Raw genomic sequence first — 55368 nt, forward strand, 5'->3', positions numbered from 1 at the left:
AGCACGCACTTCCTCTTTCGGAACGTACCTACACCTGCACCGCGTGCGGAGTCGTATCCCCCAGGGACAAGAACTCCGCGCGCGTGATGCTGGTACGGGCTGGTCTCAACCCGGCTGGCGTCGAGGGCGTAAGACCTCCGGGGGCGCTGCTCCCGGAGGCAGCCTGAGCCAGGAATCCCCTCCCTTCAGGGAGGGGAGGTGTCAAACGAGCCCGCTGCCGGTCCAGTGGTCCCCGGCGATCCACAGGACCGCGATGAGGGTGTCGAGCGCGCCCAGGACGACGGCGACCAGCGGTAGCACCGGCTTGGCGCCCCGGCGTGTGCGGTTCATGGCGCGCCGGCCGCACACGACCGCGACCGGCCCGAGGACGATGCCGAGAACGAAGAACCCGGCCACCGCGCAGACCAGGCCGAGGGAGACCAGGGTGCCGGGGCGCGCGCCGGTACGCGTATCGCTGCTGTCTGACATGTCTTCTTCTTCCTTGCCTTCACGGCTCGGGTCCGCGTCCCGGGCCGTGAAGCGGGCGGTTCCGACGTGATCAGGGGCCCCGTCTCCCGCGCTGGGCGCCCGCCGTACGCGGGACCACCGCGGGCCGCCCGGTCCGTGCGGACGGGGCGGCCCGTGGCGGAGATCGCGGCCCGGTCAGCCGGTGAACAACTGCTTGAGTTTAAGGCCGAGTTCATACACGCCGTAGGCGAAGGGCGCGCCGACCCACAGCCAGGCGACGACCTTCAAGGGCATCCGGTCGCTCCCGGCAGAGGCGGCGGGGGGCGTGGGGTTCGGGGCGGTCATCGGACGGCTCCTTCCGACGTGGGTTCGGTCGCGGCCTTGGTCTCGGCGGACGGCCCGTCATGATGCCGCGGGTCGACGGGGCGTACCAACTCGTTGGCGACGAAACCGATCACCAGGAGCACCATCATGATGATGAACGACGTGGAGTAGAGGTCGGGGCCGGTCCGGCCCGCCGACTTCTCGTGGTCGGCGATCGCGTTCACGATCAGCGGCCCGAGCACGCCTGCCGTGGACCAGGCGGTGAGCAGCCGCCCGTGGATGGCGCCCACCTGGTACGTTCCGAAGAGGTCCTTGAGGTAGGCGGGCACGGTGGAGAACCCGCCGCCGTAGAAGGACAGGATGACGGCGGCGGCGACGATGAACAGCGGCTTGGACTCGTCCCCGAGCAGGGCGATCAGCAGGTACAGCAGGGCTCCGGCGCCGAGGTAGAGGCGGTACATGTTCTTCCGCCCGACCAGGTCGGAGGTGGCGGACCAGCCGAGCCGGCCGAGCATGTTGCCGAGCGACAGCAGTCCGACGAAGCCAGCGGCGGCCGTGGCCGTCACCGGGGTGGAGGTGTCGGCGAAGAAGTCGGTGATCATCGGCGCGGCCTTCTCCAGGATGCCGATGCCCGCCGTGACGTTCATGCAGAGCACCACCCACACGCACCAGAACTGCGGTGTCCGCAGCGCGTTGCGCGCGGACACCTGGCCGGTGGTGACGAGCGGGCGCCTGGCCTCGGCCGACGGGTTCCAGCCGGCGGGCCGCCAGTCGTCCGCGGGCACCCGGATGAGCAGCACTCCGAAGGTCATGAAGACCGCGTAGACGAGGCCCATCACCAGGAAGGTCTGTGCGATGCCGGAGGAGCCTGCGCCGAAGGAGGAGAGCAGTTCCGTCGACCAGGGCGAGGCGATGAGCGCCCCGCCGCCGAAGCCCATGATGGCGATGCCCGTGGCGAGGCCCGGCCGGTCGGGGAACCACTTGATGAGTGTGGAGACCGGTGAGATGTAGCCGATGCCGAGCCCGATGCCGCCGACGAGGCCGTAGCCGAGGACGATCAGCCAGTACTGGCGCGTGGCGGCGCCGAGGGCCGAGATGAGGAAGCCGGAGGAGAAGCAGAGGGCCGACACGCACATGGCCCACCGAGGCCCGTTGCGCTCGACGAGCGTGCCGCCGAACGCGGCAGACAGCCCGAGCATGACGATCGCGAGCTGGAAAGGCAGCGCGGACTGGGTGCCGCTCAAACCGAGCGAGGACTCCAGCGGGGGCTTGAACACGCTCCAGGCGTACGCCTGCCCGATGGCGAGGTGGATGGAGAGCGCGGCCGGCGGTACCAGCCAGCGGCTCCAACCCGGCGGTGCGACCGTTCTGGCACGGGTGAGGACGTCTGGTACGCCTATTGACGCCATGGGGAGTACCTCTCTGAGGGGATGTGACCCACGGGACCGTACAACTTTCACCCACCCCTGGATAGGGCGATCGAGTGGCAATGTGCAGTGGTGGTGGGCGCGTTCGAGACCATAGGCGCTCGATGCGGGAGATAACGACGGCTGCGAGTCCGCGGCGAGGGCGGACCGGACCGAGCCGGTTCGGCACCGCGACGGGCGGCCCCCGAGCCAGGGGGACCGCCCGCGGTGTGACATGTGGGGCGTCACTGGCCGATGGTGTACCGGTCCCCATAGACGTGCCAGGTGAGCGGCGGGTCGAGGTCGAGGTTGCCGTCGTCGAGGAAGACGCGCTGCTCGGTGTCGACCCGGCTGGTGTCGCTGTGCGCCTCCTCGGTCTTCATCGCCGCCTTGCGCGCGTCGAGGAAGGCGTTGAGGTACGCCGTCTCGTCGCCGCCCTGCGCGGGGCTCGCCGCCCTGGACAGGGCCGTCCTGCGGATGCCGCCGAAGCTGACCGCGTCCTCGCCGGGGCCGTGCATCACGATGGCGTCGTAGTACGCGAACTGGCCCAGTGCGCGCAGCCCGTCGGCCTTGGCCCGTGCGACGGCGGGGTCGAAGTACACGCGGTCGCGCTCGTCGTTCTGCGCCTGCTGGAACGCCGGGTCGGCGGTCGCCGCGCGCCAGGCGTTCTCGAAACCCGAGCCGAGGCCGCTGTGCGAGTCGGTTCCGTTGACGCGGCGCAGCGCGGGCAGGTAGCCGGCGAGCGCGTTGCCCGGCACGCGGTCGGTGTACAGCTCGACCAGCTCGAGCATGTCACCGGTGCCGGAGCAGAAGCCGATGATGCCCGCCGTGTAGCCTCGGCCGTCGCCGATGTCCTCGATGTACCGGTACTGGGCCTTCCAATCGAGCGTGGAGTTCTCGGCGCTGGACACCAACTGCATGGCGATGTCCTTCTTGTGCGGGTCGTCGAGCCCGGAACCGGCCGCCGCGGCGGCCGGTCGACGGCGCGCTGCCGGGTCCGGTGTCGCGGCGCCGGCGGTCGGCAGGCCGACCGCCAGGGCGCTCGCGGTCAGTGCGGCGGTCGCGTACCCGAGGACGCGCCGGCGCGGGAGGGTGCGTGCATGACGCTGTGGGGGGATCTGCACGGCTGACTCCGTCGGTCAGAGGTTAGGAAACCTTCCTAACGGCGCCACATTGAAGCACCGGGCCGATCGAACGCCAAGGGGTCGAACGCGAACTCGGCAGCGCTACCGCCCGCGCGCGGCGAGTCGGGATCGTCTCGGAGGCAGGCACCGGGCGCCTTCGCCCGGACGGCTGACGCGCCGCGGGCGACACACGCGGGCGCCGTGCCGTCCGGACGGCACGGCGCCCGCGTGGCGTTCCTGCGGGTCAGCCCTGGCGGGCCTTGAAGCGGGGGTCCCTCTTGTTGATCACGTAGACCCGGCCGCGACGGCGGACGATCTGCGAGCCGGGGGTGTTCTTGAGGGAGCGCAGCGAGGCACGTACCTTCACCGGGCGCCTCCTTTCGGGCATTTTCTGAACCCACCATGCCAACGCACGGAGGCCGCGGTTTCTTCCCGCCCGCCCCTGTGCCAGGCCCTCGTGGGACGCGCTCCCCGTGTGCGCCGGCAGGGCGGCCCCGTCCGCACGCGCGCCCGGGGGCGCCCTCCGTCTTCACGGAAAGCGCCCCCGGAGTCGCGGAGCGATGCCGCGTCAGCGGCGGTGGTGGCTGAGGACGTGGTGGTGACGGTGGTGGCGCTGGCCGTGCCAGCGGTTGTGGTGACGCTTGCCGTGGTGGCTGTGGTGCCCGCGGCCGTGGTCGCCGTGCGTGGCGTGCGTGCCGTGGCTGCGGACGGACTCCGGCGTGACGGCGCCGGCGCCCGCCGCACCGCCCAGGACGACGGCGACGGCCACACCGGCCGCGGTCACGAAACGGGGAACGCGCATGGAACGACTCCTCTCTCCGCGGGTGCCGACCGGCACCCGCATCGGGTGGGACACGAGAAGCGTGGGTCCTCGGCCTGCCCTTCGTGGTGCGGCGCGCCCGTATCGACACTCGATCTACTGGAATACGGCGTTCTGCGGAACCGGCGTCTGTAGGCGATACGAGGAGGGCTCCGCGGCGGTGCGGCGAGGGTACGGCCGTGTTTGCGCCGCCGAGGCCGGGGCAGGCGCTTCGAGTCCCGGCCCCGCGAGGAGACAACCCACGACGGGCGATGGTGACGGTGGACGACACCGGCTTCGGCACCCTGCTGAGCGGACTCCTGCAGCGCGCGCACGAGGTCGCCCCCGAGGAATGGGGCGCCGAGCTCACGGGCGCCGCGCAGAGGATCGGCGTGGACGAGGTCCGAGTGCTCCTGGCCGAGGTCCAGCAGGCCAGGCTCGTCCCGCTGCCCGGCGACGCGGCCGACTCCCCGGGTCGCGACGCCGTGGCCGTCGACGGCACGCCCGCGGGCGCCGCCTACCGCTCGGTCTCCTTGCGCCTGAGTGAGCGGGACGACCGGATCACGATCTGGCTCCCCCTCCTCGACGGTGGGGAGCGGATCGGCGTCATGGAGGTCGCCACCCACCGGATCGACCCGGACCTGCTGGCCCGCTGCAGGGCGCTCGCCGACGTCACTGCCCTGACGCTCGCCTCCAAGGCGAGGTCCTGCGACGACCTTTCGCGGCTCGTCCGCGGCCGCCCGATGAGCACCGCCGCGGAGCTCGTGTGGGCCTTCCTGCCACCGCGGACGGTCGGTACGGCCGAGGTGACCTCCAGCGCCGTGCTGGAACCCGCCTACGAGGTCGGCGGTGACGCCTTCGACCACACGCTCATGGGTCACCACCTGCACCTGGTGCTGGTCGACGCGATGGGCCACGATCTGGCCTCGGGCCTCGCGGCGGCCGTCGCGCTGGCCGGCTGCCGGGCGGCCCGGCGGGCCGGCGCCGACCTGGCTGAGATCGTCAAGACCGTGGACGAGGCCCTGTACGAATGGGTCCCGGACCGGCACGCCACCGCCGTCTTCGCCGACCTCGACGTCCGCAGCGGGCAGTTCTCCTGGGCGAACTGCGGGCACCCTCCGCCCCGGCTGATCCGCGCCCGGCGCGTCGTCACCGGCGCCCTGGAGCGCGAGGCGGAACTGCCCCTCGGTCTCGGCCCCGCATACGGCGGTAGGCCGCGCTCCGTCCACTCCACACGGCTGGAGCCGGGCGACCGGGTGCTCATCCACACCGACGGTGCGATCGACTCCCGCGCCGAGAACGCCGAGAACGGTGACACGTTCGGCGAGGAACGTCTCACCGAGTACGTCGTGCACGCCACCGCGGCCGGCGATCCCGCCCCGGAAGTGCTGCGGCGCCTCGTCTGCGCTGTCCTGGCGCACCGCCACGGCCGCCTCGACGACGACGCCACGTTCCTGCTTGCCGAGTGGCACCCCGGCCGCTGAGCCCGTCCGCCGAGGCGTTCCCCCGGGGGTTCGGCGGACGCGTTGGGCGTCCGGAGGGGCGCACGGGGCCTGTGAAGCGGGGCTTTGCGCGGCTTTACGCCGCGTACGTCCATATGTGGAATGGTGTGTCGTGTGAATTATGTTCGAATGGGTATGCGAGGTCGTGAAGACTTGAGGAGGCGTCCGGCAGTGGACACGCGCAACGGCCACCCAACCAGCACCCGTATCCCTCGAGACCAGCAGATACGCACCTGCAGGCCTGCTGTGGTGAAGGAGGGGCGGGGCAATCCGCCGAGGGAGCCCGACAGCGGCAAGGACTGGAACATCGTCAGGGGAGAGGACTAGGCTCCCGGAGCCCTCCGTGACCGAGCGGGACCACTGCCCGGCGCCGGTGGGAAGGTGAGCGGTCGTGTCGAACCGTGAACGCGCCCACCGGCGGGGTGGTGGCCCGCTCATACCGGCGCCCGGCCCTCGAGCCGTCGTCCGCGTGCCCGGGACTCGCCAGGGTCGAGCGAGGAAGGCGGAAAAGGCCGCCCATGCGGGAGGCCACGTCCGATGTGTCACCGCTCCTGTACGGCGGCGGCCGGCGCGGCCGCCCTGGCGAGGGCGCGCCGAAGGGCCCTTGCGGTCACTTCTCCTGCCAGGCGCCGTCTGTCGTCGGCCGTCCCTCGGCTGTCGGGGGCGGGGGAGCAACTCGCCGACGCCACCCGCCCGGCTTCCTCGATGAGCGCCGGAGACGGCGGACGGTCCTCCAACAGCTCCTGCACGGCCTCCGCATGCGGCCCGGTGGCGCCGACCACCGCCAGGCCGACGCCCACATGTGTCATGCGTCCCTCCTCCAGGCAGAGCGCCACACCGGCCGCCGCCACCGCGCCCTCACCGGCCGCGCCGTGTGACTTCTCGTAGGCACTGCCGGAATTCGGCCGGATAGGGAAGCGCACCTCGGTGAGCATCTCCCCGGCGCCCACCGCCGTCCGGTACGGGCCGCGGTGGAAGTCGGCCATGGCCACGGCCCGTTCGTCCGCGCCGCCGCGGATCACCGCCACCGCCCGCAGTGCCGCGCACACGGCCGGCAGGTCCTCGGACGGGTCGGCCCGGCACAGCGAGCCGCCGATGGTCCCCCGGTTGCGCACCGGCGGGTCGGCGATCGTCCGCTCGGCGTCGTGGATGATCGGGAAGTGCCGACCGACCAGCGGCGAACCCAGCAGGGTGCGGTGCCGGGTGAGGGCGCCGACCCGCAGTTCGCCGCCGGCCTCCTCGATGTGGTCGAGTTCGGTGCAGTCGTTGATGTCGACGAGCAGCTCCGGCCCCGCCAGCCGCGATCTCATCATGGGGAGCAGGCTGTGCCCTCCGGCGAGGACGCTGGCCGCCCCGCCGAAACGCGCCAGCAGTTCCAGGGCCTCCTGGACGCTCTGCGCCCGCTGGTACTCGAACGAAGCGGGAACCTGCACGGCACCCTCCTTCCCTGCCAGGACGGTGCACGGTGTCGGTCGTTGCGCCGGGGCGTATGCGGTGAACACTCGCGCCGTCGGACGGGCGGTCAACGGCAACTGTACGAGAACGGCCTTACCGCCTGCGACAGTTGGCGCCCGAACAGATCTGGTGGTCTCAGGACGGCTCCGGTCTCGGGGCGGCTCCCATCGCGAGCGATCCGGTTCCGGGCGGAGCCGGGCGCCCTCGCCGGAAGGTGCCATGGGCGCCCGCCCGGGGCGGCTCAGCCGGCGTCGGCAGGCGTGAAGGAGACGTCCGCGGTGTCCACGGTGCCGCCGCGCCGCCCGGGAGCGCTCTGGTACTTCCAGTACAGGTTGGTGTGCGCGATCACCAGCTCCGGCCCGGGCGCCCCGTAGGCACTGAGGTCCTCCGTGGTGTGCGCGTCGCCGACGAGGGTGACGTCGTAGCCGCGGACGAGCCCTCCGTGCAGGGTCGAGCGGATGCAGGCGTCCGTCTGGGCTCCCGCGACGACGAGCCGGCCCACGCCGCGGTCGGCGAGCACCGATTCCAGCTCGGTGTCCTCGAAGGAGTCTCCGTAGAGCTTGTGGATCAGCGGCTCGCTCTCCTCGCGCACCAGCTCCGGCACGTACTGCCAGCTGTCACTGCCCTTCGGGAGGTCCTCGTCCGAGTGCTGCACCCAGACCACCGGCACGTCCTCGGCCCGCGCCCGGCCGATCAGCGTGGTGATGTTGGCGATGACGGCGTCACGGTTGTGCGAGCCGTTCACCACCCCGTTCTGGACGTCGATGACGAGTAGCGCGGTCTTCGGACGGTCGGAAAGCGTTGTCATGGAACTTCCGTTTCTCGTCGCGTGCGTATGCCGTCCGCATCCTAGGCACGACCACTGACAATCCCTCCGGGGCAGCGGTGGCCCGGGCGCGCGCTCGGTTGGAGCACGCCACGCGGCGCGCCTGACGCCCGCGGCGAGGAGCCCGCCGACGGCGCGCCCGGCCGGCGTTCGGCCGAAGCCCTCGCCTTGCGCCCCTCAGCCCGCGTGCCGCAGCCAGACGTACGCGACCGGCTGCGGCAGGTTCCACTCGGCGGCCAGTTCCGCGGGGACCGGGACGTAGCCGGCCCCGAGGTAGCAGCGCAGCGCACCATCGTTGTCGGGGTGCACCCGCAGGAAGACCTCGGCCAGGCCGGTCAGCCGCGCCCGGGCGGTCAGCTCGGTGATCAGACGCCGCCCGAGGCCGCGCCCGCGGGCGGAGGGCGCGACGATGACGCGGGCGATCTCGACCTCGTCCTCCTCGGCGTCGACCCAGAGTTCGCCGTATCCGACGAGTTCCCGCCCCTCGTACAGCAGGTGGGCCTCGACGTCCTCCGCGTCCCGCCATTCCGCGACCGCCGCGCCCGGCAGAGGGTGCTCCTGACGCCCGCACCACAAGGAGACCTCGCGCGCCGTGGCGGGCCACCCCGCCACCGTGTCGGCGTACGCCGTGCCGGCCCTGTCGTGCCCTTCGGCCCGGAGCAGTTCCATCGATCCTCCGCGTCTCGTGTCCGGCCGGACCCTCGGCTCGAGCAGCAGTCGTACCACTCGACGAGTTCGCCCAGCCGATCCTGCCACGAGGGCGAGGCGGCGCTTGCCGTGTCGTACGGCGGCGGGGGGTGCGGGGATAGCGGAGGCGGGCCACGGCGCGGCTCCCGTGGGACCGTCCCTGATGCCGGGCGTACGAAGGGCCCAGAGCGGATGGTCCCGCGCCCGTCCGGAGAAGGCGCGGCGCCGAGATCCCACGGCCCGCAGGTGCGGAACGGCGTGCCCGCTCGACGACCGCAGCCGCCGCTACGGCAACGTCCCCTTCGCCCCGGATGACGTCCGCGGCCCGGACGCCGGCCCGGTGCTCACGTCCGCCATGACGTGGCTCGAGCGGTTGTCGGGGCTGCGCGGGACACCGGCGCGGTCGTACCCGACGGGGAGGTCGCACGGCCGGCGGTCTTGGTCGAGGGCTGGGGGCGGGGTCCCGGGGTGGGGAGCGGCCCCGGCTCGGGTCCCGGGGCCGGCGGCGCGGGATCGGGGGGCACAGGGTCCGGACCCGGCGGCGGAGGAGGGGTGGGCGGCAGCGGGTCGGGGCTGACCGGAGGCGGCGTCGGGCCGGGCGAGGGTGTGGGGCTCGGGGGCACCGGATCGTGGGGCTGAGTGGCGTTCGTGGTCATCGAGCCTCCCGTTCGGCCTTTTCCGCTGAGGGGCGTGTACCCGGGAGCCTGCCGCTCACACGGCACCGCCGCCCGGCATGAGCAGCACCAGGGGAGGGGCCCGCCACCTCGGTGCGGATCCCTCCTTCGCGGCCCCGGCACATGTGGCCGGTTCGCGACCGCAGAGCGGCCGTCCCTTCCCCCATTCGGGGTAAAGGACCGGTAGGGACGGCTGGGCCGCTGGCGGAGGTGGTGGCGATGGAGGGTTCAGGGCTCACGGAGCACGAACGGCGTGCGCTGGCGGAGATCGAGGCCCGGATGCGCGACGACGACGTGCTCGAACGCCAATTGCGTACGCTACGCCTGGAACCGGAGCCGCGTCCCGGCCCCGCCGACCTGTTGCGGCGGCCGCGCGCCCTGCTGCTCATACTGCTGGCGGTCGTCTCCCTCGGGCTGCTGATCGCCTCGACGGTGACGACCCTGCTGGCGGTCGTCTGCGCCTTCGTGGCGACGTGGCTGCTCACCCTGGTCGTGGCCGTCCGGCTCCCGGGCTCGGGACGCCGCCGCGGCGGCCACCGCTGAACCGGTCGCCGCCTCCGTACGGCTGCGGCCTGCCAAAGGCCGTTCCTCGGGGTGAGCAGGGCCGCCGGTGGCACGCCGCACACGACCCTGCGGCGTGGCAGGCGATGTGTCACCGCCGCTCTCGCCGCCGTCGGCGGTGCCCGCGGACCCGCCCGCGTCGGTACCGTCCCGGTGCGGTGCGTGCCACGTCTCGCGCGTAGGGCCCGGAGCCCACTCGACCCCCGCTGCCTGGGAGAATCGCCGCGACGACTGCCCCGCTCCCGACCGCTGGAGGACGACGCATGGGTGGACACCCCGAGGGCACCACCGGCCCCGCGCTCACGCAGGCACCGCCGATCACCTGCGAGGAGCCCGGGTCCTTCGCCCGCAGCGTCTTCGCGGAGCGGCATCCCGTCCTGGTCCGCCGGATCCTGGACGCCGTCCCGTACGGTCCGGAGCGCCGCCGGGGCTTCGAGGCGCTGCTGGAGGAGACGCTCTCCGGCACGGTCGCCGAGCTGCCGGGAGACGCGCCGGACCGGGCCGCGTGGGAGGAGTGGGGGCGCGGCCGCTTCGGGCGGCCCTGGCTGGAACTCCCCTTCCTGTGGTCGGAGTCGTACTTCTACCGCCGGCTGCTCGGTCCCGCCGGGTACCTCGCCGCCGGGGCGTGGCACGGCGTGGACCTGTTCGCGCCCTTCAAGGACGCCGAGCTGGACGGCCCCGGCTTCGCCGCCGACCTCACCGCCCTGGACGCGCTGCCCGGCCTCGCCCCCGCCGAACGCGAACACGCGCTGCTGACGGCCGCGGTGTGGGGGAACCAGGCGGACCTCGGCTTCACCATGGTCGCCGAGGCCGGCTCCGCGGCCCCCGGCACTCTCGTCGTGGACGAGTCGGAGCGGCTGTGGCCGCTGCTGGACGGCGGCACGGTCGTCGTCGTCACCGACAACAGCGCGCGCGAGGTCCTGGCCGACCTCGCTCTCGTCGACGACCTCCTGGCGAGCGGCCGCGCCGGTGAGGTGCACCTGCTCGTCAAACCGCGCCCGTACTACGTCTCCGACGCCACCACCCAGGACGTCCTGTCCTGCCTGCGCCGGATGGCCGCCGCCCCCGGAGAGGCCGCGCGCATCGCCGGACGGCTGCTGGGGGCACTGCGCGGGGGCCGGCTCGCCCTGACCGCGCCCCCCTTCGCCTGCGCGCCGCTCGGCTATCGCGACATGCCGGACGACCTGCGAGAACGCTTCGCGGCGGCGCAGTTGACGGTGATGAAGGGCGACCTCAACTACCGGCGTCTGGTGGACGACCGGCACTGGCCCGCGACGGTGCCGTTCGCGGACGTCACCGCGTACTTCCCGGGGCCGGTCGCCACCTTGCGCACCCTCAAGTCCGACACCGTCGCGGGGCTCGCCCCGCAGACCGCGGCCCGGCTGGACGCCGACGGCGCCTCGTGGCGCACCAGCGGCGCGCACGCCTTGGTCCAGGTCGCGGTCCCGGGGTGACGGCCCACGCGTCCGGTGCGCCGCGGTCAGCCCGCCGGTGCGGTCAGCCCGCCGGTGCGGTCAGCCCGCCGGTGCGGTCTGCCCGGAGGAGGCCAGCCCCGGCGGGGCGGCCGCCAGCGCGGAGCGGATCGCGTCGACCAGGGCCAGCGCCGCCTCCTCGGTGAGCTCGACGGCGACCCGGGCCGAGGGGCCCAGCGCCGGGTTGAGGAAGTCGATGTTGACGGTGTGCTCGTACGGCGCGTGCTGCGGGTGGTCGACGTAGACCATGGCCTCGGTCAGCCCGAAATAGCCCTGGGCGCCCTTGCCGCTGCCGTCGATGCGGATCTTCTCGGTGAGGTACGTGCACATCAGAGGTGCTCCCTGAAGAAGGCCAGGACCTTGGACCACCCGTCGACCGCTGCCTGGGGGCGGTAACTCGGGCGGTTCACGGCGAAGAAGGCGTGGCCGGCGTTCTCGTAGGTGTGGAACTCGTACGGCTTGCCGTGCGCCTCGAGCTCCGCTTCCAGCTCGGCGACGTGCTCGGGGGAGGGGAAGCTGTCCTCCGCTCCGAACAGACCCAGCAGGGGGCCGTGCAGATCCTTCGTCAGGTGGACGATCGGCTCGATCTGGAGGGGGAAGTCCTCCGGCGGCCGGCCCGTGACGAAGGCGCCGTAGCAGTCGACGCCCGCCTGCAGATCCAGTGAGGCCAGCGCGAGGAAGGCCTGGCGCCCACCGGAGCAGTAACCGATCACACCGACCCGGCCGTTGGACGACGGCAGGCCCCTCAGGTACGCGGCGGCCCCCGCGGCGTCCCCGAGGAACCGCTCGTCCGGCACGCCGCCCTGCGCGCGCGCCGCCGCGGCCGCGTCGTCCGGCGACGCGCCGGGCGCCTCGCGGCTGTAGAGGTTCGGGCAGACGGCCGCGAAGCCCTCCGCCGCGAACCTGCGGGTGATCTCCTTGGTGGGGTCGTCATAGCCGGGCATGTGGTGGATCACCACGACGCCGCCGTACGGACCGGGCGTCATGGGGCGGGCGGAGTACGCCTCGATACGGTCGCCGCCGTGACCGGTGACGGTCACGGTCTCGGCGAGGAGTGCGTCATACATGGGAGGTCATCCTTCCGGAGGGACGGATGATCATTACTCTATGCCGCACGGTGTCCCGCCCGCCCCCCGGCCGTGCCCTGCGGCCCCTCCGCGGCCCCGCGGCTTCGCTGCACGCCCGGCGCGACGCACGCCGTCCGGGACCGCCCGCGACGGGTCGGCGCGCCGCGCCGTGAACGCCTGGGTGGGTGCTTGTCGCCGTGGGTGCGGCGCCGAGGCCTCGCTCTCGGCTGCCCGCGGCGGACGGGGACGAGTCGGCCGCCGCCGGATCATCGCGTGACCGGGTCGCGCGGCCGGTGCTTCCGCGCTGCCGCCCGGGCCCGGCGGCGCGTCCGGCGCCGCTCGTGGCCCCGGCGGGGGCGCGCGCCGGGCCGCGCGAAGGTGGACGAGTGGCGCTGCAGTCCGGCGATTTGCCGCACTTCAGGCGATGTGCGATACGTGGAGGAGGGGCTCGCACCGCTCGCCGAGGAAGTGCCATGACAGGAGCGCACGAGGACGTCGGGCGCGTGGTCACCGGACGCTACCGGCTTCTGCGCCGGCTCGGCGTCGGCGGCATGGGACGGGTGTGGCTCGCCTACGACCAGGAGCTGGCCTGCGAGGTCGCCGTCAAGGAGATCGTCCTGCCGCCCGACCTCCCGGAGCACGAGGTGAGCTCCCGCATCGCCAGGGCGCGCGGCGAGGCCCGGCACGCGGCGCGGCTGCGGAACCACCCCCACGTCGTCACCGTCCACGACATTCTGGAGGAGGACGGCCTTCCCTGGATCGTCATGGAGTTCGTCCCCGGAGCCATGGATCTGGAGGCGGTGGTGCGCGAGCGCGGGCCCCTGCCGCCCGCGGAGATCGCCAGGATCGGGCTGGCCGTGCTCGACGCCCTCCTCGAGGGGCACCGCCTCGGCATCCTGCACCGGGACGTGAAACCGGCGAACATCCTGCTGACCCGCCCCGGCGGGCGGCCCTCCCGCCCCACCGAGGGCGGCGGGCGCGTCATGCTCACCGACTACGGCATCGCCCTGGAACCCAGTTCGGACGAGGCCCGGCTCACCGCGACCCTGGAGATCCTCGGAACCCCGCGCTTCATGGCCCCGGAGCGCGCCGGCAACCAACCGCCCACCGCGGCGGGCGACCTGTTCTCGCTCGGCGCCACCCTGTACTACGCGCTGGAGGGCTACGGCCCCTTCGACCGCGACACCGCCCTCGCGACGCTGAGCGCCCTGCTCTTCGAGCCGCCCACCCCGCCCGGGCGGGAGACCCGGCTGACGCCGGTCCTCGTCGGCCTGCTCGCCAAGGACCCCGCGGACCGGATGAGCGGTGAGGAGGCCGCCCGGCGCCTGTCGGCCGTGGCCGCCCGGCCGCTGCCCGTGTCTCCCGACGCACCGGAGGAGCCGCCTGCGAGCGCACCGTCCGGCATCGGTCCGTCCGGCATCGATCCGCGGGTGAGTGCGCCATCGGCGAGCGCGCCGCCCACTAGTCCGCCGCCCGGACCGTTTCCCGCCCCCGGTCCCCCGTCCGTCTCCAGGCCGTCCGTCGCACCGACGACCGAACTCCCGCTCCCGGAGGGCTCGTCGCGCTTCTCCGGGCCGCCCCCCGGCCCGCTGCCGCCGCAGACCGACGAGGGCGTGCCGCGGCCCGCCCCGCGCCGACGCCGGCACCGTCGGGCCGGTGTCGTCGCGGGCGCGGTGCTGGCGGCGCTCGCCCTGGTGGTCGCCGGCGTCTACCTGACACGATCCCCTTCGCCGGGTCCCGGCCATGTCGCGCCGACATCGGTGGAGTCGATCAAGGTCGGCGACTCCCCGCACGGGGTGGCGGTGTCACCGGACGGCGCCCGGGGATACGTGGCCAACTACAGCTCGGGGACGGTGTCGATGATCGACACGGAGCTGAACCGGACCGTGGGCGATCCCATCCCCGTCGGCCGCTTCCCGAAGGGCGTGGCGGTGTCGCCCGACGGCCGCAAGGTCTATGTGACCAACAACTACGCGGGCTCGGTCTCGGTGATCGACACCGCCGAGCAGCGCACCGTGGGCAAGGCCGTCTCCGTGGGCTCCAGCCCGGAGGGGCTGGCGGTCTCGCCCGACGGGAGCCGGGTCTACGTGGCCAACGGGACCTCCGGTTCGGTGTCGGTGATCGACACGAGGAACAACCGCACGGTGGGGGAGCCCATCCCCGTCAGCCGCTTCCCGCGAGGTGTTGCCGTCTCTCCCGACGGGAGCACCGTGTATGTGACCAGCTTCGGCCGCAACAGGGCCTCGGCCTCGGTCACGGTCATCGACGCGGTGGCACGCCGCGCGGTGGGCGATCCCATCCTGGTGGGCCGCCGGCCGGAGGGGCTGGCGGTGTCGCCGGACGGTCGGAACCTCTACGTGGCCAACGAGGGGTCGGGATCGGTGTCGGTGATCGACACCAGGAAGCAGCACACGGAGGGCGATCCGATCCCCGTCGGCTCCGGCCCCGCCGGTCTGGCGATGTCACTCGACGGGCGGCATGTCTATGTGGCCGACGGGCCCTCCGGTTCGGTGTCGGTGATCGACACCGCGGAGAACCGCACGGTGGGCGAGCCCATCTCCGTGGGCTCCCGCCCGGAGGGCCTGGCCGTCTCGCCGGACGAGCACCGCGTCTACGTCGCCGACGCCGCCTCCGGCGCGGTGTCGGTGATCACGTTCCCGTGAGCGTCCGTCGGCCCTGCGGGTCCGTTCGGCCCGGCCCGCCGGCCTCAGGGGGGAGTGCAGCCCGGCGGCTCCCACACCGGGTTGCCGTCGCTGTCGTTGTGGTAGCTCGTGCAGTCCTCGCTGGGCGCCATACGTGAGCTCTGCGTCGCGCCCTCCGCCGCCTGGGACGCCGCCTGGGCACCCGCCACGCCCACCGCTCCGGCGAGCACGGCGGCGGCGCACGACGCGCCGACGAGGTGCCGGATGCGGGCACGCTTCTCGATAGCTATCGGCATTTTTGACCTCGTTGGGATGTAATGTCCGCTTGGTATGTCTTCAGGGTGGGAGTCGGTCGACGACGGTGTCAACGCCGCCGACGCCGATCCGCGCAGCGGTTACAGAATCGGGAAGTTCGCCGACCCCGGGCCGCCGCACGAGGGTGCCGACGCGCAGCCGGCCGCCCGCCCGCCCCGCCGGACGCCGCCGGCTCCGTCAGCCGCCGTCGGCCGCGGGTTCCGCGGGCAGCGGCTGCTCGGCCCAGTTGGTCTTGCCGCGGGCGTGGTAGCGCGTGCCCCAGAGCGACGCGAGCTGCGAGACCAGGTAGAGCCCCCGGCCGCCCTCGTCGGTCTCCAGGGCCCGCCGCACGTGCGGGGAGGTACTGCTGCCGTCGCCGACCTCGCAGATCAGCCGGCGGTCGCGGATCAGCCGCAGCCGCACCGGCGGTGAGCCGTAGCGGATCGCGTTGGTGACGAGCTCGCTGACCAGCAGCTCGGTGGTGAACCCGAGCTCCTCCAGGTGCCACTCGGCCAGCTTCGCCAGCACCAGTCCGCGCGCCCGGCCGACCGACTCCGGAGCGTCCCGCAGCTCCCACAGGGCGTGGCGGTCCGGCGGCAGCCGGTGCAGCCGGGCCACCAGGAGCGACATGTCCTCCGTGGGAGGCCCGTCGGGCACGAGCAGGCGCAGGGCCGCGTCGGCGATCTCGCCGGGCGTGTTCCCGGAAGAGGCCGTGGCCTCGGTCAGCGCCCTGCTCAGCCGGAGGGCGGCCTCCTCCTCGGGCCCGGCGGCGAGCAGCCCCTGGGTGTGGAGGACGAGCAGTTCGCCGTCCCTGTGGACCACCTCCAGGCACTCGAACGGCTCGCCGCCGCTTCCCAACGGAGATGTCGCCGGGGACCGGCTCACCGACACCACGCCGTTGGGGCTCACATGGGCCGGCAGCGGGTGCCCGGCGCTCGCCACGGCGGAGTGCATGCTGATGGGGTCGAAGACCATGCAGAGGCAGGTGGGGGCGGTGGTTCCGGGGGTGGGCCCGCCCTGCTCGTCCTGGAAGCGCTTGACCTGGTCGCTCAGATGCGTGAGCAGTTCCACCGGCGCCATGTCCAGGTCGGCCAGTGTCCGGACCGCCGTTCGCAGCCGGCCCATCTCCACCGCCGAGTACAGCCCGTGCCCGCCCGCCTCGCCGATGACCAGGGCGGTCCGCGCCCCGGAGAGCGGGATGACGTCGAACCAGGTGCCGCCGGGCTCGGCGTCGCCTCCGCGGGACAGGCGCCGCGCCGCGGTCTCCACCGTCGCCAGCGCCGGCAGCCGCTCGGGCATGAGGCTGCGCCGCAGAGCCAGTGCCGTGGCCCGTTCCCGGGTGTACCGGCTGGCGTTGTCGATGCACACGGCGGCACGCGCGACGAACTCCTGGGCGAGCCGGACGTCGTCGGCCTCGAAGGCGTGGGCCCGGGAGAACCGTACGAAGAGCGCCACGCCCAGCGCCGCCCCCCGTGCGAACATCGGCACCAGCAGCCACGACCGCACGCCGAAGGCGCGGATCTCCTCCGCCCGGGCGGCATCGGCGGCCTCGAGCTCGACCTGCATCTCCTCGCCCGTCAGCAGGACCGGCTTCCCGTTGGCCAGGGCTCTGGCGGCCGGGGAACCGGGTGCGGACGCGAAACGGTCGACATCCCCCTGATCGAGGGTGTTCCGCGCCGGCCCGCCGGGGATCATCGTCGCCACCGCGCGGCGCAGGAGCACCGGCTCGGAGACCGGCCAGGGCGGCGGTTCCGCCCCTCGGAGCACCGAGTCCAGGAGGCTGACGGAGCTGAAGTCGGCGAACCGCGGCACGGCCACGTCCGTGAGCTCCTGGGCCGTGCGCAGCACGTCCAGGGTGCTGCCGATGCGCGCGCTGGCCTCGTTGACGAGGTCGAGCCGCTCCCGGGCCCGCGCCTCGGTGGTGAGGTCGAAGACCATGTGGGCCAGGGCCACCACGTCGCCGTCGGAGCCGCGCAGGGGCAGGATCGTCTCCGACCAGACCGTGTCCCGGTCCGGGTCGCGGGGGTCGCGGCCGTGCACCTCGCTGCCGATCATGGCCCGGCCCGAAGTGAGCACCAGCCGCTGGCGCGCCTCGAAGGCATCGTGGTCCAGCAGGCCGGGCGGCGCCACCTCGCGCATGGTGCGCCCCACGAAGTCGTCGGGGAAGCTCGTCGTGCGGATGCGGGAGTCGTTGCGGGCCAGGAAGCGCAGATCCGTGTCGAAGACGTCGATGATGAACGGCGATTCGGTGAACAGGCCGCGCAGCAGCGCACCGAGCAGGTCGTCCTGCCGCATCACATCGGCGCCCTCCGCCTGGAGCAGCCACTGGTCCGGCGCCAGGGGGTGCCCCCACAGCACCGCCCCGACAGGCACGCCCTTACGGTGCCGCAGCAGCAAGGGGCCGAGGAAGACCGAGCGGTCAAGGGGCATCATGCCCGCGACGCGGTTGCCGTCGGCGCGGGACCACAGCAGCCGGGACACCGGCCCGCGGGCTTCGGCGGCCGTCCAGCCGAGCAGCCGTTCCGCGCCGGGGGTCCAGCTCCGCACGCTGCCCCGGGCGTCCACGACAGCGAAGGCGTCGCCTCTGGAGCGGGGGAAACCGTCAGGGGCGTCGGCGAAGGGCGTGCCGCGCATGTCCACCCGTCACGCCCGCCCGGTCCTGGCCCGCCCATGGATTCCCACAGACCAATACTGCCCGCCGTCAAGATCTGGGGCACGCGGTGCGTGGTCCCCCTACCGCGTGCCCTGCCAGGACGCGACTGATCGGGCGCCGCGGCTTCCCGGCTGCCGGCCCGCCGGCGCACCGCCGGTGCGGGGCCGCGGCCGACCCCCAGGCGTTGCCGCACCCTGTCCCGACGCATGGCGTCCCCGATCGGGCCGGGCGTGTCGCGGCGGGGGCGGTGCCCGCGCATGGGGTCCCCGCCGCACGGCGGACCCCTTCGGGCCCGTCCGCCTCGGCGCCCGTCCTGCCGCCTTCTTCCCTGGAGGCCGGGACCTGCCGCTCACCGGTTTCCGGGCCTCGCCCGGCGACAGCTCGAGGACCTGCGGACGGCCCGGACCGGGTACCCGCGCCGGACCGGTCGCCCCGGCTCACCGGCGGGGGGCCGTGACGTGACCCGCCGCGCTCAGTGGCCGGCGGCCCCAGGCGGAGACCATTGGGCGCCGTGGCCAGGTCGAGCGTGCCGGTGGCGACGTTCGTCAGGTGGCGGTCGACCTCCCCGGGTCCCCGCCCCGACCCGCGTGTCCAGCAGATAGCCGTGGTCCTGTGCCGGGCCGCCCTCGTGGCCCGCGCCGTGTGCCGCCACGGTGCGATTCTCCGTTACCGAGGCGCGGCTCGGGGCGCCGGGGACCGCCCGGCGATCAGGGCCCTCGTCCGGGTGACCCCAGAAAGCCGGGACAGCGGTGCCGAGCGGGTGCATGCGTGATGCAGGTAGGTGCTGAGGCACTTCAGGCTGACAGATGAGGCTTACAGCTAACAGTTACGGATATGTCCGCATTCTGTAACGCGAAGCGATTGTTCCGGTTGTGTGCGCCGCCGCTGGGCCAGAGTGAGGCCATCGGCAACCGCCGAAGCATCCGCACCGCGGGAACGGCCCGAAGGGGCCGGGAACGCAACCTTGTTGAGGGGGCATCATGTCTGCTCGTATCACCCGTCGTGTCATCACCACCGTCCTCGCCTCCGGAGCGGTCGTGGCCGCCGCCGCCCTGCCGGCCACCGCGGTGGACCACCGGGACCACGGCCGGTCCCCGGTGGTCATCGGCGACGTCAACACCCGCGACGGCCACGGCCGCTTCGGCCGCGGCGGCGGCGAGTGGATCGAAGTGGTGAACACCAGCCGCGGCTCGGTGAACCTGCGCGGCTGGACCCTGTCGGACCGCGACGGCAACCGCTACCGCTTCGGCAACGTGCGCCTCGTCGGTCACTCGAAGCTCCGCGTGCACACCGGCTTCGGCCGTGACAGCCGGCGCGACGTCTTCCAGGACCGCCGCAACTCCGTGTGGGACCGCCGCGACACCGCGACCCTGCGCAACGACCACCGCCGGATCGTGGACGTGAAGTCCTGGAGCGGCCGCCGCTGACCGAACGCCCGATCCCGGCCGTGCCGCGCATCCCGTGGCCGGTGCGGCCCCCCCACCCTCGTCCACGGCGTGGGGGGGGGGGGGGGGAGGGGGGGGGAGGGGGGGGGGGGGTGGGGGGGGGGGGGGGGGGGGGGGGGGGGGGGGGGGGGGGGGAGGGGGGGGGTGGGTGGGGGGGGGGGGTGGGGGGGGGGTGGGGTGTCTATGGGCCCAGGAGGCACCCCCCCCCCCCCCCCCCCCCCCCCCCCCCCCCCCCCCCGTCAAACGGGTACGGTCAGCTGCTCAGCGCAGTGATCGTGAGGGTGGCGCGGTAGCCGCCCTTGGTGACGCTGTCCGGGATCTTCAGGTCCAGGTCGGCGCCGAGCTTGGCGGAGCCGCGCGGGTGGCCCTGCTCGGCGGAGCCGAGGCCACGCGAGTCGGACAGGCCCTTGCCCTGGTCGTCGTAACCGGAGGCCACCGGGTCACCGGCCACGGCACCGGCGCCGCCGTCGAGGACGTACGGGGTCCAGCCGAGGTAGGAGCCGGAGAACGTCTTGTCGGCGTCCTTGAAGTCGCCGACGTTGGCCGAGATCGACCACGGGGCGAGCGAACGGCGGCTGTCGGAGACGAGGATCGGGTTGATCTTGCCGCCCGCGACGAAGTGGTCGCCGTTCTGCTCCTTGGCGGTACCGAGGTCCACCAGGCCGTTGTAGCCGTCGATCGTCCAGCCGAACTCGCCCGGAGCCGGGTTCGGGACGTTGACCTGCAGGTCCTGCTTGTCACCGTGGTACGGGTGCACCGTCACCTTGTCGACGAGCGAGCCGACGGGCTGGCCCTCGGGGGTGTTGTTGCACCACTCGCCGTTCTCCACCTCGGAGTTCGGGGCCGCGCAGGTGCCGCTGCGGACGTTCTCGACCACGAGCTTGTCGTTGCGCACCTGGACCTTGACGTAGGTGCGGACGTGCTCCTGGTTCTGGACCGAGTTGTACCAGTAGTTGCCCGGGTTCAGCGGGTCGGCGCCGTTGCCCGCGCCGCTGGTGCCGCTGCTGTCCGGCTTGGTGATGTCGTAGTACTTCGAGCCGGAGGCGGAGTTGGCCGTCACGTAGAGGACGCCGCCGGGGCCGGGGTACACGTCGGCGGCACCGGGCTGCTCGGCCGGGTTCGCCTTCTCACCGTTCTTGATCAGGTAGCTGCGGGAGTAGCTGTGGTCGTGGCCCTGCAGGACGAGGTCCACGCCGAGCTTGGAGAACGTGGTCGGGAAGTCCGTACGACGCAGCTTGTTGTCGCCGTCCTTGGCGTGCGAGGCCGGCGAGTAGATCGCGTGGTGGTAGACGAGGACCTTCCACTTGGCCTCGTTGCCGTGCTTGTTGATGACGTCGGTCACGTAGTTGATGTGCGCCGCGTCACCGCCGCCGTTGGCGGAGTTGTAGCTGTTGCTGTTCAGGTCGATGAACAGCACGTCCTTGTAGATGTACCAGTAGTCACCGCCGGACTTGGTGCCGTCGGGGTTCCCGTTGTCGTAGTACGGGGCCGAGCGGTCGGTGTTCGGGGTGGTGAAGTGCTGCTCGTAGGCCTTGCCGCCGACGTCGTGGTTGCCGATGGTGGCCGCCCACGGGTACTGGCGCAGACCGTCGGGAGCCAGGAACGACTTCCAGTGGTCCTCGTTGTTGGCGCTCTCGACCTGGTCGCCGCCGGACACCAGGAGCTCGGCGTTCGGGTTGGCCTTCAGCGAGACGTCGACCGTGTCCTGCCAGCCGGCCTGGTCCTTCGCCAGGTTGCCGGAGGAGCCGATCTGCGGGTCGCCGTAGAACAGGAAGTCGTACTCGCCCTCGAAGTCCTGGGTCTTGAAGGAGTACGCGGTGGACCAGTTGCCCTCGCTGCCGACCCGGTAGGAGTACTGGGTGTTCTCCTTCAGACCGGTGATCGTCGCGTGGCGGTTGTAGCCGCCGCTGGTGGCGATGTTCGCCGTGCCGGTGGCGTCGAAGACGGCGGCGTCGGCCGGGAACTCGTTGTTCACCAGCTGCGCGGTCGGGGCGACCTGGATCTTCTGCGCCGTGTCGGCCGAGGAGTACCACGTCACGGTGCGCTGCGTCTCGTTCGCGCCGACGCCGAGGACGATGCCGCTCAGGGTGGCGGAGTCGGCGGCGGAGGCCGTGCTGACCAGGCCGTTGCCGAGGGCGACCGTCAGGCCGAGGAACGCCGCGGTGGCCCCGGTGGCCACACGGCGCCGCGCGGACCCGGAGGTCCGCGGGGAGTTGCTCGATCTCATCTCTGTCTTTTCCTTCTGTGCACACATGGTGTGCAGCGAGTGGAGATGCCCACGCTCACCGCGGCAGGTAAAGCGAACATAAATACGAGCTGCGTGGCAGTTGAACATCGCACGAGCGCTGAACGGAATCTCAGACTCCGGCCACGCGCTGCACGAACCACACCAGCCCCATCACGGCCACCCCCGCGGACAGCGCGCCCGTCGCCCACAGGCCCGCCCGCGGCGAACGGCGGCGCAGCACGACCAGCAGCGGGAAGACGACGGCGATGATGGCCAACTGGACGACCTCGATGCCCACGTTGAACACCAGCAGGGACCACAGCAGCGTCCACGACCACGCCTCGTCGATGCCCAGCGCGCCCGCGAAGCCGAGGCCGTGCACAAGGCCGAAGCAGAACACGACACCAAGGCGGGTCCATCCGGCCCTGTCCAGGCTGAAGTGCCCCTGGCCGGGGGCCTCGAGCTCGGTGGCGTGGTCACCGCGCCGCCAGACGCGCCACAGGTACCAGCCGGCGACCACGGCGATCGACAGCGCGATGACCGGCTCCACGATCCGCGACGGCACGTCGACCACGCCGAGCGCGGCCAGCATGAAGGTGACCGAGTGCGCCAGCGTGAAGCTGGTCGCCGCCAGCACGATCTCGCGCGGCCGCCGCGAACCGGCGATCAGGGCGAGGAGGAACAGGATGTGGTCGATCCCGCTCAGCAGGTGCTCCGCGCCCAGGCGGAAGAACTCCCAGAACCGCTCGTACCACGCCTGCCCGAGGGAGAAGGAGGGGTGCTCGGCGTCGAGGGCGGCACTGCCCGACCTGCCGTCGACGGCGTACGTGACGATGGTCTTGGTCCCCTTGACGTACCCCTCGGCGTCCGGGAACAGGCCGCTGCGCACCGCGCGGTCGTCGCCCTGCGGGCAGCGCCAGTCCAGCCGGAGGGTGGTGTACGGCACGCCCTCCCGCATGCCCATCGTGAAACCGCCGGCCCGGGCCGCCGTGCAGGCGGCGCCGTCCGAGGTCACCGTGAAGCGCCGACTCGCGTACGCGACGGCGGACTTCGCGTGCGCCTCCAGCGCCGCGGCCTGGGCGTGGGAGTCACCGGCGTCGAAAGCTGCGGTCCCTGCGCGGAAGAGGGCGTCGTCGTGCCCGGCGTCGGCGGCCGACACGACGAAGAGGTCGTACTCGAGTTGCAGCGTCGTACGGAGGCGACCCCCGTCGGTGGAGGCGACGTCCGCGTACACGGTCGAGGTGAAACCGTGCGCGAGTGCGGGCTGCTGCCCGAGGCCGAGGATCGCGATCACCGCCGCGATGATCCAGAGAAAGCTGCGGCGGACGCGTTGTGACATGGTGGCTCCTTGAGGTTGCCCCTGCACGGTGCACGCCATGGGTGAACCGGAACCGGCCGTTCGGCGAATCCTGCGCGAACAACCGCGATGACGGCCCCTCGTGGATGGAGCGGGCCGGAAGCGGAATGCAGGATGGGACAGCACCACCTGTCACCACCCGGAGGTCGATCGCCTTGCGCCCCCCGCTCCGCGCCGCCGCCACCCTGGCAGCGGCCGCCGCGCTGCTCACCGGATGCGGCTCCGGCGACGACTGGTCGAAACCGCACCCGCGACCCAGTGCCATCGGCACCCCCGGACCGGGATTCGTCGACCGCGCCGACCCACCCGCCCCCGAGGCCACCGCCACCCCGAGCCCGGGCTCATGGTCCCGGGTCCACCCCTCCGAGGGCTACCGCGTCGCCCTGGTGACCTCGGGCGACGACCGCCCGACCAAGGAGCTGGTGACCGCGGTCGAGGAATGGGCCCGGGCCGAACACGTCGACCTCAGGAAGGTCGCCATCGACCACCCCGCCGACCTCCTGCCCGGCATCACCCGGGCCCTCGACATGCACCCGGACCTCATCGTCAGCGCCGGCAACGACCTGATCGACCCCATGGCCACGGTCACCCCGAACCACCTGTCCCAGCAGTTCCTCGTGGTGGGCGCGGAGTTGGCGGAGCCCACCGGCAACGTCACCGCCGTGGACTGGTCCGGCGCGTCCTTCCGCGGCGAGGGCCTGGGCATGTCCTCGACGTACGATCCCGCGTCCTTCACCCCCGCCCGCTGCGCCGCGGCGATCCGCGCGGGCGTCGCGTCCGTCCTGGGCGGCGTGACCGGGATCGTCCTCTGGCTCGACGAGCACGGGGGATAGCGTCCACGGCACCATCGGCAGGCACGGCGGCATCGACTGGCATCAACTGGCACCGCATGGCACCACCTGACGCCACCCAGTGCCACACCCCACCGCGGATGACGCATCTGGCACCCATGGCACCATCGCCACCCGATCAGCCAGCGTTACATTTCCCCAGGTCAGGCCACCCGCGACCACTCAACCGCCCCGCGGGGCACCACCAGGGGCTTGCGCTTGCGCCATTGTGGTGCCACCATGGCGTCATGGACCTCACCCCGTATGTCGACACCCTCCGCCGCGAGCTCGCGGTGGCCGCCGCAGCCGGCGGGGAGGACGCGCGTGCGCTGGCCGAGCGGCTCACCGCTCCCCTGGAGTCGGCGACCCGCCTGACCATGCTCAACGTGCTCTCCGCCGCGATGGACGAGATCACCCGCGAACTCGCCCCCGGCTCGGTCGACGTACGGCTGCGCGGCCTGGACCCCGACTTCGTGGTGACGCTGCCGCCCACCGGCGGCGACCCGGCGGACGGGGGCCTCGTGCCCGTCGAACCGCCCCGGGCCGCTGTCCCGGCCGAAGGCGACGAGGGGGCCACCGCCCGCGTCAACCTCCGCCTTCCGGCCCACCTCAAGGCCCGCGCCGAGGAGGCCGCGAACCGCGAGGGCCTGTCGGTCAACGCGTGGCTGGTGCGCGCCGTGTCGACCGCGGTCGGCGGCGCCCCGCAGGCCCGTGCGACGGAGAGGACCCGCACCACCGGACAGAGCTTCCGGGGCTGGGTGCGCTAGCCGCGCCCGCGCCCCGACCCACTTCGCCCACACCACGTCCCACCAGCGGGGACGACCCCAGGACTCAGGAGGACGGGACAGCCATGCCTTCTTTCGACACTCCCGAACCGATCACCGTCACCGCCCATGTGGGCGCCGGCTCCATCCGGTTCACCGCGGGCGACCGCTCCGACACCGTGGTCGAGGTGCGGCCCCGCGAGCCGAAGCGGGACAAGGACGTACGGGCCGCCGAGCAGACCGAGGTCGCGTTCGCGGGCGGCGCCCTGACCGTCAGGACGAAGGAGCGCTTCCTCATCGGTCCCAGCGGCGTCGTCGACGTGACGGTCGAACTGCCCGCGGGCTCGCACGTCGACGTGACCGGCTCCTGGACCCAGGTGCTCGGCGAGGGCCGGCTGGGCGAGGTCCGGGTCAAGACCTCGTCCAACGACGTCCGCTTCGACACGACCGGCCCGCTGCAGCTGACCGCCTCGCACGGCGCGGTCGCCGTCGACCGGATCGAGGGCTCGGCCGAGATCACCACCAGCTCCGGCAGCCTGCGCGTCGGCACGGTCCACGGCCCCGCCGACATGAAGAACTCGCACGGCACCACGACCGTCGGCGCCGCGCTCGGCGAACTGCGGGTGCGCGGAGCACACGGCAACGTCGACATCGCGCGCGCGGAGAGCTCGGTCACGGCCACCGTCGCCCACGGCAACCTGCGGGTCGCCGACGTCGCGCGCGGCACCGTCCGGCTGGAGACCTCCTACGGCGCCATCGAGGTCGGCGTCCGCGAGGGCACGGCCGCCTGGCTCGACGTCAGCTCCGAGCGCGGGCAGGTGCGCAACACGCTCGCCGGCTCCGAGCCCCCGCAGAAGACCGAGGACTCCGTCGAGGTCCACGCCCGGACCCGCTGGGGCAACATCGAGATCCACCGCGCCCGGCCCTGACCAGCACGACCTTCGGGCGCCCGCGCCCCCGACCCCACTCACTTGAGCCTTCGATCGGAGGGTCCCATGGCTGCATCTGTCATGCCCACGTCCAACCAGTCGGACGGCCACGCGCCACCGGCCGCCGTCTCCGCCATCGGTCTTCGCAAGTCCTTCGGCGACAAGACCGTGCTCGACGGCATCGACCTGCGCATCCCCGCCGGTTCCGTCTTCGCGCTGCTGGGTCCGAACGGCGCCGGCAAGACCACCGCCGTGAAGATCCTGTCCACCCTCATCACGGCCGACGGCGGGCAGGCCCAGGTCGCGGGCCACGACCTCGCGAGCGAGCCGCAGGCGGTGCGCGCGGCGATCGGCGTCACCGGGCAGTTCTCCGCCGTCGACGGACTGATCACCGGCGAGGAGAACATGCTCCTCATGGCCGACCTGCACCACCTGTCCAAGCGCGAGGGGCGCCGGGTCGCCGCCGAACTGCTGGAGCGGTTCGACCTGGTGGATGCCGCGAAGAAGCCGGCCTCCACCTACTCGGGCGGCATGAAGCGCCGCCTGGACATCGCCATGACCCTGGTCGGCGACCCCCGTGTCATCTTCCTCGACGAGCCCACCACCGGCCTCGACCCCCGCTCCCGGCACACCATGTGGCAGATCATCCGCGACCTCGTCCGCGCCGGCGTCACCGTCTTCCTCACCACCCAGTACCTGGAGGAGGCCGACGAACTCGCCGACCGCATAGCGGTGCTGAACAACGGCACCATCGTCGCCGAGGGCACCGCCGAGGAACTCAAGCGGCTCATCCCCGGCGGACACGTCCGCCTCCGCTTCACCGACCCCGCGGCCTACCGCGAGGCCGCCACCGCCCTGGCGGCCGCCGTCGGCGACGACGACACCCTGACGCTGCGGATCCCCAGCGACGGCAGTCAGCGCGCGCTGCGCAATCTGCTGGACCGACTCGAGGCCGCCGCCGTCCACGCCGACGAACTGACCGTCCACACGCCCGACCTCGACGACGTCTTCTTCGCCCTCACCGGCGACACCACCCTCCCCCACCAGCCCACGGAGGCCCTGCGATGAGTACCCCGGCCCTCGCCCTGCGCGACTGCACCACCATGCTCCGCCGCAACCTCCTGCACGCCCGCCGCTACCCCTCCCTCACCCTCAACCTCCTGCTCACCCCGATCATGCTGCTCCTGCTGTTCGTCTACGTCTTCGGCGACACCATGAGCGCCGGGATCGGCGGCGGCGCCCCCGACCGCTCCGCCTACATCGCCTACCTCGTCCCGGGCCTGCTCCTGATGACCATCGGCAGCACGACCGTCGGCACCGCCGTCTCCGTCTCCAACGACATGACCGAGGGCATCATCGCCCGGTTCCGCACCATGGCCATCCACCGCGGCTCCGTGATCGTCGGACACGTCATCGGCAGCGTCCTGCAGTCCGTCATCAGCGTCGTCCTCGTCGGCGCCGTCGCCGTCGCCGTCGCCATCGGCTTCCGCTCCACCGGCGCCACTCCCCTGGAATGGCTCGCCGCCCTCGCCCTCCTCGTCGGCTTCGCCACCGCACTGACCTGGATCGCCGTCGGCATGGGCCTGGTCAGCCCCAACGCCGAGGCCGCCAGCAACAACGCGACGCCCCTGATCCTGCTGCCGCTGCTGTCCAGCGCCTTCGTCCCCCTCCACTCCATGCCCGGCTGGTTCCAGCCCATCGCCCAGTTCCAGCCGTTCACCCCCGCCATCGAGACCCTCCGCGGCCTCCTCCTCGGCACCGGGATCGGCGACGACGGCTGGATCGCCGCCGCCTGGTGCGTCGGGCTCACCGTCCTGGGCTACCTCTGGTCGACCGCCAGGTTCAACAGCACCACCCGCTTCTGATCCGGTACCCGCACCACGGCGGAGGGCCCGCGCCAACGCGGGCCCTCCGCCCGCGTCGTGCTTCCCGGGTGGGCGGAGGAGATACGCAAAATAGCCGCCACTTCATGGCAGAGCGTGACGATCGAATACGGTGAGTGTGCATACGCTCCGTGATCCAGCCCTGGCCTCCGCCACGCCGCTGGTCGCTGCTTATGGTGGCCGCTGTCAGTCGGTCGGGTGTGGGGCGGTTGGTGTGGCGTCGCTGGAGCGGACGGCGTATCCGAGGTTCAAGAGGCTGATCTCGGAACGGGAGTTGCGGGAGTTTCTCACGACGTCGGCGGAGGATGTGGTTTGGGCGCGTGAGCGTACGCATGACCGCCCAAGCCGGCTCTTGGCGCTGCTGGTGATGCTGAAGTCCGCGGCGCGGCTGGGCCGTGTCCCCAACCTCGGGGAGATACCCGAGGTGGTCGTGGCTCACGTGCGCGATCAGGCGAGGCTCACTGCGGGGACGGTGCCAGAGGCGGATTCCGAACGGAGCGAGGAGCGCTACCGGTCGGCCGTACGTGACCGTCTGGAGCTGAAGCACAGGCCGGGCGAGGCCCGCGCGGTCGCGGAGGCGGCGATGCGGGCGGCGGCGCCGGTGAAGGCGCATACCGCGGACCTGGTGAACGTGGCGCTGGAGGAGCTGGTCCGACAGAAGGAGCGGCTGGAGCTGCCTGCGTTTTCCACCCTGGACCGGATGGCCGCCCGTATCCGCTTCGAGGTGGAAGCCTCGCAGTGCGAGGCGATCGTCGCGCGCATGAGTGACGCGGCGCGGGAGCGGGTCGCGGGCATGTTGGAGGTCGTCGAGGGCGAGTACCAGAGCCTGTTCGCGTGGATCAAGCAGCCCGCCCGGCGGGCGACCTGGTCGCGGTTCAGGGCCCATGCGGAGCGGATGGAGAGGGTGGACGGGCTGGGGGATGCCGTCTTCTGGGTGGGGAAGACACCGCCGGCGAAGGTGGCCGCGCTGGCCGAGCAGGCGAGGGTGCTGTCGGTGGGCGAGATGAAGGACATTGCCGAGCCCCGCCGTACCGCGATGACCGTGTGCCTGCTCGCGCAGGTGCAGGCGGCGGTGCGGGACGAGACCGTGGTGATGCTCTCCAAGCGCATGTCCCGGCACCTCAAGCGGGCCCAGGAAGAGCTGCTGGAGATCGAGAAACGGCAGAAGGAGACCACCGAGCAGCTCCTGGCCACCCTCCGGGACGTGCTCCGCCCTGCGCGGCAGTGGCGAGGCAGCTCCCGGCGCGTGGGAGGGGGAGGCGTGGCTGGATGACCTGCTGGCGCTGAAGAACGCCCGGGCCGCGATCGAGACGGCGGGAGGGTTCGACGCCCAGCTGGCGGAGCTGGAGGCTCTGGACGCCTACCGGGGCAGCAACTACACGGCACTGGTAGAGCGCTTCTTCAAGCCGGACCGGCCGACCATGTTCAAGATCGCCCGCCGTCTGTCGTTCACCGCGACCTCGACCGACCGCAGCGTGCTGGACGCGATGGACCACGTCCTCGCTCACCAGCACCTCACCCGGCCCCTCGTGGCGGACACGCATCCCACCCGCAAGGACGAGAACGGGGAGTTGATACGGCTGGACCTGTCGTTCGCGCCGAAGATGTGGCTGAAGACCGTCTACTCCCGCCAGCAGCCGGGGATGCTGGTCCGCCGCCATTTCGAGGCAATGGTGTTCGCCCGCCTCGTGGAAGAGCTGCGCTGCGGCGACGTCGCCGTGATCGGCGCCGAGGACTACGGTGACTGGACCCGCATGCTCCTGCCCTGGGAGCAGTGCGAGCCCAAGCTCACCGGCTTCTGCGAGCAGGCCGGCATCCCGGCCACCGCGAGCGAGTTCACCGTTCAGCTGCGCGAGCGGCTCACCACGATCGCCGAGACCGTGGACGCCGGGTATCCGGACAACAAGGACCTCACCATCGACCCGGTCACCGGCGTCCCCTCCCTTGCTCTACGCATAGCAGGCGAGCGCACCGCCTCCGCGGAGAAGCTGGAGGAAGGCTCTCCGAGCGGCTTCCCGCCCGCAGCGTGCTGGAACATCTGGCGCGAGCGGCGCACTGGACGGACTGGTGGAAACGGCCCGGCCCACGCTCGGGCAGCGAGCCGAAGCTGAAGGAACCCCTGCCGCGCTACGTGACCACCGCGTTCGTCTACGGCTCCGGGCTCGGCCCCGCCCAGGCGGTGCGCCACATGCGGGGCAGCGTGGCCGCGCACGAACTCGGCGCGATCGCGAAGCGCCACTTCACCATCCCGGTTCTCAACCGGTGCGGGGCCGATGTCGTCAACGCCCACGCCGGCCTGGACCTGACGGCGGCGTGGGGGGATGGGTCGGTGGCGGCGGTGGACGGCACCATGATGGACACCGTCATCGACAACCTCCTCGCCGAGACCTCGATCCGCTACGGCGGCTACGGCGGGATCGCCCACCACCTGGTCTCCGACACGTACGTTGCGCTTTTCTCCCGGTTCATCCCTTGTGGGGTGTGGGAGGCCGTCTACCTCATCGACTCGCTCCTTGCGAACGAGTCGGAGGTCAGGCCGGACACCGTACACGCCGACACCCAGGGACAGTCCTTCCCGGTCTTCGGGCTCGCCCACCTGCTCTGCATCGACCTGCTGCCGCGGATCCGGAACTTCCAGGACCTCACCTTCCACCGCCCCGATCCCCAGGTGCGCTACCGGCATATCGACGCGCTGTTCTCCGCTGATCCGCGTACCTGCATCGACTGGCGCCTCATCGAGAGCGGCTGGAAGGACCTCATGCAGGTCGGCCTGTCGGTACGGGAAGGCACCGTGTCCTCCGTCACCCTCCTGCGGCGCCTGAACAACCATTCCCGCAAGAACCAGATCTACCGGGTCTTCCGCGAGGTCGGCCGCGCCGTCCGGACGATCGTCCTGCACCGCTACCTGTCGGACCCGCAGCTGCGGGAGCAGATCACCAGAGCGACGAACAAGGCCGAGGCATACAACGGGTGCACGAAGTGGCTGCACTTCGGCGGGGAGGGCTACCTGCGCTCCCGCGATCCCGAACTCCACGAGAAGGCCGTCAAGTTCCTCGACCTGATGGCCAACAGCATCATCTTCTCCACCACCGTCGACATGACCGAGACACTGCGCCAGATGGCCGCCCAAGGCCGGGAGGTGAACCCCGACGACATCGCCGCGCTCAGTCCGCACCGCAGGGACAACGTGCTCCGCTTCGGCGACTACGACACCGCCACCCTCCACATCCCGCCCGGCCCGTACGTCAGCGCGCTTCGCCTTCCTGCTGATGGTCGCTGACAGGGGCAGCCGAGAATGACGGCCAACCGGAATACAGCCGGAACAGGCAATTAAAGGAAATCCGGGCATCTTCGCTCGGTGGGATCCGCCGGAGTGCGCCGTGCGTAAGGCCGGATCGGTCAGCGTGAGCCAGTCCTACCGGTTGAGGGCAACCACCGGCCCCCGGGCGATCAGGACGTCGGCTTCGTGGCGCCAGCCGAGGGAGGAGTAGAGGTGCTGGCCGTCCTCACTGGCGATGAGAAGACCGGTACGGGCGCCCTGGGCCACGGCGGCCTCCGCCAGAGCGCTCATCATGGCGCGGCCCAGGCCGCGCCGCCGGTGCGCCGCGTCCGTCTCGATGCGATCGGCGATCGCATCGGCGCCGACCACGGCGATGGTGCCGCGCGCCGCCACCTCTCCAGAGGAGTCATGGAGGGAGACGACCGTGACTGGTCCCTCCGTGCGAACCTCGCGCTCGTACGGCGCGGCGGGCGCGTGCTGCGGGTGCCCGGTCAGATCGGTCGTCATGAACCACTCTGACCGGTGGAGCACTTCCAGTCCGGCGGCGTCGACGACGGATTCGACGGTGCCTGGACGCAGCGTAGGCACCGTGAGCCAGGTGGTCTGCCTCGCGGCGGCGACGGCTGCCGCCAGCCGTGCCAAGGACTCGGGCTCCTCGTCCGCACGCAGCGCGAACACCTCGACCTCGCGGCCGGGTTGGTCGCACTTGGACCGCAGGCCGTCCCCTGCGGACTCGACCGGCTCGGCCTCGGGCAGGGAGCGAGCCACGGTCCAACCGTTCAGCCAACGTCGTATCAGCTCTGATTCAATCTTCGTCATCCGGCGATTAGAGCATGACCGCAACCGGTGGACGGGCGAATAACCATCCCCCGTCGGCCGCCGCCAGGGCGACGCCGCCCTCCAAGCCAGTCGGTCTGATCCTCTTCTCGGTCATCACTCTACGTATTCACTAGCCGAGCGGTGTGCCCCAACCACAGGCTTCTGGTCTTTGGAGGAGATACGCCCGAAGGGCGCCCTCGCGGGGGCGCCCTTCGGGCGTATCTCCTCCAAAGACTTCCCGGCGGCGGCGAGCGGGCGCGGTCGTCGGGTCAGCCGGTCGTGAGGCGCGTGTCCATCACGGTCACCAGCGCTGCCCGCTGCGAGATCCCCTTCGGCGCACGGGTCTGGTCGAGGCGGAGCTCCGCGGCACGGCCGCGCAGGGTCAGGGTCATGAGCTGGTTGCCGAACCACGGGCCGTCCAGTTTGCGCCAGCGCAGCGAGGGGGTGGCGGCCCGGCCGTGACGGGTGAGGGCGCGGCCGACGAGGCGGGCGGGCCAGGTCCAGGCGAAGCGGAAGGCCAGGCGCATGTACCCGGGGATCGTGTTGTGCACCGGGGAGCAGGTGAGTTGCAGCAGCCTGGAGCGCAGGGGTGCGCCGGGTCGGTGGGCCTCGGCGGTGTAGGCGTGGTGGACGTCGCCGGACAGGACGCAGATCGTGGCGGGGGCCTCGGCGTCGCAGGCGGCGTCGGTGAGGATCCCGGCGAGGTCCTCGAAGGAGTCGGGGAAGGCCGACCAGTGTTCGAGGTCGCCGGCCCGGCGCAGGCGTTCGCCGCGGTGGGTCCAGCGGTGGCCGCGGCTGCCGCCGCACAGGGCGGCGCTCCAGGCCTCGGTGGCGTGGACGGCGTGCGGGAGGAGCCAGGGCAGGGAGGTGCCGATGAGCAGGTGGTCGAAGCTGCCGTCGGGGCGGGCGTTGCGGCGCAGCCAGTCGAGTTCCGCCGGGTCGAGCATGGCGCGTTCGTGTTCGTCCAGGACGCGGACGGCACGTGAGTCGACCATGAGCAGGCGGGTGCGCCCGAGGTCACGGCGGTAGCTCCAGCGGGTGTGCGCCGGGTCGGCCTCCACACGGGCGGCGAAGGCGCGCAGGGTCTCGGTGCCGTCGTCGGCGGCGCGCACCGCCGCGAGGAGTTCGTCGGCGGCGAGTTCGGCGGGGGTGAGGTTGCCGAGGTGCTGGTGGACCCAGTACGAGGTGAGGCCGCTGGTGACGCGTTCGTGCCACCAGGCCGTCTCCCGCATGGAGGCGCGCCACGAGTGGGAGGTGTTCCAGTCGTCCACGACGTCGTGGTCGTCGAAGATCATGCAGCTGGGCACGGTGGACAGCAGCCAGCGGATGTCCGGGTCGAGCCAGGACTCGTAGTAGAGGTGAGCGTATTCCTCGTAGTCGGCGACCTGGTCCCAGGGCGCGTCGTTCAGGTCGCGGCGCCGGGCGAGCCAGCGGCGGGTGGCCGCGGATGTCTCGTCGGCGTAGATCTGGTCGCCGAGCAGCAGCAGGAGGTCGGGGCGGGGCGCCTCGCCGGAGGCGATGTGGTGGGCCAGGGTGTCCAGCGCGTCCGGGCCGATGGGGTCGGGTTCGTCCGGGGGCGGTGCCGCCCAGCGGCAGGAGCCGAAGGCGACCCGCAGCGGCCGTCCGTCCCCCTCCCCGTCCCCTTCGCCGTAGCCGCCGTGCCGGGCGGTGCGGATGGTGCTCGGCGGGTACGGGGAGCCCGGCAGCGGCCAGACCTGCTGCCCGTCGAGGAGCACGCGGTACGGCGTGGTGGTGCCGGGGCGCAGCCCGCCCACGGTGACGATCGCGTAGTGGTGACCGGCGATCTGCCAGGTGTGCTCGGTGCCGCCGGCCCCGTCGTCGCACGCGACGCTCACGGTGGCGGGGCGGTCGGCCTCGACCCACACGGTGGCCGTGTCCTCGTCCACGTACCTCAGCAGCGGGCCCAGGCGCAGTTCTGCCATGGCGGTCGGCCTTCCCTCCGTCGTCGTGAGGTGTGGACGTCGGAGGGGAAGGCGTGAGTTCCCGGCCGCGGTCCCGGCCGCGGTCCCGACGGCCGGGCGGGGCCGGGACGCGGGGTCAGCAGCCTCTGAGCACGCTGCTGAGCTTTCGCCCGCCGACGCGCGGCATCCCGCGGCGACCCGGCCGCCCGCGCCGTGCGGGACATCACCGGACCCGCGCCCCCGCGGCGGTCAGGACGACGAGGCCGCCCCGAGGCCGGCCGCGCCCTCAGGCCGACGGGGCGGCGGGGGCCGCGCCGAACTCGAGAACCGCGTCGCGGACGATCGCCTCGAGGCGGGCATGGTGCGCGCCGCGCCAGTACGGGCGTTCGCAGTCGGCGCACTGCGCGAACACGTCGTAGCTGCGTCGGGTGCCGTGCTCCAGCTTCTCCCAGACCGCGTCCTTGTCGGCCTCCCGCAGCGGCCCGTTGCACGCCGCGCAGCGCGTCCAGGGCTCCAGGGCCGGGGCGAACCGGCCGAGCACGTCGCGCAGTTGCTCGTCGGGCTGGTCGCTGTAGACGTACGCGCCCGCCCACAGCTCCCGGCGGCGCAGCAGGCCGCGGTCACGGGAGAGCATCACCCGCCGCTCGGCGGCCGACCGGGTGGCCAGGGCGGGGTCGCCGATGTCCTCGCTCTCGTACGCGGCGTCGACGCCCAGCAGCCGCAAGCGCCGCGCGAGGGTGCCCAGGTGCACGTCGAGCAGGAAGCGCAGCGGCGCACCCGGAACGCGCTGCGGTCGGGTGACCGGCTCGACCTCCACGTACTCGCCGGACATCGGCACATAGGAGGTGGGGACCTCCCGGCCGTCCACCAGCAGCCGGCCGACCTCGGTGAGCGGGACCCCGAGTGACTCCACGACGTGCCCCAGGGAGGACACGCCGTCGGTGACGACGATGGTCCGCCCCTCCCGTCGTACCGCAGCGGTGAAGAGCCGCAGCGGGGAGGCGAAGCTGATGCCGATCTCAGGTCCGTTCAGGCCGCTCACCCCGCCAGGATGTCACTCCTGCGGCGTGGGGCACATGCCATTTCCCCCGGTCGGTGCGCTCCGCGCCGCGGTCCGGCGCCGCGCCGGCCCACGTCGCAGTGCGCCTGTGCGCCTGTGCGCCTGTGCGCCTGTGCGCCTGTGCGCCTGTGCGCCTGTGCGCCTGTGCGCCTGTGCGCCTGTGCGCCTGTGCGCCTGGCGACGATATGCGACGGGCCGGTTCCGAGACATGCGCGGGCGGGACCTTTCATGAGAACAGCCGTTCGGATGGGCCGTTCCCATGGCAGTCTGATCTTCATGCAGCCGACATCCCAGCCCGAACCGACGCGCGCGGCACTGACGGTGGACGGACGCCGCCTGTCCTACCTCGACTTCGGGGGCCCGGGACGGCCCCTGCTCGCCCTGCACGGGCACTTCAACGAGGCCCGCACCTTCACCGGCCTGGCGCACGCCCTGGCTCCCGCCTGGCGAGTGGTCGCGCTCGACCAGCGCGGACACGGCTTCTCCGACAGGCCCCCGGACTTCTCTCGCGAAGGCTACGTTCAGGATGCGGCCGCGCTCATCGCCCACCTCGGCCTGCGGCAGGTGGTGGTGCTCGGCCACTCCCTCGGCGGGGTCAACGCCTACCAGTTGGCCGCGCGCCACCCCGACGTGGTCAGTGCGCTCGTCATCGAGGACATCGGCGCCGAGATCGACGACGACCTCTCCTTCTGCCTGGCATGGCCGCATCGGGCACCCACCCGCACGGCACTGGTCGAACAACTCGGAGCGGCGGTTCGATACCTGACGGACGCCATCCGTGAACATCCCGACGGCTGGGGCCTGGCCTTCCGGCCACAGGACATGGTCACGTCCGTCGGCCAGGTCAACGGCAACCACTGGGACGACTGGCTCGCCACCGAGTGCCCGGCCCTGCTCGTCCACGGCACCCGCAGCGACACGCTCACCCTGGACCACGCCCAAGCCATGGCAGCCCGCCGTCCGAACACCCGGCTCGTCGCTCTCGCGACGGGACACACCGTGCACGAGACCGATCCCGCCGGCTTCGCCGCGGCAGTCCGCACGTTCCTCGACGCCCTGTGACCGGCCGTCGCCCGCGCCGGCTCCTCGTGGGCGAGAGCCGTCACCACCTGGTCCCTGGCGCCTGACCGCCCGTCGACGCGCCGATGTCGTCGAGGGGCGCCCGTCGAGGGCCCAACCGGCCGGGGTCAGCCGCCGACATGCAGCAGGAAAGCCCCGTCGGCGGTGGCCTGGACGCGGATGTCGGCGAGGGTGTCGACGTGGACGGTGGGCTGGTGGACCGCCGCGCGGGGGCCCACGCCGACCACGCGCATTCCGGCGGCCTTGGCGGCCGCGATGCCGACCTCGGAGTCCTCGAAGACCACGCAGTCCTCCGGGGCGAAGCCCAGCTCGGCGGCGCCCTTGAGGAAGCCCTCCGGGTCCGGCTTGCTGGCGCTGACGCTCTCAGCGGTGACCATGACGGCGGGCAGCGGGAGACGGGCGGCGCCCATGCGGGCCCGGGCGAGGCCCTCGTCCGCGGAGGTCACCAGGGCGTGCGGCCGGCCCTGCAGCGCGGCCATGAAGGCCGGGGCGCCCTCGACGGGGACGACGCCGTCGAGGTCGGCGGTCTCCTCGGCGAGCATGCGCGCGTTGTCGGCGTGGTTCTCCGCCATCGGGCGGTCCGGGAGCAGCACCGCCATCGTGGCGTAGCCCTGGCGGCCGTGGACGGTCTTCATCACGGCATCGCCGTCGAGTCCGTGCCCCGCGGCCCACCGGCGCCAGCAGCGCTCGACCACGGCGTCGGAGTTGACCAGCGTTCCGTCCATGTCCAGCAGCAGCGCGCGGGCGGGGACGACGGTGGACGGCGGCAGCATGAAACTCCTCGGGGGCACAGGCAAGTGGCCCGCCCGCCGGTCAGGGGAAACGGGCGGAACCACTTTGTTCCTACACGATACAAAATCGCGCCGCGGTTCCGCCAGGGGGGGTGCCGGGCGTACCCGGGCGAGCGCGTCCGGCACCGGGCGCCGTCCGCGCTCGCCCTCCTCACAAAGCGGCGGCCGTCCCGTCCACGTACTGCAGCAGTCCGTAGGTGAAGCCGGCGGTCCGGCGAGCCGCCCCGGGCGGGGCCTGAGGATCGGTGAACTCCAGTCGCCAGCGGGTGGGGGCGTCGCCTTCCATGGGGCGTGCGGGCGGGAACGCCCGGGCCACCTCGTCGACGGTGCAGGACCAGGGCGCGAGGTCGTCCACTCCGGACAGCCTCGGCCCCGGCTCCCCCGGCGCGCGGACCAGCCACTCGTTCCAGACCGCCCTGCCGCCCGGTGCGCACAGCACCTCGAAACGCAGCGACGGCCACAGCGGGACCGGCCAGAGCAGCGCCGTACAGGTCAGGTCGCCCACCCGGCGCCGGAGCACCGCCTCGGGCGGTCCGAGCACCGTCCGATAGCGGCGCTCGCCGCGCGGGAAGCCCCTGGCGTGCCCCCATGCCTGCCAGCGGCGGTTGGCCTCGCGCATCTCGGTACGGCTCGCCCCGAGCGTGCGCAGCGCCTCCTCCACCAGTTCCGGCCGGTGGTCGGCCATGCGCCGCAGCAGGACGAGCTGGAAGCCCCTCAGCCCGAAGTCGTCGATCGCCACGCCCCCATCCTGCATGAGCGACCGGCACCGATACGACGGCGCCCGCCGGGGGACGAGGTCCCCTGGGCCGGCGCTGCGCGCGGGACGTGGCCGTCAGGTCGGCCGACCGTCAGTTGCGGCCGCCGTTCGCGTTTCCCGTCCCGTTGCCGGTCCCACCGCCGGTTCCGTCGGCGTCGATCTCGCCGGAGTCCGTGCCCTGGTCCGGTGAGGACCCGGTCCGCGCCTCCAGGGCGGCCCGGGTGTGGGGTCCGTAGACGCCCTGCGGGTCGCCCTCGACCTTGTAGAAGAACTGGAAGCGGGCCACCGCGTCACCGACCTGCCGGCTGTAGTCGCCGTCGGCGGGGCCGTAGTAGAGCCGCACCGCCTTGAGACGGTTCTGGAGGTCCACGACGGCGGGGCCGGTGTCGCCGCGCTGCAGCGTCGCGGGCACGGCCGGCGGTGCCGAGCCGGGCGGCTGGGAGGTCTCACCGCCGTCGGGGGACGTCGGGCGGGACGCGGTGGTGCCGGGCGTCGGCCCGCCGGTCGTCTCAGAGGACGAGGACGCCGACGCCGAGGCGGAGGCGGGGGCGGGGGCGGAGGCCGTCACGGAGGCCGAGGCACTCGCGGAGGCCGGCGCGGAAGGCGAGGCGGTGGGCGAGGCCGAACGCCCGGCGGAGGCCGAAGCCGTTGCGGAGGACGGCAGTTCCACGGCCGCCTCGGAGGCGCCCTGGTCTGGGGCGGCCTCGGTACGGTCGGGGCTGCCGGTCAGCTGGGCGGTGACGAGGACCGCCCCGACGGCGAGGCCGAGGGCCGCGATGCCCGCGCCCGCGACGAGCGCGCCACGGCGGCGCCGAACCCCGGGGCGGCGTCTGCCCCCGACGCGGGAGGGGTGGGGCGCGGGTTCCCCGGACGTGGCGGCCGCCGGCTCCGGCAGCCGTTCCGAGGAGACGGTGCCGAGGTCGATGATGTCGGTGTCCTCCTCCTGCCCCGCCGCCGCGGACGGCCCCGGAGCGTTCGGCGGCACGGGAGCGTTCGGCGGCACGGGCGGCAGAGGCGCCGTCGGCGGGTCGTCCTGCCGCTCCGGGAAGGCCTCGGCGGCCCCCGCCGCCACGGCGGCCGGGACGGGTTCCTCGAGGTCCGCGTAGCCCTCGGGCCCCGGCACATACGGCCGCACCCGGAGCGACTCGTACAGCTGTTCCTCCTGCGAAGCCGGCGATCCCGGCGCGTCCGACGCCACCGGCGCCCCCTCCCCACGTCCTGACAGACGCAGTGATTATGCAGACCGCGCGGACCCGGTGCCCAGGCGTCTTCGGTCCCGACGGTCGCACAAACACGCCAATCCTGTGGAAAGGGTGTGAATATTTACAGGGAAATAGCGTGAACGCGGTACCGAGCCCCGGTGCCCGAGCGGAACGAGTGCCAATGGCGCAGGACGAGACCACTGCCCCGGCAGGGCAGACGACAGCGGGCGGCCCCTCGGCAGTGACCGACAAGCGGTCGGTGTACCTCGCGATCGGCGCGCTCGCGCTCGGTCTGCTGCTGGCCGCTCTCGACCAGACGATCGTCTCCACCGCGCTGCCGACGATCGTCAGCGACCTGGGCGGCCTGAAGCACCTGTCCTGGGTGGTCACCGCCTATCTTCTGGCCTCGACCGCCGCCACCCCGCTGTGGGGCAAGCTCGGTGACATGTACGGGCGGAAGAAGCTCTTCCAGGCCGTCATCGTGCTCTTCCTGATCGGTTCCGCGCTGTGCGGCCTCTCCCGGAGCCTGGGCGAGCTCATCGCCTTCCGTGCGCTGCAGGGCCTGGGCGGCGGCGGGCTGATCGTGCTGTCCATGGCGATCGTGGGCGACATCGTGCCGCCGCGCGAGCGGGGGCGCTACCAGGGCGCGTTCGGGGCGGTGTTCGGGGCGAGCAGCGTGCTCGGACCGCTGCTGGGCGGGCTGTTCGTCGACACCCTGAGCTGGCGCTGGGTGTTCTACGTCAACCTCCCCCTCGGCATCCTCGCACTCGCCGTCATCGCCACCGTGCTGCACATCCCGGTCCGGCGGACCACGCACCGCATCGACTACTGGGGCATGGTGCTGGTGGCGGCCGCCGCCACCTGTCTGGTGCTGATGACGTCGCTGGGCGGCACGACGTGGGCCTGGGGCTCCTGGCAGGTCGTCGGGCTCGCGGTGCTGGGCGTCGTGCTGATCGCGGCCTTCGTCCTCGTCGAGCGGCGGGCGCAGGAAGCGGTGCTGCCGCTGCGGCTGTTCCGCGTCCGCACCTTCTGGCTGTGCTCGGTGATCTCCTTCGTCGTCGGCTTCGCCATGTTCGGCTCGCTGACCTTCCTGCCGACCTTCCTCCAGGTCGTTCACGGCTACTCGCCGACCTGGTCGGGCGTGCACATGATCCCCATGGTGGTCGGCATGCTGGTGGCCTCCACGGGCTCCGGTCAGATCGTCTCGCGCACCGGCCACTACAAGGTCTTCCCGATCGCGGGGACCGCCGTGACGATCCTCGGGCTGTTCCTGCTGCACCAGCTCGACGAGACCACCCCGGTGTGGGTGCTGAGCACCTACCTGCTCGTCTTCGGGCTCGGGCTCGGCCTGGTCCTGCAGATCCTGATCCTCGCCGTGCAGAACGCCGTGGACTACTCCGACCTGGGAGCCGCCACCTCCGGCGCCACCTTCTTCCGCTCGGTCGGGGCCGCTTTCGGCGTCTCCATCTTCGGCACGATCTTCGCGACCGGCCTCGCCCGCGCGATCACCGCCGCGCTCACCGGACTGAGCCTGCCGCCCGGATTCGACCCGGCCATGATCCAGTCCGATCCGCGCGGGGTGCGGCAGCTCCCGCCGTCCGTGCGCGAACCGGTGCTGCACGCGTACTCGACCGCCATCACCGGCGTCTTCCTGTGGGCGGTGCCGATCTGCGTGCTCGCCTTCGTGCTGGCCTGGTTCCTGAAGGAGCAGCCGCTGCGGCGCTCGGTCACCGTGCCCGACGCGAGCGAGACGCTGGGTGCCAACCCCGTCGACCGCTCCTCCCTCGACGAGATCGCCCGCGGTCTGAGCCTCCTCGGCAGCCGGGAGGCCCGCCGCGACCTGTACGCGCGGATCACCGCGCTGGCCGGCCTCGACCTCCAGCCCGCCGCCGCCTGGCTGCTGCTCTACATCGCCCGCACCGGCTCCGCCGACCCGGTCGACCTGTCCGTGCAGACCACGGTGCCGTACAACGTCATCGAGCGCGCCGCCTTCGAGGTCGAGGAACACCGCTACGCCGTGCGGCGCGGCAACCCGCTCCATCTCACCGAACGAGGTCAGGAGATCGTGGCCCTGCTGACCGAGGCCCGCCGCAAGGTGCTGGCCGACCTCCTCGGCGACTGGGACCCCGACCGCCACGCCGAGCTGGCGGCCCTGCTCACCCGGCTGACCACCGAGCTGTGCGGCCAGGACCAGGACCGCCCCGGCCCCCAGCGGCCCCCGGCCTGAGTCGGCCGCGCCGCGGTCACCGCGTCACAGCGGCGCCCGCGGTGACGCGGCAAAGGCGGCGAGCGCCGCGAAGTCGGGCTCGCGCAGACCGACGCGGGGATCGACATGGTGCAGGAGGGCCGGCCCGCGGTGATGCGCGGCCACCCAGTCCGCGTCGGCGGGGCTCTGCTCGTCGTCGACCCAGGCGAACGGGCGGCCGGCGGCGTGGGCTATGAGTGTTTCGGTCTTCCAGTGCACGAGATCGGGGCGGTGCGCGAACAGCGCGTCGCCGAAGTCGACGTACGGCAACTCGGGCAGCCCGATGACGGGGCCGATCCAGTGGTTGGCCTCCGCCATCCACGTCGTGGCCCAGCACAGTTCGAACCCCAGCCCGAGCAGCGCCTCACCGTGCGCGGGATGGAGCCACACCCGCAACGGACGCGCCGAGACACCGGACGCCGGCACGCGCAGCGTGGTGTAACCCTGAGGTCGCCGGGTGGGCTCGGCCGCGTACGGGTTGAGCGGGCCGTCGACGTCGAGGAAGAGCAGGGGCCTTTCCATGGCCCCACCCTGACGTCCGGTGACGGCGCACGGCAAGGCGGTTTCCAGGGCACGGCGGGTGGCGGCGCCCCGGAGGGGCGGGGCGCCGCCAGGGGTCAGGGCTGCTTCGGCGCGGCCTGCTGGACGACCTCGAAGGACCACAGCGTGGAACCGGTGGCGGCCGGCCGGGGGCGCTCGCCGCCGCCCTCGCCGCCCTCGCGGTGGGCGGCCTGCATCGGGCCGGACATCCAGTTGCGGAAGTCCTCCTCGCTGCGCCAGCGCGTGTACACGAGGTACTGGTCGGTGCCCTCGACCGGGCGCAGCAGTTCGAACCACTCGAAGCCGTCCGAACTCTCGACGGCGCCCGCCCGCGAGGCGAACCGCTGCTCCAGGACCTCGCGCTGCTCGGCTGGGACGGTCAGTACGTTGATCTTGACGACGCTCATTCCCCCATCGTGCCAGGTGATATTCGCGTGCCCTGGTCGGCGCCGCGTGTCACGCTGCCTGGCGAGGTCTGTCGTCGCGAACGCGGAGGAGTACGTGGTGTCCGAGAGTGGTGCGCACGCGGTGTCGGCCCTGTTCTCACAGGGGCGGCTCACGGTCATCCCGCGCCGGGCGGCGCGGCGCGAGCAGTTGCTGCGGCATCTGACCGAGACGCTCTTCCAGCCGGGGCAGGACTACCACGAGCGCGAGGTCAACGAGGCGCTGCGCACGGTGCACGACGATTGCGCCGCCCTGCGCCGCTACCTGGTGGAGGGCGGCTGGCTGGAGCGGACTGCCGACGGCACCGCCTACCGCGTGAGGGGCTGAACCGGCGCCGGACGGGCGGCCGGGGCCGGCCCGCGGGCGGGAGGACGCCGTCCGGGTGGAGTGGGCGCCGCACCGCGGGGCACCGCGGGCCCGTGCTGTCGCGGCCCGTGCTCCGTCTCCCGAACAGGACGCCGCGGGCGCGTCAGCCGGTGGCCCCGCCCCGGGGCCGGTCCGGGCCCACAGGGCCGTCCGGGCCGGGCTCCCGCCGCCCCTGGACGAGCAGCAGCACGCACACGGCGATGACCCAGAGCCCGGCGAGCCCCAGGCCGATGAAGCCGGCGTACGGGATGAACATCAGCACGCCCAGGACGAAGCCCGCCCACCCCAGCCACTGCGGCAGCGGCCCGCCCGTGCTGAGGGAGACGACCGTCCCGGCTCCGAGGAGCATGACGCCGATCCCTGCCAGGACGGGCATGAACAGGTCACTGCTCAGGGCGTTGAGGGCCTGCAGTGCCCCACCGCCGACCAGGACCTGGTCGGCGGCCTCCACAAGACTGAGGGTGAGCCCGGCGCTGATCCAGAAGCCGAGGGCGGCCAGGATGCCGCCGGCGAAGGAGACCTGGGGAAGCCAGCCGGTGCGGTCGGAACCGGCCAGGACGTGCCGCAGGTAGCCGGCGAAGAACGTCAGGAAGAGCCCGGCGACGAGCAGCAGATACAGCCCGACGCCCTGCCGGGTGCCATGGGCGAGGTAGAACGCCCTGACCGCGACCCCGGAACTGCCGATCCCCGGGGTGTCTCCCTGGAGTGCGTAGGAGACGGCGGCGAGGATCACGGCCACGAGGCCCGTGAGCGGTCCGAGTCGCATCGGGGGTCTCCGATCCGTCCGTTGGCCCCCCAGACCGGTGGATGTCCGTACCGATGCTGTCACGGCTCGTGGCGGGCCGCCCATCGGCGGCACCCACCCGGGCCGTCCAGGAACGGCTCAGCGAGCCGCCTCGGCGACGGCCCGCTCGGGCGCGGCCGCGGTCTGTGCGGGCACCGTCACCGGGACGACCGTGTGGGCGCGGCGCTCACGGCGGAAGACGTACGCGGCCAGGGAGCCGGAGCCGATCAGGGCGACGGCGGACGTGGCGGTGCCGAACCAGCCGGCGCCCAGCCACTGGCCGCCCGCGTAGCCCAGGCCCACGCTGTACGCGGCCCAGGCCAGGCCGGCGAGCGCCGACCAGGGCAGGAACTCGCGGACCCGGCGCTGCGCCGCGCCCGCGGTGAGGCTGACGACGGAGCGGCCGGCCGGGGCGAAGCGGGCGAGGACGACGAGCGCGCCGCCGCCGCGGGTCAGGACGGCGCCGAGGATCTCCTGGGCGGTGGAGAGCCGGCGGGAGTGCGCCACGTGGTGGTCGATCCAGTCGCCGCCGCGCCGCGCGAGGCGGTACGCGGCGAGGTCGCCGAGGGTGGAGGCGACAGCCGCGCAGAGCAGGAGGGCGAGCACGTCCAGGAGGCTGCTGCCATGACCGGCGGCCGTGGCGGCCGTGGCCGCGGAGATCAGCAGGACGCCGCTCGGCACCACCGGAAGGAAGACGTCGAGCACGATGGAGGCGGCTACCAGGGCGTAGATCCACGGTGAATCCAACAGGGAACCTGGCCCGACGAACACCGCGTCCTCCTCTCCTGGCGAGTGCGCGGCGCCTGCGGGGAGTGCGGCGGTATCACGCAGAAGCGGTTCTCCTGCGATCCGCTCTCAGCCGTACAGCGTACGCCAGCCAAGCTTCAGCCTTCCCCTCGGGGCGCGTGATGTTTTCCTCATTTTCGATGGCGGGAGTGGGGAATAGCACCTGATTTACCGGGCGGAACAGGGAGGCTTCCCCGGAACGAGGCGCTCCGCCGCCCTTACGGTGAAGACCATGTGCACGTCATGGACATGCCATGCGCTTCCCCGCCGTCCGCCGCCACTCGGAATCGCACACGCGCTCACCCCGCCGGCCCGCACACCCTCTCCGCTCCGGGAAAGCCACGCCCACCCGAATGAGTGAGTGCAAGACGCTCCGCCCGGTGGGTAGTTACCGAGGGGAAAGCGGCCGAAGGCAGGGGGACCACCGCACAACACGCCTTGTTCCACCGTGAATTGTTTGCCATAACCACGCTTTTGTGCGCGTGGGCCATCAGGCCGCAAGGGGAAGGACCATCCATGACGGTTGAGCCGGGTGTCGCGTCGGAGGCTGCGACGGGGAACGGCCAGTCTCAGCGGAGTCTGAGCACCGCTGCGGCGCGGAATTTGGCGACGACCACCAAATCCGCGCCACAGATGCAGGGAATCACATCACGGTGGCTGCTGCGGGTGCTGCCGTGGGTCGAGGCCGCCGGCGGCGCCTACCGGGTCAACCGGAGGCTCAGCTATTCGGTGGGCGACGGGAGGGTGGACTTCGTCCAGACCGGTTCCGAGGTCCGGGTGATCCCGGCGGAGCTCGGCGAACTGCCGGTGCTGCGCGGCTTCTCCGACGACGCGGTGCTGACCGCCCTCGCCGGGCAGTTCGAGCAACGCGAGTACGCGCCCGGCGAGACGATCGTGACCGCCGGGCAGCCGGCCGACCACGTCTTCCTGATCGCGCACGGCAAGATCAACAAGCTGGCCCCGGCCAAGTGGGACGGCCAGGGCGTGATCGGCAGCATCACCGACGGCGGCCACTTCGGCTCCGAGAGCCTGGCCGGCCCCGACGGGCCGTGGGAGTTCACCGCCAGGGCGGCCACCGCGGTCACCCTGCTCGCCCTGCCGCGCCAGGCGTTCCAGAACGTCATGCAGCAGGCCGACGGGCTGCGCGAGCACGTCGCGGGCTTCGTCAGCGGCACCCAGCAGGCCCAGAACCCCTACGGCGAGAAGGCCATCGAACTCTCCTCGGGCCACGTCGGGGAACCGGACCTGCCCGGCACCTTCGTGGACTACGAGCTCTCTCCGCGCGAGTACGAACTGAGCGTCGCGCAGACCGTGCTGAAGGTGCACAGCCGCGTCGCCGACCTCTACAACAAGCCCTACAACCAGGTCGAGCAGCAGGTGAAGCTGACCATCGAGGCACTGCGGGAACGGCAGGAGCACGAACTGGTCAACAACCGGGAGTTCGGCCTGCTGCACAACGCCGACTACCGGCAGCGCATCACCACGCACTCCGGCCCGCCCACTCCGGACGACCTCGACGAGCTGATCAGCCGGCGCCGCAACGCCCAGTACCTGCTGGCGCATCCGCGGGCGATCGCTGCCATCGGAAGGGAGTTCAACAGCCGCGGTCTGGTGCCGCAGAACATCGACTTCCACGGCCACCACATCCCGTCCTGGCGCGGAATCCCGATCCTCCCCTGCAACAAGATCCCGATCACCCGTGAGAACACCACCTCGATCCTGGTGATGCGCACGGGCGAGGACAACCAGGGCGTGATCGGTCTGCACCAGACGGGAATCCCCGACGAGTTCGAGCCCGGGCTCTCGGTGCGTTTCATGGGGATCGACGAAAAGGCGATCATCTCCTACCTCGTCAGCACCTACTATTCGGCAGCCGTCCTCGTCCCCGACGCCCTCGGCGTCCTGGAGAACGTGGAGATCGCGCGCCCCGGGGACTGACCACCGCCACGGCAAGCGGACCCGGGCCCCCGGACCCGGACCGCGCAACCCCCGGACGGGGTGGGGATTTTCCCCACCCCGGTTCCGGTGGGCGGCCTGATTCCGGGCGCGCCGGGCACTCCGTAGCGTCCCGGGTATGACGAAGACCACCCGCACATCGAGGACCGCCGCCGCCGTCGCGGCCGTCGTGGCACTGATCGGTACGGCGTCCGCCTGCGCGAACGCCTCCGACGACAGGGAGCCGGAGCGCAGGAGCTTCGCGCTCGCCGGTGGCGAGCTGACCATCGACTCCTCCGACAGCGCGATTGTGGTGAAGCCCGCCGACGTGGCCGAGGTGCGGGTCACCCGGTGGCTCGACGGCTGGGCCGTGCTCGGTCACGCTCCCGAGGCCACCTGGGCGATGCGCGGGAACACGCTGTCCCTGCGCACCAAGTGCCAGGGTGTGGTGCAGGACTGCGCGGTGCGCCACGAGGTCCTGGTGCCGCGTGGGGTCGGCCTGACGGTGGTGAGCGGTGACGGCCGTGTGGAGGCGAGCGGTTTCCATACGCCGCTGCGGCTCACCACCCGCGACGGCTCGGTCGTCGTCCGGGACGTGACCGGTCCGCTCCGGCTCTCCAGCGGGGACGGCCGGATCGACGCCGGCGGCATCGGCTCCCGCGAGGTCAGGGTCCACACCGCGGACGGCTCGGTCACCCTGGCCTTCGACGGGGTGCCCGACCTCGTCGAGGCGACGAGCGGTGACGGCCGGGTCCGGGTCGCGCTGCCCCACCAGAGCTACAAGGTGTCCGCGCACTCGGGCGACGGGCACGTCAGCGTCGACGTTCCCCGTGACGCGGCCAGCGGCCATGTCGTGACGGTCCGTACGGGGGACGGCTCGGTGAGCGTCACGGAAGCCGGCCGCTGACCGCAACCGCCCGACCCGTGTATTCGTCCCAGCCAGGTGGGAGACTGGAGCGGACAACCACCGGCGGCGGACCAGCGGGAGAGGGCGACTGTGACGACGGCACGCTCGTGGTGGCGGCGCGGGGACAATCTGCGCGCCGACGCCCAGGCCGCGAAGGACGCCGCCGCCGAGGCCTTCTATGAGCTCGACACGGCGCAGCGCGACCTGGTGATCTCGATAGAGACCATCACCGCGGTCGACAGCTCCCCCGCCGCACGGCGCGCGAGCGAGGACTTCCGTGCCCTGGGCGAACGCATCGACCAGGTCAGCGCCGCCTACATCGCCGCAGTCGACGCCCACGACCTGGACCGCGACGAGTTGGAGGCAGCCACCGCGGCCCGCGCCCGCACCGAGCTCACCAAGGCGAAGGACGACCTGGTCCGTGCCAGGAAGGACCTGGACGCCTTCGCCCGGGGGCTCGGCCCGCTGCTGGACAAGGCCGAGACCCAGCTGGCCCGCCTCGCCCCCGCGGTCGAAAGGGCGCGGCAGGCCCTGCTCGCCGCGTCCGACGCACTGGACGCCGTACGGGCCTCCGGCCTGCGCGCGGACGACCTCGCGGCCCGGCTGGCCGCCCTCGGACCGGAGCTGACCAAGCTCAACCAGGGCGCCGGGACACACGGCGTGCAGGAGACCATCCGGCGCGCGGACGAGGTGCTGCGCGCCGCCGAGGCCATCCGAGCGGAGGCCGAGCGGCTGCCCGAGCGGGCCCACGAGACCGGCAAGCGGATCGTGTCGCTGCGCACGCGGAGCCAGGCCCTGGCCACCCGCACGGAGGGCGTCGATCCGGTCCTCAGCGAGCTGCGCCGGCGCTTCAGCATGGCGTGCTGGCAGGACCTGCAGGACGTGCCGGAGCGGGCGACGAAGGCCGTGGGAAGCGCGGAGCGGAAGCTCTCGGAGGCGGCGAAGGCCCGGGACGAGCAGCGCTGGCCGGACGCGACAGCCCTGCTCGGCACGGTGCGGGCGCTGCTCGACGACGCCGACGCGGCGGTGTCCGCCGCCGGCGACCGCCTGCGGCGGCTGAACGAGGTCAGCAAGGACCCGCAGGGCGAGATCGAGCGCACGCGGTTCGCCGTCCGGGACGCCCAGCGGCTCGCCATGCAGGGCCGTACGACACCGGAGCAGCGGCACGCCCGCCCCCTCGACGAGGCTGTGGCCCGGCTGGACCGCGCGGTCGAAGGCCTCCAGGGCCGGCACCCCGACTGGTGGCACTTCCTCACCGAGACGGCGGCGGTGCGCGACACGGCGGCCCGGGTCGTCGCCGCGATCCGCGAGGACCGCGCCTCCGGGCGGGCCTAGCGTCACCTGGTCGTGCGCTGTCGGGCCCTCCCGCCCTACCTGGTCGTGCGGCGCGAGGCACCGCTCCCGGAGCGGACGGTTCCCGGGGCCCGTCAGCCGCAGCAGCCGCCCCCGCAGCAGCCACCGCCGCCGCCCGCGGCCGGCCGGGGGGCCGCGGCGGCGGAGGCGGTACCGCCGACCGCGACCGTCGACAGGAGCTTGACGGTGTCGTCGTGCCCGGCGGGGCACTCCGCCGGCGCGGAGGACTCGGCCATCGGCCGGCTCAGCTCGAACGTGGTGCCGCAGGAGCGGCAGCGGTACTCGTAACGGGGCATGGGCACAGATTAACCACGGCTCACAGCGTGCGCGCCAGGGTCAGCCCGTCCGCCACGGTCAGCAGCAGCGCCTCGACGCGCCCGTCGGACGCGACCCGGTCGTTGAAGGCCCGGATCGCGGCCGTGTCCCCGGTGGCGTGCGGGTCCACCACCCGCCCGTGGTAGAGCGTGTTGTCGGCGGCGATGATCCCGCCGGGCCGCATCCGCGGGACCAGTTCCTCCCAGTAGGGGACGTAGTTGCCCTTGTCCGCGTCGAGGTAGACGAGGTCGATCCACGGATCGCGCGGCAGGGCCCGCAGTGTGTCGAGCGCGGGCGCGATCCGCAGGTCGATCCGGTCGGCGACACCGGCCTTCTCCCACGCCTCGCGGGCGACCGCGGTCCACTCCTCGGAGATGTCGCAGGCGATCAGCCGTCCGTCCGCGGGCAGCGCCTGCGCCATCGACAGCGCCGAGAAGCCGGTGAAGGTGCCGACCTCGACCACGTGCCGCGCACCGGTCAGCCGTACCAGGAAGGCCAGCAGGGGGCCCTGTTCGCGCGCCGACTGCATGGCCGCCGCGGCGCCGAAACGGGCCCGCGTGATCTCGACCAGCTCCTCCCGCACCGGGTCCAGGGGCGGGTTGTGCTCGAGGACGTAGGCATACAGTTCGGGTGTGAGCTGCGGGTTCTTGGTCTCGGGCACGGCTGCTCCTTAAGGTGGCGGCATGTACGTGGATGACGTCCTCGCCCTGGTGCCCAGCATGGCAGGCAGGCGGGTGCTGCTGGGGTTGGCGGGCGCGCCGGCCGCGGGCAAGTCGACGCTGGCCCGTTCGCTGGTGGCGGAGGTCGACGCGCGGCTCGGCGCGGGCACGGCGGCGTATGTGCCCATGGACGGCTTCCACCTCTCCAACGCCCAGTTGGACCGCCTCGGACTCCGCGGCCGCAAGGGCGCGCCGGAGACCTTCGACGTGGACGGCTACGTCCATCTGCTGCGGCGGCTGCGTTCGCCGCAGGGCCGCACGGTCTACGCGCCGGACTTCGACCGGGCCCTGGACAAGCCGGTCGCCGCGGGGATCGCCGTCCCGCCCCAGGCCCGGCTGGTGGTGACGGAGGGGAACTACCTGGCCGACGGGGCCGACGGCTGGCAGGAGGTCAGGGAGCTGCTGGACGAGCTGTGGTACGTCGAGGCCGACGCGGCCGTCCGCGAGGAGCGGTTGCTGGCACGGCATGTGACGGGCGGTCGTACGCAGGCGGAGGCCCGCGCCTTCATCGAGGCCAGCGAACGGCCGAACGCGCTGCGCGTCGAGGCGGCGCGCAGCGCGTGCACACGGGTCGTGCGCCCCGGCCTGATCAGCGGCGCGCCACGCTGAGCATCCGGCGCAGGATCTCCTCACCCGCCGCGACACCCGGCAGGGTCAGCGCGTCGACGTGCGGCGCGCCCCACCCGGTGTCGGCGAGTTCGCCGTGGCCGGGACGCCAGGCGGTGTGGGCGGCGAGCAGCAGTTCGGCGTCGAGGAGGGAGTCCCCCGCGGCGAGCACGTGGTCGGCGCCGGTGCGGCGGACGACCTCGGCCAGGGCCGCGGACTTGGTGAGCGGCCCCGGCACGGCGTAGACCTTGCGGCCCTGCAGCGAGACCGTCCAGCCCCGCTCGCGCGCCCATTCGGCGAAGTCCTTCACCCAGCTCTCGGGCAGCAGCGACCGCTCCACGACCAGGTAGACGAACAGGTCCTCGGCGACGCGCTCCTTGCGCAGCCAGGTGGCGTCGGCGGTGCGGGCCAGGTGTGCGCGGACCTCTTCCAGCGGCGCGCAGCCCTCGGCGAGGCGGCGGCGCATCTCGGCGTTCCAGTCGTGGTCGGTGTGGCCCTTGACCAGGATGTGCCCGCCGTTGGCGCAGATCGCGTACCGGGGCACCGGGCCCGGCAGGTTGATGCGCCGGTACTGCTTGCGGGTGCGGGTGGTCGTCGGGACGAACTCGGCGGCGGCCGCGAGGCGCTGGATGAGCGCCGCTGCGGTCTCCGTCATGAAGGACAGCGGCCGGCCCTCGTGCACCTCGACGCACAGCAGCCTCGGGGCCTCCTCGTCGGCCACGGAAAGGGCGAGGGCCGACGGCGAGTAGATGAGGGTGCGGTCCAGGTCGCTGGCGACGAGGGACCTCACGATCTCCGGGCGCTGCTTCACTTGGCGTCCACCGCCTTGCCGTCCGTTCCGGTCGCGCCCCGGGTGAAGCGCGGGTGGATCAGCCCGACGCACGAGTACGGCAGGTCGTCCACCTCCTCCACCGGGACTCCGCGCTGCTCGGCGAGCAGCCTGATGTGCGCCAGATCGCTGCCCGCGCCCCGCCGGGCGAGCACCCGCCAGGGCACGCGGCGCAGCAGCACCCGGGTGGTCTCGCCGACGCCGGGCTTGACCAGGTTGACGTCGCCGATGCCGTACTCCTCGCTGATCCGCTCGACCGCGGCCCACCCCTCCCAGGTGGGCGTGCGGTCGCCGGACCGGAGCTCCTTGACGTCCCGGGCGACCTCGTCGGCCACGGCGGCGAAGCGGGCCGAGACCTCGTCCACGAAGAGGCGGGAGACGTCCGCGCCGGCCAGCTCTCGGTAGAACTTGGCGCCGTGGAAGTCGCCGGGGCCGATCAGGTCGGCACGCAGCACGGTGCGCGAGACCAGGCCGGAGACGGTGGAGTTCAGGCACGCGGAGGGGATGAGGAAGTCGTCGCGGGTGCCGAAGGTGCGCACGCACGACCCGGGGTCGGCGAGCACCGCGATCTCCGGGTCGAAGCCTGCGAAGGGGGCCACGGCGTCGGCCAGTTCGCGGGTGATGGCGCCCTTGCCGGTCCAGCCGTCGACGAACACCGCCCGGGCGGGGTCGTGGTGCTCGGCCAGCCAGCGCAGGGCGGTGGTGTCGATGCCCCGGCCGCGGACGATGGACACGGCGTAGTGCGGCAGGTCCAGGTTGTGCGCGTGCCGGGCCCAGCGGCGCATCAGCACGCCGACCGGGGTGCCGGCGCGGGCCAGCGACACCAGGACGGCGTCCGGGCCGCGTTCGGCGAGCACCAGCTCGGTCACGGCGCCGACGGCGCGGGCGATCCGGGCGGCGGAGTCGGTCAGCGCGGTCCGGAACAGCTCCTGGTACTCCGCGCTGGGCTGGTACTCCACGGGCAGCGATTCCGCGTAGTGCGCCCCGCCGCTCTGGATGGCCTCCTCGCGCTCCTCGGTGGGCGCCTCCAGTTCGACGTCGGAGAGGTCCTTCAGCAGCCAGCCGACCTCGTCGGGCGCGTACGAGGAGAACGCGGGCCCGCGCAGCGGTTCCGGGAGCGTCGGGGCGGGCGGGCGGGGTTCGTACGAGGGCACCACGGCCAGCAGGAGCCTTTCGGTATGGGCGGGGAGCTGCGCGAGCAGCCCTCCGGGGGCGTGCAGGGCGGGTGTGTCGCCCACGCTGTCCACGACCGCGACGACGGCGTCGAAGCCCGCGCCCGCCACGTTGTACGCGTAGCGTTCGCCGGGGCCGTCGGCCGGGCCGTCGTGGTCGGGGAAGGCGATCCGGGTACGTATCGCGTACCCCGGATCGTCCACGGCCAGGACCGGCGAACGGGTCGTCGTGGAGAACCGCACCTCCGCGGCGGGCAGGGCGTCCTGCAGGGCCTGCGCCAGCCGCAGCGGGGCGTACATCAGCTCCTCGGCGCCGAGGACGAGGACGCGGGGCGCCGGGTGGCCGTCGCCGCGGGCGCGCGAGCCCTCGGCACGGCTTCCCGCCAGCCCTTCGGCCAGGCGTGCCGCCATCGCCGGCAGCTCCGCCTCCAGCTGCGCGCGGTGCGCCGGTGTGAAGCCGTGCCGGCCTCCGTCGGGCAGCCCGGCGGGCCAGTCGAGGTGCACCCGGTGCGGCGCCGCGGCCGGGGCGGGTCGGGCGGGCTCAGGGCGGGCGGTGGCGCTGTGCGCGGCGACCAGCGCCTGTCCGCGCTCCAGCACCCCGTCGGGGAGGACGACCGTGCCGGAGGCCAGCGCGATGACGTCGACGCCGGCGCCCAGCTCGGCCGCGAATCCGGCGAGCAGCGCGCGGTCGGCCTCCGAGCGCATGTCGACCAGGGCGACCACCACGTAGCGGCGGCGCGGATAGCGGGTGTGCAGCGCCCGCACCGTGTTGAGCACCGTCCGGCCGGTGGAGAACTCGTCGTCGACCAGCACCAGCGGCCCGTCCCCGGCCAGCAGGCCGGGGTTTTCGGGCAGCAGCAGGTGCGAGGTCGCGTGGCTGTGCTCCTCCTCGAAGCCGCCGACCGGCTCGACCCCGGGGACCGGGCGCCGCGTGGAGTGCAGGTAGGGGGCGGTCCCCATACCGTCGGCGACGGCGTGCCCGAGACCGGTCGCGGTCTCGGCGTAGCCGAGCACCACGGCCCGGGCCGCCTCCTCCTCGCCCAGCAGCTCCTGCACGCGCGCCCCGAGGCCGTATCCGGCCTCGTAGACGATCCGGGGGCGCTGGGGCACATGCTTGCCCAGCACGTTGGAGACCAGCAGGTGCGCCCGCTTGGGGTTGCGGCGCAGAGCGAGGCCGAGCAGATCCCTCAGCCCGTCGCCCCGCAGGGTGACGCCGAGCCGGTCGGCGACCCACTGCCCGGACCAGACATGCCCGTCCGCCACGTGCGGGGCACTCTCCCTCTCGCCGCGGGTCATGACGGCACGCACGCGGCGAGCAGCTCGACGAAGCCGATCTCCTCCCGCGCCACGCCGAAGACCTCGGCGCGCCGTACGGTGCGCTCGGCCCAGGCGCGGTGCGGCTTCACCTCGTTCATCTTGTTGGTGTAGGCCGAGCGCAGCACGCCTCCGCCGCTGCGGTCCTCGTGGAGGATGTCGACGGCGTCGCTCCACTCCTCGTGGCTGACAACGCTGAGCGCGTGCACGGGCTGGACGTGGGAGGGGTGGATGCAGGTCTTGCCCTGCAGGCCGTTGGTCCGGTCCAGTTCGATCTCGCGCAGCAGTCCGTCCATGTCCCGCTGGATGAGGGCGTCGCGCAGGTCGACGGCCTCGGGGACGAAGGGGCTCTGCCGCAGCAGTGGCTTGAACATGCGCTCGGAGTGCTTGAAGTACTCCCAGACCGGTCCGGTGATGGTGAAGCCGGTGCCGTCGGCGCGCCCGAGGACGTTGACGACGTCGGCGATGACCGAGGCGACGATGCGGACGTCGTAGGCCGTCATGTCGGGTGAGCGGCGCAGCCCGTAGGCGGAGCAGAAGTCGGTGACGCCGAGCCGCAGCGCGAGGACGCGGTCGCGGTACTTGTCGACGGTGCGGGAGATGCCGTACAGGGTCTCGGTGCGGGTCTCGAGGTGGAGCAGCTGCGGGGACTCCAGGACCGGCATCGCGAACAGCCGCTGCCCGCAGTCCGCCTCGGCGGCGGCGAGGGCCTCCAGGAAGGGGACCCCGGACTCCTCGGTGAACTTGGGGAGCACGAACCCGGAGAGCAGGGAGGCGGCGGCGCCGAGCCGGCGCACGAGGTCGGTGATCTGCTCGGGGGTGCGGACGCGTATGAAGAGCAGCGGGGGGTCACCGTCCTGGAGCCGGTGGGAGAGTTCGCCGAGCTGGCGGACGAGGTTCTCCTCCCCGGCCTCGACCTCGCGGTCGTCGATGGAGTCCTCCAGGCAGAGCACCATCGACACGACGCCGCGCGCGCCCTGCTTGAGCACGTCGTCGGCGAGCCTCGGCCGGGTGGCCGGGCAGTAGAGGGTGGCGCCGAGCGCGACGGCCAGCGTGGCGGCAGGTGAGGCCGCCGAGAACTCGGCGGGCTCCCGGTGGAAGAGCTCGTTCCGTACGTCGGGTGCGAGGTGCCCGAAGTGGCGCATGCGTCCCCCGTGGCTGTTGGTGGAAAGGTGGGAAGCGTCCCCCGACGCCGTGGCCGATTATCGTACGTGCGGGGTCGCGCGGACGTTCCCGGCGTACGTGAAAATCAGGTAACCGCTTCCGGTCCGGCGTGTGACCGCCGGTCCGCCGTGCCGCTCCCGCACGGCCCGCCCACCGCAGCCCCCGCGTTGTGGGCACGGGCGTCGGGAGGGCAGGATTACGCGCATGACGCAGGCGATGGTGAAGGGCTCCAACATCCCGGTGACGGCTTCGGGCGTGCGGGCGGTGCTCCGCTGGAGCCCGGGGGCGGGTGTGCCGGACGTCGACGCCTCGGCGCTGCTGCTGGGCGCGGACGACCGCGTGCGCTCGGACGAGGACTTCGTCTTCTACAACCAGCCGCGGCACCCCGGGGGCGCCGCCCGGCACCTGCCCAAGCGCAGCGAACCAGCCGGGCTGACGGACGCCGTCGAGGTGGACCTCACCGCTCTCGACGAGGGCGTGGAACGGGTGGTCGTCGCGGCCTCCTCGGACGGCGGCCCCTTCGCCCTGGTCTCCGACCTGACGGTGCTGCTCTACGACACGGCCGCGGAGCCCGAGGGGGAGCCCTTGGCGCTCTTCCACGTCGTCCCGGACACCGGCGACGAGTCCGCGCTGATCTGCGGCGAGCTGTACCGCAGGGCGGGCGGCTGGAAGTTCCGCGCGCTGGGACAGGGCTACGCCTCGGGGCTGGAGGCGCTGGCCACCGAGTTCGGCGTCACCGTGGAGGAGGGCGACCTCGACGAGGCGCCTCCGCAGCGAACGGAGGACGAGTCGGCCCCGCCCCCGCAGCCCGTGCCGCCGACCGTCCTGGCCGCCGAGCCGGACGAGTACACCCTGCAGGCCCCGGCGCCGGTGCCGCCGCAGCCCGCCGCGCCGCCCGCCTACGGCTACCCGCAGGAGCCGCAGCCCACCGTGGCCGCCCCCGCCTACGGCTACCCGCAGGAGCCGCAGCCCACCGTGGCCGCCCCGGCCCCGGCTCCCGCCCCCGCGTACGGCTACCCGCACGAGCAGCCGGCCCCCGCCTACGGCTACGGCTACCCGCAGCCGGTGCAGGCGTTCCGGCTGCCGCCGATGGGCCCGCAGTTCCAGGAAGGCCGCTGAGCCTGCCCGACGGGGGCCGCGCGCTCCTCAGGCCTTGGTCTTGTAGCCGCGGCCCCACTGCAGGCCCCAGCCGTAGAGCCGGTCGATCTCGGCCTGGAAGCCGTAGACGTACTTCACCTCGCGGCGCACGGTCAGGTCGCCCTTCTTGTTCTCGATGAGCACCACGGCACAGGAGCGGGCCTGCGGCTCGCGCTCGTCGAGCAGGATCTCGATCCGCGGGCCGGAACTGGGGAAGATCTCCACCTTGGCGTGGGTCCGATCAAAGGCGGGCGTGCCGTCGTAGATGTAGACGAAGACGAGCATGCGCTTGAACTCGTCGTGCTTGTCGAGGTTGATGTAGAGCGTCTCGCCGGATGAGCCGCCGAAGCGGTCGTCCCCGGTCATCTGGATGTACGGCGGGGCGTCGAGGTCGCCGAGGAAGCCGCCGAGCGGCTGGACGACCCCCTTGGTGCCGTCGGCGAGCTCGTACATGCACGCCAGGTCGAGGTCGA

52 protein-coding genes and 1 pseudogene (1 of these 53 only partly in view) are annotated in these 55368 nt (G+C 72.8%); 22 read left to right on the plus strand and 31 right to left on the minus strand.

The window, feature by feature from the left end; translation table 11 throughout:
• Positions 1-167: pseudogene (locus ACRWND_RS06950) on the plus strand (RNA-guided endonuclease TnpB family protein); the annotation flags it as partial.
• 34 nt (positions 168-201) lie between these two features.
• Here the strand turns inward: ACRWND_RS06950 and ACRWND_RS06955 are convergent.
• The 6 genes from ACRWND_RS06955 to ACRWND_RS06980 form a co-directional block, all read right to left on the minus strand.
• Entirely contained in the window at positions 202-468 is a 267-nt protein-coding gene (locus tag ACRWND_RS06955; protein ID WP_431947031.1) for a hypothetical protein, read from the minus strand.
• 174 nt (positions 469-642) lie between these two features.
• The gene (locus ACRWND_RS06960) at positions 643-792 is read right to left on the minus strand and encodes an MFS transporter small subunit (protein ID WP_431947033.1); all 150 of its coding nucleotides are present in this window, start codon (positions 790-792) and stop codon (positions 643-645) included.
• Positions 789-2180, minus strand: a complete 1392-nt coding sequence (locus tag ACRWND_RS06965) for an L-lactate MFS transporter (protein WP_431947035.1) — start codon at positions 2178-2180, stop codon at positions 789-791. The genes ACRWND_RS06960 and ACRWND_RS06965 overlap by 4 nt, the downstream gene beginning before the upstream one ends.
• Positions 2181-2422: 242 nt before the next feature.
• The gene (locus ACRWND_RS06970; RefSeq protein WP_431947220.1) at positions 2423-3202 is read right to left on the minus strand and encodes a chitosanase; all 780 of its coding nucleotides are present in this window, start codon (positions 3200-3202) and stop codon (positions 2423-2425) included.
• A gap of 343 nt (positions 3203-3545) precedes the next feature.
• Positions 3546-3668 carry a type B 50S ribosomal protein L36 gene (gene ykgO / locus ACRWND_RS06975; RefSeq protein WP_319140616.1) on the minus strand — a complete coding sequence of 41 codons (123 nt, stop codon included), beginning with the start codon at positions 3666-3668 and terminating at the stop codon, positions 3546-3548.
• 201 nt (positions 3669-3869) lie between these two features.
• Positions 3870-4103, minus strand: coding sequence for a hypothetical protein (locus ACRWND_RS06980; RefSeq protein WP_431947037.1), 234 nt, complete (start codon positions 4101-4103; stop codon positions 3870-3872).
• Positions 4104-4372: 269 nt separating this feature from the next.
• On the opposite strand from ACRWND_RS06980, the gene ACRWND_RS06985 reads away from it, so the two are divergent.
• Positions 4373-5584 (plus strand): PP2C family protein-serine/threonine phosphatase, encoded by a 1212-nt coding sequence (locus ACRWND_RS06985; protein ID WP_431947039.1) that lies wholly within the window; start codon positions 4373-4375, stop codon positions 5582-5584.
• A gap of 560 nt (positions 5585-6144) precedes the next feature.
• On the opposite strand, the gene ACRWND_RS06990 is transcribed toward ACRWND_RS06985, so the two are convergent.
• The 3 genes from ACRWND_RS06990 to ACRWND_RS07000 form a co-directional block, all read right to left on the minus strand.
• Positions 6145-7035 carry an FAD binding domain-containing protein gene (locus tag ACRWND_RS06990; RefSeq protein ID WP_431947041.1) on the minus strand — a complete coding sequence of 297 codons (891 nt, stop codon included), beginning with the start codon at positions 7033-7035 and terminating at the stop codon, positions 6145-6147.
• 263 nt (positions 7036-7298) lie between these two features.
• Positions 7299-7865, minus strand: coding sequence for an isochorismatase family protein (locus ACRWND_RS06995; protein ID WP_431947043.1), 567 nt, complete (start codon positions 7863-7865; stop codon positions 7299-7301).
• A gap of 195 nt (positions 7866-8060) precedes the next feature.
• Entirely contained in the window at positions 8061-8552 is a 492-nt protein-coding gene (locus ACRWND_RS07000; RefSeq protein ID WP_431947045.1) for a GNAT family N-acetyltransferase, read from the minus strand.
• A 911-nt stretch (positions 8553-9463) separates the two neighbouring features.
• Between ACRWND_RS07000 and ACRWND_RS07005 the strand changes: the two genes are divergently transcribed.
• Positions 9464-9787 (plus strand): DUF3040 domain-containing protein, encoded by a 324-nt coding sequence (locus tag ACRWND_RS07005; protein WP_431947047.1) that lies wholly within the window; start codon positions 9464-9466, stop codon positions 9785-9787.
• A gap of 281 nt (positions 9788-10068) precedes the next feature.
• On the plus strand, positions 10069-11259 hold the full coding sequence (locus ACRWND_RS07010; RefSeq protein ID WP_431947049.1) for a damage-control phosphatase ARMT1 family protein: 1191 nt from the start codon (positions 10069-10071) through the stop codon (positions 11257-11259).
• A gap of 60 nt (positions 11260-11319) precedes the next feature.
• Here ACRWND_RS07010 and ACRWND_RS07015 read toward each other — a convergent pair whose 3' ends face one another.
• Positions 11320-11607, minus strand: a complete 288-nt coding sequence (locus tag ACRWND_RS07015) for a DUF6295 family protein (protein WP_431947051.1) — start codon at positions 11605-11607, stop codon at positions 11320-11322.
• A complete protein-coding gene (locus ACRWND_RS07020) occupies positions 11607-12344 on the minus strand; it encodes a dienelactone hydrolase family protein (protein WP_431947053.1) in 738 nt (245 codons plus the stop codon). Before ACRWND_RS07020 ends, ACRWND_RS07015 begins: the two co-directional genes overlap by 1 nt.
• Positions 12345-12817: 473 nt before the next feature.
• On the opposite strand from ACRWND_RS07020, the gene ACRWND_RS07025 reads away from it, so the two are divergent.
• Positions 12818-15007 carry a protein kinase domain-containing protein gene (locus tag ACRWND_RS07025; protein WP_431947055.1) on the plus strand — a complete coding sequence of 730 codons (2190 nt, stop codon included), beginning with the start codon at positions 12818-12820 and terminating at the stop codon, positions 15005-15007.
• Between the two features lie 44 nt (positions 15008-15051).
• On the opposite strand, the gene ACRWND_RS07030 is transcribed toward ACRWND_RS07025, so the two are convergent.
• Together ACRWND_RS07030 and ACRWND_RS07035 are read right to left on the minus strand one after the other, a co-directional pair.
• Positions 15052-15282: a hypothetical protein gene (locus ACRWND_RS07030; protein ID WP_431947057.1), complete on the minus strand. Its 231-nt coding sequence runs from the start codon at positions 15280-15282 to the stop codon at positions 15052-15054.
• Between the two features lie 196 nt (positions 15283-15478).
• Positions 15479-17914 (minus strand): SpoIIE family protein phosphatase, encoded by a 2436-nt coding sequence (locus ACRWND_RS07035; protein ID WP_431947058.1) that lies wholly within the window; start codon positions 17912-17914, stop codon positions 15479-15481.
• 999 nt (positions 17915-18913) lie between these two features.
• Here ACRWND_RS07035 and ACRWND_RS07040 point away from each other — a divergent pair.
• Entirely contained in the window at positions 18914-19360 is a 447-nt protein-coding gene (locus ACRWND_RS07040) for a lamin tail domain-containing protein (protein ID WP_431947060.1), read from the plus strand.
• 271 nt (positions 19361-19631) lie between these two features.
• On the opposite strand, the gene ACRWND_RS07045 is transcribed toward ACRWND_RS07040, so the two are convergent.
• Both ACRWND_RS07045 and ACRWND_RS07050 read right to left on the minus strand, forming a co-directional pair.
• On the minus strand, positions 19632-21605 hold the full coding sequence (locus ACRWND_RS07045; protein ID WP_431947062.1) for a fibronectin type III domain-containing protein: 1974 nt from the start codon (positions 21603-21605) through the stop codon (positions 19632-19634).
• Positions 21606-21735: 130 nt separating this feature from the next.
• Positions 21736-22944 (minus strand): HupE/UreJ family protein, encoded by a 1209-nt coding sequence (locus ACRWND_RS07050; RefSeq protein ID WP_431947064.1) that lies wholly within the window; start codon positions 22942-22944, stop codon positions 21736-21738.
• Positions 22945-23117: 173 nt separating this feature from the next.
• On the opposite strand from ACRWND_RS07050, the gene ACRWND_RS07055 reads away from it, so the two are divergent.
• The 8 genes from ACRWND_RS07055 (at position 23118) to ACRWND_RS07090 (ending at position 30648) form a co-directional block, all read left to right on the plus strand.
• Positions 23118-23795 (plus strand): hypothetical protein, encoded by a 678-nt coding sequence (locus ACRWND_RS07055; protein ID WP_431947066.1) that lies wholly within the window; start codon positions 23118-23120, stop codon positions 23793-23795.
• A gap of 245 nt (positions 23796-24040) precedes the next feature.
• Positions 24041-24559 (plus strand): hypothetical protein, encoded by a 519-nt coding sequence (locus ACRWND_RS07060; protein WP_431947068.1) that lies wholly within the window; start codon positions 24041-24043, stop codon positions 24557-24559.
• An 83-nt stretch (positions 24560-24642) separates the two neighbouring features.
• Positions 24643-25485 carry a DUF4097 family beta strand repeat-containing protein gene (locus ACRWND_RS07065; protein WP_431947070.1) on the plus strand — a complete coding sequence of 281 codons (843 nt, stop codon included), beginning with the start codon at positions 24643-24645 and terminating at the stop codon, positions 25483-25485.
• Positions 25486-25551: 66 nt separating this feature from the next.
• The gene (locus tag ACRWND_RS07070) at positions 25552-26553 is read left to right on the plus strand and encodes an ATP-binding cassette domain-containing protein (RefSeq protein ID WP_431947072.1); all 1002 of its coding nucleotides are present in this window, start codon (positions 25552-25554) and stop codon (positions 26551-26553) included.
• Entirely contained in the window at positions 26550-27350 is an 801-nt protein-coding gene (locus ACRWND_RS07075; protein WP_431947074.1) for an ABC transporter permease, read from the plus strand. The genes ACRWND_RS07070 and ACRWND_RS07075 overlap by 4 nt, the downstream gene beginning before the upstream one ends.
• A 232-nt stretch (positions 27351-27582) precedes the next feature.
• Positions 27583-28641, plus strand: coding sequence for a DUF4158 domain-containing protein (locus tag ACRWND_RS07080; RefSeq protein WP_431947076.1), 1059 nt, complete (start codon positions 27583-27585; stop codon positions 28639-28641).
• A gap of 148 nt (positions 28642-28789) precedes the next feature.
• Positions 28790-29479 (plus strand): hypothetical protein, encoded by a 690-nt coding sequence (locus tag ACRWND_RS07085; RefSeq protein WP_431947077.1) that lies wholly within the window; start codon positions 28790-28792, stop codon positions 29477-29479.
• Positions 29395-30648, plus strand: a complete 1254-nt coding sequence (locus ACRWND_RS07090) for a transposase (protein WP_431947079.1) — start codon at positions 29395-29397, stop codon at positions 30646-30648. Before ACRWND_RS07085 ends, ACRWND_RS07090 begins: the two co-directional genes overlap by 85 nt.
• A 135-nt stretch (positions 30649-30783) precedes the next feature.
• Here ACRWND_RS07090 and ACRWND_RS07095 read toward each other — a convergent pair whose 3' ends face one another.
• The 3 genes from ACRWND_RS07095 to ACRWND_RS07105 all read right to left on the minus strand — a co-directional run bounded on the left by ACRWND_RS07095 (position 30784) and on the right by ACRWND_RS07105 (position 34422).
• Positions 30784-31416, minus strand: a complete 633-nt coding sequence (locus ACRWND_RS07095; RefSeq protein WP_431947081.1) for a GNAT family N-acetyltransferase — start codon at positions 31414-31416, stop codon at positions 30784-30786.
• Positions 31417-31736: 320 nt separating this feature from the next.
• A complete protein-coding gene (locus tag ACRWND_RS07100; protein WP_431947083.1) occupies positions 31737-33410 on the minus strand; it encodes an alkaline phosphatase D family protein in 1674 nt (557 codons plus the stop codon).
• Between the two features lie 265 nt (positions 33411-33675).
• Entirely contained in the window at positions 33676-34422 is a 747-nt protein-coding gene (locus ACRWND_RS07105; protein WP_431947222.1) for a Mut7-C RNAse domain-containing protein, read from the minus strand.
• Positions 34423-34725: 303 nt separating this feature from the next.
• Between ACRWND_RS07105 and ACRWND_RS07110 the strand changes: the two genes are divergently transcribed.
• Positions 34726-35511, plus strand: coding sequence for an alpha/beta fold hydrolase (locus tag ACRWND_RS07110; protein WP_431947085.1), 786 nt, complete (start codon positions 34726-34728; stop codon positions 35509-35511).
• Between the two features lie 125 nt (positions 35512-35636).
• Here the strand turns inward: ACRWND_RS07110 and ACRWND_RS07115 are convergent, their stop codons facing one another.
• The 3 genes from ACRWND_RS07115 to ACRWND_RS07125 form a co-directional block, all read right to left on the minus strand.
• On the minus strand, positions 35637-36302 hold the full coding sequence (locus ACRWND_RS07115; protein ID WP_431947087.1) for an HAD-IA family hydrolase: 666 nt from the start codon (positions 36300-36302) through the stop codon (positions 35637-35639).
• A gap of 169 nt (positions 36303-36471) precedes the next feature.
• Complete coding sequence (locus tag ACRWND_RS07120) at positions 36472-37074, minus strand: hypothetical protein (RefSeq protein WP_431947089.1); 603 nt, start codon at positions 37072-37074, stop codon at positions 36472-36474.
• A 94-nt stretch (positions 37075-37168) separates the two neighbouring features.
• Positions 37169-38275: a peptidoglycan-binding domain-containing protein gene (locus ACRWND_RS07125; protein WP_431947093.1), complete on the minus strand. Its 1107-nt coding sequence runs from the start codon at positions 38273-38275 to the stop codon at positions 37169-37171.
• A gap of 185 nt (positions 38276-38460) precedes the next feature.
• On the opposite strand from ACRWND_RS07125, the gene ACRWND_RS07130 reads away from it, so the two are divergent.
• A complete protein-coding gene (locus tag ACRWND_RS07130; protein WP_431947095.1) occupies positions 38461-40506 on the plus strand; it encodes an MFS transporter in 2046 nt (681 codons plus the stop codon).
• Positions 40507-40530: 24 nt separating this feature from the next.
• On the opposite strand, the gene ACRWND_RS07135 is transcribed toward ACRWND_RS07130, so the two are convergent.
• Both ACRWND_RS07135 and ACRWND_RS07140 read right to left on the minus strand, forming a co-directional pair.
• Positions 40531-41046 carry a hypothetical protein gene (locus ACRWND_RS07135; RefSeq protein WP_431947097.1) on the minus strand — a complete coding sequence of 172 codons (516 nt, stop codon included), beginning with the start codon at positions 41044-41046 and terminating at the stop codon, positions 40531-40533.
• Between the two features lie 95 nt (positions 41047-41141).
• Positions 41142-41471 (minus strand): antibiotic biosynthesis monooxygenase family protein, encoded by a 330-nt coding sequence (locus tag ACRWND_RS07140; RefSeq protein ID WP_431947099.1) that lies wholly within the window; start codon positions 41469-41471, stop codon positions 41142-41144.
• Between the two features lie 97 nt (positions 41472-41568).
• Here ACRWND_RS07140 and ACRWND_RS07145 point away from each other — a divergent pair, with 97 nt between their 5' ends.
• Positions 41569-41835 (plus strand): DUF2087 domain-containing protein, encoded by a 267-nt coding sequence (locus ACRWND_RS07145; RefSeq protein WP_431947101.1) that lies wholly within the window; start codon positions 41569-41571, stop codon positions 41833-41835.
• A gap of 142 nt (positions 41836-41977) precedes the next feature.
• Here ACRWND_RS07145 and ACRWND_RS07150 read toward each other — a convergent pair whose 3' ends face one another.
• Positions 41978-42640: a hypothetical protein gene (locus tag ACRWND_RS07150; protein WP_431947103.1), complete on the minus strand. Its 663-nt coding sequence runs from the start codon at positions 42638-42640 to the stop codon at positions 41978-41980.
• Between the two features lie 117 nt (positions 42641-42757).
• Positions 42758-43429 carry a DedA family protein gene (locus tag ACRWND_RS07155; protein ID WP_431947105.1) on the minus strand — a complete coding sequence of 224 codons (672 nt, stop codon included), beginning with the start codon at positions 43427-43429 and terminating at the stop codon, positions 42758-42760.
• A 531-nt stretch (positions 43430-43960) separates the two neighbouring features.
• Here ACRWND_RS07155 and ACRWND_RS07160 point away from each other — a divergent pair.
• The 3 genes from ACRWND_RS07160 to ACRWND_RS07170 all read left to right on the plus strand — a co-directional run bounded on the left by ACRWND_RS07160 (position 43961) and on the right by ACRWND_RS07170 (position 47621).
• Positions 43961-45382, plus strand: a complete 1422-nt coding sequence (locus tag ACRWND_RS07160) for a family 2B encapsulin nanocompartment shell protein (protein ID WP_431947106.1) — start codon at positions 43961-43963, stop codon at positions 45380-45382.
• Between the two features lie 136 nt (positions 45383-45518).
• Positions 45519-46286, plus strand: a complete 768-nt coding sequence (locus ACRWND_RS07165; RefSeq protein WP_431947108.1) for a DUF4097 family beta strand repeat-containing protein — start codon at positions 45519-45521, stop codon at positions 46284-46286.
• Positions 46287-46376: 90 nt separating this feature from the next.
• Positions 46377-47621 (plus strand): hypothetical protein, encoded by a 1245-nt coding sequence (locus tag ACRWND_RS07170; protein WP_431947110.1) that lies wholly within the window; start codon positions 46377-46379, stop codon positions 47619-47621.
• A gap of 92 nt (positions 47622-47713) precedes the next feature.
• Here ACRWND_RS07170 and ACRWND_RS07175 read toward each other — a convergent pair whose 3' ends face one another.
• Both ACRWND_RS07175 and ACRWND_RS07180 read right to left on the minus strand, forming a co-directional pair.
• On the minus strand, positions 47714-47935 hold the full coding sequence (locus ACRWND_RS07175) for an FmdB family zinc ribbon protein (protein WP_431947112.1): 222 nt from the start codon (positions 47933-47935) through the stop codon (positions 47714-47716).
• Between the two features lie 20 nt (positions 47936-47955).
• Positions 47956-48615, minus strand: a complete 660-nt coding sequence (locus ACRWND_RS07180) for an O-methyltransferase (RefSeq protein ID WP_431947114.1) — start codon at positions 48613-48615, stop codon at positions 47956-47958.
• Between the two features lie 22 nt (positions 48616-48637).
• On the opposite strand from ACRWND_RS07180, the gene ACRWND_RS07185 reads away from it, so the two are divergent.
• Entirely contained in the window at positions 48638-49282 is a 645-nt protein-coding gene (locus ACRWND_RS07185; RefSeq protein ID WP_431947116.1) for a nucleoside/nucleotide kinase family protein, read from the plus strand.
• Here ACRWND_RS07185 and ACRWND_RS07190 read toward each other — a convergent pair.
• The 3 genes from ACRWND_RS07190 to ACRWND_RS07200 are packed head-to-tail and all read right to left on the minus strand — an operon-like array spanning position 49263 to position 53739.
• Entirely contained in the window at positions 49263-50090 is an 828-nt protein-coding gene (locus ACRWND_RS07190; protein WP_431947118.1) for an HAD family hydrolase, read from the minus strand. The two genes, ACRWND_RS07185 and ACRWND_RS07190, sit on opposite strands and share 20 nt — an antisense overlap.
• A complete protein-coding gene (locus ACRWND_RS07195; protein WP_431947120.1) occupies positions 50087-52576 on the minus strand; it encodes a phosphoribosyltransferase in 2490 nt (829 codons plus the stop codon). Before ACRWND_RS07195 ends, ACRWND_RS07190 begins: the two co-directional genes overlap by 4 nt.
• Complete coding sequence (locus ACRWND_RS07200; RefSeq protein WP_431947122.1) at positions 52573-53739, minus strand: HpcH/HpaI aldolase/citrate lyase family protein; 1167 nt, start codon at positions 53737-53739, stop codon at positions 52573-52575. The genes ACRWND_RS07195 and ACRWND_RS07200 overlap by 4 nt, the downstream gene beginning before the upstream one ends.
• 223 nt (positions 53740-53962) lie before the next feature.
• On the opposite strand from ACRWND_RS07200, the gene ACRWND_RS07205 reads away from it, so the two are divergent.
• Positions 53963-54877 carry a TerD family protein gene (locus ACRWND_RS07205; protein ID WP_431947124.1) on the plus strand — a complete coding sequence of 305 codons (915 nt, stop codon included), beginning with the start codon at positions 53963-53965 and terminating at the stop codon, positions 54875-54877.
• A 27-nt stretch (positions 54878-54904) separates the two neighbouring features.
• Here ACRWND_RS07205 and ACRWND_RS07210 read toward each other — a convergent pair whose 3' ends face one another.
• Positions 54905-55368, minus strand: the 3' portion of a protein-coding gene (locus tag ACRWND_RS07210) for a TerD family protein (protein ID WP_431947126.1). 268 nt of this gene lie beyond the right edge of the window; 464 of the gene's 732 nt are visible here — the last part of the coding sequence; its start codon lies beyond the right edge, outside the window; its stop codon occupies positions 54905-54907.

The sequence above is a fragment of the Actinacidiphila sp. bgisy167 genome (assembly GCF_965342175.1).
Taxonomy (GTDB): Bacteria; Actinomycetota; Actinomycetes; order Streptomycetales; family Streptomycetaceae; genus Actinacidiphila.

What these genes read in the sequence shown, in the direction of transcription:
- ACRWND_RS06955 (WP_431947031.1), bottom strand. Translation starts at nt 468, where the DNA reads ATGTCAGACAGCAGCGATACGCGTACCGGCGCGCGCCCCGGCACCCTG.
- ACRWND_RS06960 (WP_431947033.1), bottom strand. Translation starts at nt 792, where the DNA reads ATGACCGCCCCGAACCCCACGCCCCCCGCCGCCTCTGCCGGGAGCGAC.
- ACRWND_RS06965 (WP_431947035.1), bottom strand. Translation starts at nt 2,180, where the DNA reads ATGGCGTCAATAGGCGTACCAGACGTCCTCACCCGTGCCAGAACGGTC.
- ACRWND_RS06980 (WP_431947037.1), bottom strand. Translation starts at nt 4,103, where the DNA reads ATGCGCGTTCCCCGTTTCGTGACCGCGGCCGGTGTGGCCGTCGCCGTC.
- ACRWND_RS06985 (WP_431947039.1), top strand. Translation starts at nt 4,373, where the DNA reads ATGGTGACGGTGGACGACACCGGCTTCGGCACCCTGCTGAGCGGACTC.
- ACRWND_RS06995 (WP_431947043.1), bottom strand. Translation starts at nt 7,865, where the DNA reads ATGACAACGCTTTCCGACCGTCCGAAGACCGCGCTACTCGTCATCGAC.
- ACRWND_RS07000 (WP_431947045.1), bottom strand. Translation starts at nt 8,552, where the DNA reads ATGGAACTGCTCCGGGCCGAAGGGCACGACAGGGCCGGCACGGCGTAC.
- ACRWND_RS07005 (WP_431947047.1), top strand. Translation starts at nt 9,464, where the DNA reads ATGGAGGGTTCAGGGCTCACGGAGCACGAACGGCGTGCGCTGGCGGAG.
- ACRWND_RS07010 (WP_431947049.1), top strand. Translation starts at nt 10,069, where the DNA reads ATGGGTGGACACCCCGAGGGCACCACCGGCCCCGCGCTCACGCAGGCA.
- ACRWND_RS07015 (WP_431947051.1), bottom strand. Translation starts at nt 11,607, where the DNA reads ATGTGCACGTACCTCACCGAGAAGATCCGCATCGACGGCAGCGGCAAG.
- ACRWND_RS07020 (WP_431947053.1), bottom strand. Translation starts at nt 12,344, where the DNA reads ATGTATGACGCACTCCTCGCCGAGACCGTGACCGTCACCGGTCACGGC.
- ACRWND_RS07025 (WP_431947055.1), top strand. Translation starts at nt 12,818, where the DNA reads ATGACAGGAGCGCACGAGGACGTCGGGCGCGTGGTCACCGGACGCTAC.
- ACRWND_RS07030 (WP_431947057.1), bottom strand. Translation starts at nt 15,282, where the DNA reads ATGCCGATAGCTATCGAGAAGCGTGCCCGCATCCGGCACCTCGTCGGC.
- ACRWND_RS07035 (WP_431947058.1), bottom strand. Translation starts at nt 17,914, where the DNA reads ATGCGCGGCACGCCCTTCGCCGACGCCCCTGACGGTTTCCCCCGCTCC.
- ACRWND_RS07040 (WP_431947060.1), top strand. Translation starts at nt 18,914, where the DNA reads ATGTCTGCTCGTATCACCCGTCGTGTCATCACCACCGTCCTCGCCTCC.
- ACRWND_RS07045 (WP_431947062.1), bottom strand. Translation starts at nt 21,605, where the DNA reads ATGAGATCGAGCAACTCCCCGCGGACCTCCGGGTCCGCGCGGCGCCGT.
- ACRWND_RS07050 (WP_431947064.1), bottom strand. Translation starts at nt 22,944, where the DNA reads ATGTCACAACGCGTCCGCCGCAGCTTTCTCTGGATCATCGCGGCGGTG.
- ACRWND_RS07060 (WP_431947068.1), top strand. Translation starts at nt 24,041, where the DNA reads ATGGACCTCACCCCGTATGTCGACACCCTCCGCCGCGAGCTCGCGGTG.
- ACRWND_RS07065 (WP_431947070.1), top strand. Translation starts at nt 24,643, where the DNA reads ATGCCTTCTTTCGACACTCCCGAACCGATCACCGTCACCGCCCATGTG.
- ACRWND_RS07070 (WP_431947072.1), top strand. Translation starts at nt 25,552, where the DNA reads ATGGCTGCATCTGTCATGCCCACGTCCAACCAGTCGGACGGCCACGCG.
- ACRWND_RS07075 (WP_431947074.1), top strand. Translation starts at nt 26,550, where the DNA reads ATGAGTACCCCGGCCCTCGCCCTGCGCGACTGCACCACCATGCTCCGC.
- ACRWND_RS07085 (WP_431947077.1), top strand. Translation starts at nt 28,790, where the DNA reads ATGTTCAAGATCGCCCGCCGTCTGTCGTTCACCGCGACCTCGACCGAC.
- ACRWND_RS07100 (WP_431947083.1), bottom strand. Translation starts at nt 33,410, where the DNA reads ATGGCAGAACTGCGCCTGGGCCCGCTGCTGAGGTACGTGGACGAGGAC.
- ACRWND_RS07110 (WP_431947085.1), top strand. Translation starts at nt 34,726, where the DNA reads ATGCAGCCGACATCCCAGCCCGAACCGACGCGCGCGGCACTGACGGTG.
- ACRWND_RS07115 (WP_431947087.1), bottom strand. Translation starts at nt 36,302, where the DNA reads ATGCTGCCGCCGTCCACCGTCGTCCCCGCCCGCGCGCTGCTGCTGGAC.
- ACRWND_RS07120 (WP_431947089.1), bottom strand. Translation starts at nt 37,074, where the DNA reads ATGCAGGATGGGGGCGTGGCGATCGACGACTTCGGGCTGAGGGGCTTC.
- ACRWND_RS07130 (WP_431947095.1), top strand. Translation starts at nt 38,461, where the DNA reads ATGGCGCAGGACGAGACCACTGCCCCGGCAGGGCAGACGACAGCGGGC.
- ACRWND_RS07135 (WP_431947097.1), bottom strand. Translation starts at nt 41,046, where the DNA reads ATGGAAAGGCCCCTGCTCTTCCTCGACGTCGACGGCCCGCTCAACCCG.
- ACRWND_RS07140 (WP_431947099.1), bottom strand. Translation starts at nt 41,471, where the DNA reads ATGAGCGTCGTCAAGATCAACGTACTGACCGTCCCAGCCGAGCAGCGC.
- ACRWND_RS07150 (WP_431947103.1), bottom strand. Translation starts at nt 42,640, where the DNA reads ATGCGACTCGGACCGCTCACGGGCCTCGTGGCCGTGATCCTCGCCGCC.
- ACRWND_RS07160 (WP_431947106.1), top strand. Translation starts at nt 43,961, where the DNA reads ATGACGGTTGAGCCGGGTGTCGCGTCGGAGGCTGCGACGGGGAACGGC.
- ACRWND_RS07165 (WP_431947108.1), top strand. Translation starts at nt 45,519, where the DNA reads ATGACGAAGACCACCCGCACATCGAGGACCGCCGCCGCCGTCGCGGCC.
- ACRWND_RS07175 (WP_431947112.1), bottom strand. Translation starts at nt 47,935, where the DNA reads ATGCCCCGTTACGAGTACCGCTGCCGCTCCTGCGGCACCACGTTCGAG.
- ACRWND_RS07185 (WP_431947116.1), top strand. Translation starts at nt 48,638, where the DNA reads ATGTACGTGGATGACGTCCTCGCCCTGGTGCCCAGCATGGCAGGCAGG.
- ACRWND_RS07195 (WP_431947120.1), bottom strand. Translation starts at nt 52,576, where the DNA reads ATGACCCGCGGCGAGAGGGAGAGTGCCCCGCACGTGGCGGACGGGCAT.
- ACRWND_RS07200 (WP_431947122.1), bottom strand. Translation starts at nt 53,739, where the DNA reads ATGCGCCACTTCGGGCACCTCGCACCCGACGTACGGAACGAGCTCTTC.
- ACRWND_RS07205 (WP_431947124.1), top strand. Translation starts at nt 53,963, where the DNA reads ATGACGCAGGCGATGGTGAAGGGCTCCAACATCCCGGTGACGGCTTCG.